At 64.9% G+C, this 55,804-nt stretch carries 35 protein-coding genes; 23 read left to right on the top strand and 12 right to left on the bottom strand.

Annotated elements, in window-relative coordinates; translation table 11 throughout:
• Together AAFX91_RS06030 and AAFX91_RS06025 are read right to left on the bottom strand one after the other, a co-directional pair.
• Positions 1-863 (bottom strand): CoA-transferase subunit beta (locus tag AAFX91_RS06030; RefSeq protein WP_394565861.1); only part of this gene is annotated, 863 nt, incomplete at its 3' end.
• A gap of 3 nt (positions 864-866) precedes the next feature.
• Positions 867-1,757 carry a CoA transferase subunit A gene (locus tag AAFX91_RS06025; RefSeq protein WP_394565860.1) on the bottom strand — a complete coding sequence of 297 codons (891 nt, stop codon included), beginning with the start codon at positions 1,755-1,757 and terminating at the stop codon, positions 867-869.
• A gap of 137 nt (positions 1,758-1,894) precedes the next feature.
• Here AAFX91_RS06025 and AAFX91_RS06020 point away from each other — a divergent pair, with 137 nt between their 5' ends.
• The 5 genes from AAFX91_RS06020 to gspG all read left to right on the top strand — a co-directional run bounded on the left by AAFX91_RS06020 (position 1,895) and on the right by gspG (position 7,667).
• On the top strand, positions 1,895-3,439 hold the full coding sequence (locus AAFX91_RS06020; protein WP_349644883.1) for a sugar ABC transporter ATP-binding protein: 1,545 nt from the start codon (positions 1,895-1,897) through the stop codon (positions 3,437-3,439).
• Entirely contained in the window at positions 3,436-4,425 is a 990-nt protein-coding gene (locus AAFX91_RS06015) for an ABC transporter permease (protein ID WP_394565859.1), read from the top strand. The genes AAFX91_RS06020 and AAFX91_RS06015 overlap by 4 nt, the downstream gene beginning before the upstream one ends.
• A gap of 23 nt (positions 4,426-4,448) precedes the next feature.
• The gene (locus AAFX91_RS06010; RefSeq protein ID WP_165421164.1) at positions 4,449-5,456 is read left to right on the top strand and encodes a substrate-binding domain-containing protein; all 1,008 of its coding nucleotides are present in this window, start codon (positions 4,449-4,451) and stop codon (positions 5,454-5,456) included.
• Between the two features lie 116 nt (positions 5,457-5,572).
• Positions 5,573-6,595, top strand: a complete 1,023-nt coding sequence (locus AAFX91_RS06005) for a hypothetical protein (protein ID WP_130579623.1) — start codon at positions 5,573-5,575, stop codon at positions 6,593-6,595.
• Positions 6,596-7,202: 607 nt separating this feature from the next.
• Positions 7,203-7,667, top strand: a complete 465-nt coding sequence (gene gspG, locus AAFX91_RS06000; RefSeq protein ID WP_394565858.1) for a type II secretion system major pseudopilin GspG — start codon at positions 7,203-7,205, stop codon at positions 7,665-7,667.
• 42 nt (positions 7,668-7,709) lie between these two features.
• Here gspG and AAFX91_RS05995 read toward each other — a convergent pair whose 3' ends face one another.
• From AAFX91_RS05995 to AAFX91_RS05985, 3 genes are read right to left on the bottom strand one after another with little or no spacing between them, the layout of a single operon-like run.
• Positions 7,710-8,438: a hypothetical protein gene (locus AAFX91_RS05995; protein ID WP_394565857.1), complete on the bottom strand. Its 729-nt coding sequence runs from the start codon at positions 8,436-8,438 to the stop codon at positions 7,710-7,712.
• 19 nt (positions 8,439-8,457) lie between these two features.
• A complete protein-coding gene (gene gspD / locus AAFX91_RS05990; protein ID WP_394565856.1) occupies positions 8,458-10,809 on the bottom strand; it encodes a type II secretion system secretin GspD in 2,352 nt (783 codons plus the stop codon).
• A gap of 58 nt (positions 10,810-10,867) precedes the next feature.
• Positions 10,868-13,018: a hypothetical protein gene (locus AAFX91_RS05985; RefSeq protein WP_394565855.1), complete on the bottom strand. Its 2,151-nt coding sequence runs from the start codon at positions 13,016-13,018 to the stop codon at positions 10,868-10,870.
• Positions 13,019-13,360: 342 nt separating this feature from the next.
• Between AAFX91_RS05985 and AAFX91_RS05980 the strand changes: the two genes are divergently transcribed.
• The 3 genes from AAFX91_RS05980 to AAFX91_RS05970 all read left to right on the top strand — a co-directional run bounded on the left by AAFX91_RS05980 (position 13,361) and on the right by AAFX91_RS05970 (position 28,971).
• On the top strand, positions 13,361-13,912 hold the full coding sequence (locus tag AAFX91_RS05980; RefSeq protein ID WP_394565854.1) for a hypothetical protein: 552 nt from the start codon (positions 13,361-13,363) through the stop codon (positions 13,910-13,912).
• A gap of 283 nt (positions 13,913-14,195) precedes the next feature.
• Complete coding sequence (locus AAFX91_RS05975; RefSeq protein ID WP_394565853.1) at positions 14,196-27,758, top strand: filamentous haemagglutinin family protein; 13,563 nt, start codon at positions 14,196-14,198, stop codon at positions 27,756-27,758.
• A 367-nt stretch (positions 27,759-28,125) separates the two neighbouring features.
• Positions 28,126-28,971 (top strand): FkbM family methyltransferase, encoded by an 846-nt coding sequence (locus AAFX91_RS05970; RefSeq protein ID WP_394565852.1) that lies wholly within the window; start codon positions 28,126-28,128, stop codon positions 28,969-28,971.
• 352 nt (positions 28,972-29,323) lie between these two features.
• Here AAFX91_RS05970 and AAFX91_RS05965 read toward each other — a convergent pair whose 3' ends face one another.
• The 4 genes from AAFX91_RS05965 to AAFX91_RS05950 form a co-directional block, all read right to left on the bottom strand.
• Positions 29,324-31,291 carry a substrate-binding domain-containing protein gene (locus AAFX91_RS05965; RefSeq protein ID WP_394565851.1) on the bottom strand — a complete coding sequence of 656 codons (1,968 nt, stop codon included), beginning with the start codon at positions 31,289-31,291 and terminating at the stop codon, positions 29,324-29,326.
• Between the two features lie 588 nt (positions 31,292-31,879).
• Positions 31,880-33,742, bottom strand: a complete 1,863-nt coding sequence (locus tag AAFX91_RS05960; RefSeq protein ID WP_394565850.1) for a substrate-binding domain-containing protein — start codon at positions 33,740-33,742, stop codon at positions 31,880-31,882.
• 249 nt (positions 33,743-33,991) lie between these two features.
• Entirely contained in the window at positions 33,992-34,414 is a 423-nt protein-coding gene (locus tag AAFX91_RS05955; protein WP_394565849.1) for a hypothetical protein, read from the bottom strand.
• On the bottom strand, positions 34,386-35,897 hold the full coding sequence (locus AAFX91_RS05950) for a substrate-binding domain-containing protein (protein ID WP_394565848.1): 1,512 nt from the start codon (positions 35,895-35,897) through the stop codon (positions 34,386-34,388). Before AAFX91_RS05950 ends, AAFX91_RS05955 begins: the two co-directional genes overlap by 29 nt.
• A gap of 367 nt (positions 35,898-36,264) precedes the next feature.
• Here AAFX91_RS05950 and AAFX91_RS05945 point away from each other — a divergent pair, with 367 nt between their 5' ends.
• The 3 genes from AAFX91_RS05945 (at position 36,265) to AAFX91_RS05935 (ending at position 41,980) form a co-directional block, all read left to right on the top strand.
• Positions 36,265-38,493: a tetratricopeptide repeat protein gene (locus AAFX91_RS05945; RefSeq protein WP_394565847.1), complete on the top strand. Its 2,229-nt coding sequence runs from the start codon at positions 36,265-36,267 to the stop codon at positions 38,491-38,493.
• Positions 38,494-38,654: 161 nt separating this feature from the next.
• The gene (locus AAFX91_RS05940) at positions 38,655-41,075 is read left to right on the top strand and encodes a tetratricopeptide repeat protein (RefSeq protein WP_394565846.1); all 2,421 of its coding nucleotides are present in this window, start codon (positions 38,655-38,657) and stop codon (positions 41,073-41,075) included.
• A gap of 275 nt (positions 41,076-41,350) precedes the next feature.
• A complete protein-coding gene (locus tag AAFX91_RS05935) occupies positions 41,351-41,980 on the top strand; it encodes an RNA polymerase sigma factor (protein WP_130583204.1) in 630 nt (209 codons plus the stop codon).
• Between the two features lie 114 nt (positions 41,981-42,094).
• Here the strand turns inward: AAFX91_RS05935 and AAFX91_RS05930 are convergent, their stop codons facing one another.
• Positions 42,095-42,688, bottom strand: a complete 594-nt coding sequence (locus tag AAFX91_RS05930) for a prepilin peptidase (protein ID WP_394565845.1) — start codon at positions 42,686-42,688, stop codon at positions 42,095-42,097.
• Between the two features lie 68 nt (positions 42,689-42,756).
• On the opposite strand from AAFX91_RS05930, the gene AAFX91_RS05925 reads away from it, so the two are divergent.
• From AAFX91_RS05925 to gspM, 8 genes are read left to right on the top strand one after another with little or no spacing between them, the layout of a single operon-like run.
• Entirely contained in the window at positions 42,757-44,472 is a 1,716-nt protein-coding gene (locus tag AAFX91_RS05925) for a GspE/PulE family protein (protein ID WP_394565844.1), read from the top strand.
• 7 nt (positions 44,473-44,479) lie between these two features.
• Positions 44,480-45,685, top strand: a complete 1,206-nt coding sequence (locus tag AAFX91_RS05920; protein ID WP_394565843.1) for a type II secretion system F family protein — start codon at positions 44,480-44,482, stop codon at positions 45,683-45,685.
• A 9-nt stretch (positions 45,686-45,694) separates the two neighbouring features.
• Positions 45,695-46,144: a Tfp pilus assembly protein FimT/FimU gene (locus tag AAFX91_RS05915; RefSeq protein WP_394565842.1), complete on the top strand. Its 450-nt coding sequence runs from the start codon at positions 45,695-45,697 to the stop codon at positions 46,142-46,144.
• A complete protein-coding gene (locus AAFX91_RS05910; protein WP_394565841.1) occupies positions 46,101-46,595 on the top strand; it encodes a prepilin-type N-terminal cleavage/methylation domain-containing protein in 495 nt (164 codons plus the stop codon). The genes AAFX91_RS05915 and AAFX91_RS05910 overlap by 44 nt, the downstream gene beginning before the upstream one ends.
• Positions 46,592-47,395: a type II secretion system protein J gene (locus tag AAFX91_RS05905; RefSeq protein WP_282529820.1), complete on the top strand. Its 804-nt coding sequence runs from the start codon at positions 46,592-46,594 to the stop codon at positions 47,393-47,395. Before AAFX91_RS05910 ends, AAFX91_RS05905 begins: the two co-directional genes overlap by 4 nt.
• A complete protein-coding gene (locus AAFX91_RS05900) occupies positions 47,392-48,363 on the top strand; it encodes a general secretion pathway protein GspK (protein WP_394565840.1) in 972 nt (323 codons plus the stop codon). The genes AAFX91_RS05905 and AAFX91_RS05900 overlap by 4 nt, the downstream gene beginning before the upstream one ends.
• Positions 48,364-48,380: 17 nt before the next feature.
• Entirely contained in the window at positions 48,381-49,433 is a 1,053-nt protein-coding gene (locus AAFX91_RS05895) for a PilN domain-containing protein (protein WP_394565839.1), read from the top strand.
• A gap of 3 nt (positions 49,434-49,436) precedes the next feature.
• Positions 49,437-50,018, top strand: a complete 582-nt coding sequence (gene gspM, locus AAFX91_RS05890; RefSeq protein WP_394565838.1) for a type II secretion system protein GspM — start codon at positions 49,437-49,439, stop codon at positions 50,016-50,018.
• Between the two features lie 45 nt (positions 50,019-50,063).
• On the opposite strand, the gene AAFX91_RS05885 is transcribed toward gspM, so the two are convergent.
• Together AAFX91_RS05885 and AAFX91_RS05880 are read right to left on the bottom strand one after the other, a co-directional pair.
• A complete protein-coding gene (locus AAFX91_RS05885) occupies positions 50,064-51,011 on the bottom strand; it encodes a UDP-glucuronic acid decarboxylase family protein (RefSeq protein ID WP_394565837.1) in 948 nt (315 codons plus the stop codon).
• Position 51,012: 1 nt separating this feature from the next.
• Positions 51,013-51,468 (bottom strand): hypothetical protein, encoded by a 456-nt coding sequence (locus AAFX91_RS05880; RefSeq protein WP_394565836.1) that lies wholly within the window; start codon positions 51,466-51,468, stop codon positions 51,013-51,015.
• Between the two features lie 403 nt (positions 51,469-51,871).
• Here AAFX91_RS05880 and AAFX91_RS05875 point away from each other — a divergent pair, with 403 nt between their 5' ends.
• The 4 genes from AAFX91_RS05875 to AAFX91_RS05860 form a co-directional block, all read left to right on the top strand.
• On the top strand, positions 51,872-52,642 hold the full coding sequence (locus AAFX91_RS05875; protein ID WP_394565835.1) for an STN domain-containing protein: 771 nt from the start codon (positions 51,872-51,874) through the stop codon (positions 52,640-52,642).
• Positions 52,643-52,904: 262 nt separating this feature from the next.
• Positions 52,905-53,450: an RNA polymerase sigma factor gene (locus AAFX91_RS05870; RefSeq protein WP_130583372.1), complete on the top strand. Its 546-nt coding sequence runs from the start codon at positions 52,905-52,907 to the stop codon at positions 53,448-53,450.
• 472 nt (positions 53,451-53,922) lie between these two features.
• The gene (locus AAFX91_RS05865; RefSeq protein WP_394565834.1) at positions 53,923-54,909 is read left to right on the top strand and encodes a FecR family protein; all 987 of its coding nucleotides are present in this window, start codon (positions 53,923-53,925) and stop codon (positions 54,907-54,909) included.
• Between the two features lie 254 nt (positions 54,910-55,163).
• A partial coding sequence (locus AAFX91_RS05860) for a POTRA domain-containing protein (protein ID WP_394565862.1) occupies positions 55,164-55,804 on the top strand: 641 nt, incomplete at its 3' end.

Raw genomic sequence — 55,804 nt, 5'->3', positions numbered from 1 at the left:
TTAGAACCAGCCGATCCTTGACGCCCAAGGCTTCCTCCTAAAAGAAAGCCTTGAATCACGTTCAATCTGATTTGAGACTCCCAAGAGTCCACACGGCCTAGCGAGGGTTGCTCGGTGACCGGGATGTTTTCGGGGATGGTCGGCGCGAAGCCCATGCGCGAGCGCACGTCGTCGGGCGTCACGCCCGGATGCAGCGAAACCAGGCGCATGGCGCCGTCGGACCCGAAGTCGAAGACGGCCTTGTCGGTGACCACGAGCGCCGGGCCGGGCCCTGGCAGGCCAAATTCCCGACGCGGAGTGCCGCGGACCTGATGGCCGACACTGGTCACGAAATCGACCTGCTCCACGAAAGTACGCTTGTCGAGGTCCACCACGATGATGGGACGGCGCACAAAGGCCAGATGCTCGGGCTGGGCAAGGCAGCCGACCAGCCGCACATCCGGCTTTGCATAATCGCCGATCGCGGTGATGTTGAGATTGCCGTGGCGATCGACCTGCGCCGCGGACTCGAAAGAGACGTCGAAGCGACCGCGGCCAAGCATGTCGCACTTGAAACCCGTGTCGGCCGGGCAGGCAGCGGCATGCCAGCGCGTCAGGCTGTCCTGGCGGAGATTGTCGGGCATGCTGGAAAGGTCCGGATCCAGGAGGTTGCCCCAATAGACCGTGGCGCCGGGCGCGTGGCGCAGTTGCGCGAGGCGACACGCGGCGAGCGGGATGCCGACAGCGAGCGTGAAGGCGCGTCCGTTGGTGCCGACGCCGACAAAGATCAGGTCGTCATCCCGGATTTCGCGCGCAATGATACAGGCTGCGAGTTCGTTGACGGTGAAGCCGGTGACGGCGCCGGAGGCGGTAAGCGTGTTCATGCGTCAGCCCTGCTGAACGGAGAGGGACGGGAGGCGGGCGGAAGCGCCGCTGGCGTGAAGGTACTCGTCGTGAGCCCGCGGCGTGCGGACGAAGCGGTCGAGATAGGTCGCCATGCCCTCGGGAGTCTTGGCGTGCTCGAGGTAAAGCCGCAGGTGCTCTTCGTCTTCGTCGTAGATGGAGTCGCAGGCGGCCGGATGCGCGCCTTGCGGGACTTCGACGATGGCCTCGACCCACTGGCCGGGAATATAGGTGAGCGTCGGCTGCGCCTTGACCTGCTCGTGCGGAATGATTTTCTCGACGGTGACGATGAGCCGCTTGGCACCGCTCGCCATGAGCTGGTCGATGTCGTCGCTGTCGCGCACCACGGGCCACTGCACGTTGCCATAGCGGTCGCCGGCGTAACCGTGAATGATGGTGAAATCGGCGTCGGCTGCGGCGACCGCATGAAGCTTGTCCCCGCTGAAGGGGCAGGTCATGGGCCGGATTTGCTCGGGATTGCGCGCCGCCATGTCGGAGCCGAGCAGCGAGCGAACGGGCATGAAGGCAAGCCCGGCTGCGGCTGCGCGGAAGCGCGCCACGATCGCGCATTCGGAGAAGTCGCGCGCCGTGATGGCGCCGCTCTGGACGCCGCGCCTGAAATTCGGGGCAAGGCCGTGGCTGAACATTCCCGCATAGATGCCTTCCCAGCCCCGGATCGCGCCGGCCGCCGCCAGCATGTCCGTCGCGGTAGTGGTCGCCCACGTGATCAAGGTGAGGTCCTTGACCCCGCGGCGAATCAACTCACGGACGGCCGCATTGGGTTGGCGCCGCAATAGACTCCCGCCGATCGCGAGCGTCACGCCGGACGCGATCGGGGCCAGCGCGGCCTCGAGTGAAACGAGCTTGTTCTTCATGGCGGCTCCCGGCACCGTGAGGCGGACCCCACGAAATTTCAGAACGTATTGGCTGCCAGATTGCATTTTCAGCTTGCGCGGCCGATACAAAAACGTTTTTATATCGATCATACGCCGCGCGACAAGTCTTAAAAGCTGTGGAGACGCGGGTGAGATGGAGGAAATACTTGGCGTCGGTCCCGGCTTTTCTTGATGTTCGCGGTATCTCGAAGTCGTTTCCCGGTGTGGTGGCGCTTGATCAGGTGTCATTGCTGGTCGATCGCGGCGAAATACACGCACTTATTGGAGAAAACGGCGCCGGAAAATCCACTCTGATGAAGGTCCTGGACGGAATCTACACGCCGAATGACGGCGAAATCTTGCTGGATGGCCGTCCGGTTCGGATTCCGGATCCCTTCGTGGCGCTCGAGCTTGGGATCAGCATGGTGCACCAGGAGCCCAAACTCTGCAGTCCTTTGTCCATTTCGGAAAACGTTTTTATGGGGCGCCTGCCCCTGGCGGCCTGGGGACGGGTGGATTGGGCCGAAGCCGATCGCAGGACCGCCGAATTGCTGGAGCGCGTCGGCCTCGATCTCGATCCGCGCACTCCGGTCGAGGCATTGTCGATTGCTCAGCGGCAGCTCATCCAACTCGCCAAGGCGCTCGCATTCAAGGCGCGTCTGATCATTCTCGATGAGCCGACTGCGAGTCTGACTCCGGTGGAGGTCGACCGCCTGTTCACGATCGTGCGGGGGCTCCAGGCCGATGGCGTCAGCTTCCTTTATATTTCGCATCATCTGGACGAGATTTTCCGGATCGCTTCGCGCGTCACCGTCCTCAAGGACGGTCGCAAGGTGACGACCCTCGACGTGGCGTCGACCAGCAAGGATGCGCTGATCGGCCTCATGGTCGGGCGTGACCTTGGCGAGCGCTTTCCCGCCAAGGGGAGGGCGCCAGGCAAGCCGGTGCTGGAGGCGCGGGAGATTTCAGGCCACGGCTTCAGGGACGCAAGCCTGACATTGCGCGCTGGCGAGATACTCGGCCTCTCCGGCCTAGTCGGCGCAGGCCGAACGGAGCTGGCGCGCGCGCTGTTCGGTGCAACCGCGATCTCGGCGGGACGCATCCTGATCGACGGAGGACCGGTCGTCCTGCGCAGCCCGGCCGACGCCATCAGAAAGGGTGTGTCCTACATCGCCGAGGATCGCCGCGATGGTCTCTTCATGCCGCTTTCGGTTCGTGAGAACATCGCATTCGCGGCTCCGGAGAAGCACAGCCGTTTCGGCGTGCTCAACAGCCGCAAGCAGGCCGAGCAGGCCCGTGCGTTTATCGGCCGCCTCAACGTGCGCACTCCCCATGCCGAGCAGCCGGTCGCCGTGCTGAGCGGCGGCAACCAGCAGAAATGCATCCTCGCGCGATGGCTCCTCAAGGGCGTGCGCGTGCTTATCCTTGACGAGCCCACCCGCGGTATCGACGTGGGCGCCAAGCGCGAGATCTACGCGCTCGTCGATCAACTCGCCCGGGAGGGGATTGCGGTCCTGCTCATCTCCTCCGAACTGCCCGAGATCCTGGGCATGGCCGATCGCGTGCTCGTCATGAGCGACGGGCGGATCACCGGCGAAGTCGAGGGCGACCGTGCGACGGAAGAAAGCCTGCTCGCTCTCGCCCTCCCTGTCGAATCCATCAAGCAAGAGCTTCACGCATGACCGACACCGCCATCACGGAGGGCGCGGCCTCTCCCAAAACCGCTAACTCCGGTTACAATCGGGCCCTGGGCTTGTTGGTGCGCTACAGCAACGTGCTCGCGCTCGTACTGCTGCTCGTTGTGGCAAGCCTGCTGTCGCCGTACTTCCTGTCCTCTCGCAACATCCTGAACGTGTTGCGCGGGGCGGCCATGATCGGCCTCGTCAGCATCGGGATGACCTACGTCATCCTCAATCGGGGCATCGACCTCTCGGCCGGCTCCATCGTCGGCATTTCGGCCGCCTTGACGGCCGGCTTCGCGCACTACGGGGTGGGCGCCGCGGTGCTGGTCGGGGTCGCGGCGGGCGTCGCGGTCGGCATCGTCAACGGGCTACTGATCACGCGCCTGCGCCTGCAGCCCTTCATCGCGACGTTGAGCACGATGATCTTCGTGCGCGGCCTCGTCTACATCTATACGGAAGGCAGCAACGTCATCGTGCGAGATGCGTCGGCGGCCTTCACCTTTTTGGGCTCGGGCTTCATCGGGCCTGTTCCGGCACCGGTGGTGCTGTTCGCGATCGTATGGCTGATCGCGGCTCTGACGTTGCACTACACCGTGTTCGGCCGCGCCGTCTATGCCGTCGGTGCCAATGAGGAGGCGGCTCGCCTCTCGGGCATCGCGGTCGAGCGCAACAAGGTGCTCGTCTACACCGTGAGCGGGCTGCTGGCGGGTCTTGCCGGCGTCGTCCTGGCGAGCCGCCTCACTGTCGGGGAGCCCAATGCCGGCACGCTCTATGAGCTCGATGCCATCGCAGCCACGCTGATCGGCGGCACCACCTTCGATGGCGGCGTCGGCGGTGTCGGCGGCACCGTGCTCGGCGTGCTGATCATGGCGTTCCTGTCGAACGTCCTCAACCTGCTCAACGTGTCACCTTATTCTCAGATGCTGCTCAAGGGCGTGATCATCGTTCTGGCGGTCGTCATGAGCGAATGGAGAAAGCGGCGCTGAAGCTCGCAATTGGAGGAGAAATCATGACCCACGACGGAACGCGGCGGACGAACCGCCGTGATATCCTCAAGCTCGGCGCCGGCGCTGCGGCGTTTGCGTCCGCCGCCATCTGGGGACAGGACTCGTTTGCCCAGGCCGTGCAGGGAAAGACCGTCGGCTTCACGATGTCCTTCTCCAACACCGAGTGGATCAAGCAACAACAGGCGGGCATCGAGGAGACCGCCAAGAAGTACGGTCTCAAGGCCGTCGTCTATGATGCCAACGACCAGCCGGCCAAGCAGGTGCGCGACATCGAGGACCTGCTGGTCCGCAACGTGGACATCATCATCATCTCGACCTACTACGCCGAGGCGATCACGCCCGCGGTCAAGCAGATTAACGAAGCCAAGGTTCCGATCGTGGTGCTCAGCTCGCCGCTGGCCGGCGGCGCCGATTTTGCGTGTCACCTCGCGACCGACACGCTGGCGACCTCGCGTTCGGCGGGCGAGTATTACGTCAAGAAGCTCGGCGGCAAAGGCCTGGTTGCGCAGATCGAAGGCAAGCCTGGATCGGTGATCAACCAGCAACGCGGCAAAGGCTGGCGTGAGGTCATCGAGAAGCATCCCGACATCAAGGTCATTGGCCACATCGTCGCCAACTACGACCGCACGCAGGCCATCAAGGGCATGGAGGATCTGCTCCAGGCCAACAAGCAGATCGATGCGGTCTACTGCCATAATGACGACATGGCGCTCGGCGCCGTGCGCGCCGCCAAGGAGGCGGGGCGCAAGGACCAGATGTGGTTCACCGGCTACGACGGTCTCACCGTCGAGGCACTGGAAGGCATCTACAAGGGCGATCTCGATGGCGTGTGGGAGTATCTTCCGTTCGGCTCGGAGGGCATCGAGGCCGCGGTGCAGATCCTGCGCGGCAAGCCGATCAAGAAGACGATCGCCTTCGATTCGCCTCTGATCACCAAGTCGAATGTGACCGAGTGGTATGACCCGGAGAGCCGCAAGCGGAAGGTCCTGCCTTCACGCCTGACCTTCTGATGCTCCCGACTCCGGCCAGGCGCGAGCGGCCGGGGTCCGTTGTTTCTTACATTCGGCCGAAGCCGCAGCCGGCCACCGCTCGCGCACCTCTCGAAAAGCGATTCCAGGACGAGACCATGACCCAATCGACCGCCACCGCACCGAACCCCTGGCGCGACCTGACCGACCCTCGCCGGGCCGCGACCGCAGATGACCTCGAGGCCGGCCTGAAGGAGCCAGTGTTCGAGAACCTGCGGATACCGGAGGAACTGGGGCCGGTGACGATCACCGTCGACGATCACAAGATCAAGCGCTTCGCTTTCACTCAGGACGACTACGGCGACTGGTATCTGCGGGGCGAGAGCCCGTTCGACGGTGCGCGCATCGGCCATCCGGCGCTGCTGGGCAACGATCTCGTTCAGCTCTTCACCACGCGCTATCGCGCCAGCAAGACGGTGGGTTTCCACACCGAGGAGCAGATCTGGTTCGACAGCCCGGTGAAGCTGGGCGAACGCGTGACGCTCTCCGGCCAATATGTCGAGGCCTATGAGCGGCGCGGCCAAGGCTATGTGGTCATGGAAGCCCAGGCAACCGGCGAGGATGGGCGCAGCATCGTCCGCCACCGCGGCGTCGAAATCCTGCGCACGGTGCCGGGTCTCATCGCCGGCCGCGGCAGCAGTAGGACGACCGAACGCAGCGTGACGGGAGAAGTTGCGGACTGTGCGCGGCGGATCGAGAAGGCCGGTAGCGATGTGGCTGTAGGTGATGTGTTGACGCCGTTGAACAAGGTCTTCACGGCCGAGCAGACGGCGGTCTTCTCGCGCATCGGCGAATACGTGCGCAACACGCACAACGATTTGCAGATTGCCAAGAAAGGCAAGTTGCCGACCCTGATCGTGCAGGGCCAGCAGGAATATGGCGCCGCCGCGGAGCTGATGGCACGTGTGTTCGGCGCAGCCTGGTTCACCAAGGGCTGGCTGAAGATGAAATTCATCAACACGCTGCAGGTCTTCGATCCCGTGTCGTTCTCCGGCGTGGTGACGGCTGTGGGCACGCTGGCCGATGGCGCGCGTGTCGTCGAGCTCGAGGTCTGGGCCCGCCGCATGTCGGATGCCAAGCTCACGGCGGTCGGCTGGGCCTCGTGCAGGCTGCCGGCCTGATGGTTTTTCGGTTCGAGCAGCGCTGCCTCAGGTGGCCACGCCTCGGATGCGGTAGCCGAGCCGAATGGAGAGCGCATCGGCGTGCCGGACGACGAGCGGCGCAATGTTCTGGCCGGTTACCGCCGGAAGGTAATCATGGCTCATAAGGCTTTGCGGGCCGAGCAATCACGGCCAGTAACATGCGCGCACCAAACGAAGCGATCCGCACCTCTTAGCGAACAGGAGTAATCACTGCAGCACGCTGAGATCAGCCAGGAGCTGGGCTATACATCGCGACAGCGCTTCAAACACTGGCATTTGTGGAAAGTGCTGCAGCGTGGGATTGAACCCATCTGGCATAGACGACTGACGAACGCCAAACCCGCAACAAATAAATGGAAAAAATTCGATTGTCGTCCGGGCGCTGACCATTATTGTTCAACCAAAGGATGTGGTGCCGTTCCGGCGTCTCGGCATCCTTGAAAGCGCTAAGCGTCATGGTGGCCGCTGACTTCGATCAGATCAGGCCTTTGCCAGGTGGTGTGGTGGGAAGGCCAGCGCGAGTTGCGCGTTACGCAACTCATTGGATGAGACGGGGACAGTGATGTCGAAGCAAGGCTCCATCGCTATGTCCAGGCGTATCGGCCAGGACAGAACGCGGCAGGGCGAGCAGGGGTTCACTCTTGTCGAAATGCTGGTCGTCATCGCCATTATCGGCTTGATCATGGGACTGGTTGGCCCGCGCGTGCTCAGCTATCTGAGCGAGTCGAAGGTCAAAGCGGCGAAGATCCAGATGCAGAGCTTCGCAAGCGCGCTCGACCTCTTCAATCTCGATACCGGCCGTTACCCATCATCTGCGGAGGGCCTCACAGCCCTCGTGCAGCGGGCGCCGGGCGTGACCAACTGGAATGGTCCTTACCTCAAGAGCGGTGTCGTTCCAAATGACCCGTGGAGCCATCCCTATGTCTATCGTGCGCCCGGCGAGCGCAACGCATACGATATCATCTCCTACGGTTCGGACGGTCAGGAGGGCGGCAGCGGGCTCGCTGGAGACATCTCTTTGGACAAACTGACCAGCGCCAGCAATGAATGATGTGGGCACCGTACTGCTCGGCAGTCTTCTCCAAGGAGCCTCCTACCTCTTTTGCCAAGGCATCGAGTTCCGGCCGGGCTTGCCGGCGCCCTCGGTCGAGCGTTGATCGGTCTGCTGCGGCCTTGTCGTTCTCTCGTCCGACGGAATGTCGAACCCGGCAACCCACCGATCGTCTGCCGATGTCGGAGTGCGACGTCCCGGTCGATCGGTCATGATCGTGCCCATGTCGCGCAGGTCGTCGGGCGTCAGCCACGCGATGTCGTGGGCGTGCGTCGTCACAATCTGCCGGGTGATGCGTGGCGGCACGCCAAACCTGCTCGCGATGCGGGCCATAGCCATGGTCGCCTCTTCGGTCTGCGCGGTTTCGTGGCCGAACTTGTCGGACACGCCGTGGACGCCGATCGCGGCGTCGTAGCTCGCGAATTTCTCTATTCCTGCCGCGAACACGATGAAACAGGCCGAGGCGCAACGCGACCCGGCCGCGACAATCGTCGGCAGCTTCGCCCTGCGGATCAAATTTGCGAGCTGGACCGCCTCGGAGAGGCTGCCGCCCGGTGAATCGAGCCGCACGGCAGAGATCAGGCGGTTGCTGTCGTTGGCGGTCTTGATCAGCGCTTCGGCAGCCTCCGTGTCGCCCCCCGCCACGTCGCCGCTAAGGGCGATGATGGTGACGTCATCCTTCAGCGTCACGCTGTTCAGCTCGGCGGCGGTCGCGGCCGTGCTGACGACGGCCGCTCCCAGGAGCCCCAGCATGGATGACAGCATCGCCATCACGGCTTCAGCTTTCGTCTCACTTGCGCGCGATCGGCGTCGGCGCCGCAGCGGGCGCGTCGAAGGTCGTCGGTGCGCGCCGCATGGTATCGAGGCGCTCGCGGAACTCCTCGGCGACCACCTGGGCGTCGTGGCTGTTGCGTACGACCTTGCTGGTGACGAATACGATGATCTCCGAGCGATTCCTCATGTCGCTCTTCTGGCTGAGCAGGTCGCCGAGATATTTGATCTGGTTGAGGCCGGGCAGTCCGGACACCGTGCGCTCGTCGTCTTCCTTGATCAGGCCGCCAAGCAGCACGGTCTGGCCGCTGCTGGTGCCGACGGTCGAGCGGATGCGCCGCTGCGAGATGGTCGGCGTCAGGTTCTGGGCGCTGAAGCCGCCCGGATTGACGACGTTGGAGACTTCCTGCTCGATCTCAAGCTCGATCGATCCGTTCGGATGTACATGCGGCAGCACCTTCAGGATGATGCCGGTGTTCTGCCGGCTGATGCTGCTCACCACGTTCAGTCCGGTGACGGTGCTGCCGGTCGAGATCGGCACCTGGTCGCCGACCTCGAGGATCGCCGGCTCGTTGTCGGCGACCACCAGCGATGGCGCCGACAGCACCTTGATGGTGGTCAGGGTGGAGAGCGCGTTCAGGACCAGCTTGGGATTGGATTCGGCGCCGAGCAGCAGGTTGAAGCCGGGCAGCACGCGCGCGAGCAGGGCCGACTGCGTCGCCGATTGCGCAGCGCTGAACAGGCCGACCGATCCTCTGTCCTGGCCGAGGTTTGCGTTGCCGCTGGTCAGATAGGCCTGCACGCCATACTGCAACTGGTCCGTCAGCGTGACCTCGGCGACCATGGCATCGACGGCGACCTGCAGCCGCGGCCGGTCGAGCGACTCCAGCGCCCGCTCGATCACGAGATAATCTTCCTGGTTGGAGTAGACCATGATCGCATTGGTCGACCTATCGGCGGTGATCCGGACATTCTGGAACACCCCGCGCGGCATCGCGCCCGATCCCGTTCCACCGAGCCCCGCCGCATCCTGGTCGTCGTCCTTGCGATCTGAGAAGCCGGCTTGCGTCGCGCCGCTGCGGTTGGCGTTGTTCGAGTTGTCGGTGCCGCCCTGCGTGGTCGTGCCTTGATTGTTGTTGCTGAGCGTGCCGGTGCCGAGCGAATCGAGCCGCGATGTCGTTCCGCTCTGTCCGGGCGCGGTCGTGCTGGTCTGGCTGTCAAGACCGGCTGACTGCGAGGAGCGTCCGACGAACATCTCGTTGAGGATGCGGGCGATGCTGCGCGCGTTGCCGTAGCGCAGGCTGTAGACTCGCACCGTGGTGCCGGTGGGATCGGAGCGATCGAGCCGCCGCACCCACTGGGTCGCGCGCTCGAGCACCTTGCTGTTGCGGCTTACCGCCAGCACCGCGTTCATGCGCGACACCGGCTGGAACTTGATCACACCCTGACCATTGCCGCCTTCGGCGGTGTCGAACACCTTTTCAAGCTCGCGGATCATGGTTTCGGGCGCGGTCGATTTCAGCGGGTACAGCCCGACCGATTGATTGCGCAGCCACTCCACGTCGAGGGTTCCGATGACGCCGAGCGCGGCCTGGCGCTCGGAGGCGGTGCCCTGGACCAGGAGAAGGTTGCGCGTCTGATCGGCGCGCACGGCGCCCGGCCGCGACAGGAAATTTTCCGCCGTCTTGGCGATCGCCGCCGCCGAGATGTAGCGCAGCGGCACGATCGAGACGCCATAGCCCGGCTGTCCAGCACCGAAGGTGGAGGGGCCCGCGCCGGAGGCTTCCGGCAGCGGAACGATCCTGATCAGCTTGTCTTCGCGCAGTACCGCGACGTTCGACATCCGCAGCACGCTTTCGAAGATGGGCAACACGTCCTTGCGCGGGATCCGTTGTGCTGAGGCCAGAGTGATCACGCCTTGCACGCGTGGATCGATCACGTAGTTCAGTCCGAGGCTGTCGCCGAGCACCGATTTCACGGCCGTCGGGATATCCGCGCTGTCGAAGTTCATTTCGACGCCGCCGCCTTCGGTTGCGAGATCACCGTCGGTGGCCGAGGCGACGCGCGCCGCCCCATTCACCTCGCGAGAAGACGGCGCCGGTGTGAGATCCTGCTCGGCGCCGGGAAACACCATCGGCTGCATCGAACGGCTGGGCGCGCTGCCGCCCGACGACGGTCCGCCGACCGGACCGGTCCAGCGCGCGCGCAGATCCGCATCGCGGATCGGATCGGTCACCGGATCGCGACCCGGCAGATCGATGCTCTTGTCGATCATGCAGCCGCCCAGAAGGCCGCCGATTGCAAGCCACACGCCGGCCATGGCGCCAAGTGACGTCGCGCGCGACAGGCGGGACCGTTCGATCAACTGCACGATGGCTCTCCCTTGTGCTCTCCTGCGAGACGCGCGGACTGCGCCCGCCGCGCTCGTGTCAATGCGCATCGCTGGCCGCCTTCCACGGACGATCGGCGGGTGCGATGCTGCTGCCGGCGAGCTCCTCAACCTCGTTGAGCAGCGCTCCGGCGCGGTCGATCAGCGGGCGGGCCGCGGCCGGGTTGACCGGGCGGCGCGCGAACGCCGCGCCGTCGAGCACGGCCTTCATCTCGCCCGCCAGCGCATCGCGGGTGGCGGTGACGGCCCCGATCGCACGGAGATAGCGCTGATAGCTTGTATCGCTGCCCTTGATCGCTTGGGTTGCGAGCGCAAGGCTGTTGCGGCCGAGTTGTCCGAGCGGATCGTTGAGGGTCTTGTAGGCGCGGGCGAGCGCTGCATATGTCTCGCGGCCGCCTGCGGGCCCCAGTGGCAGCGCATTCGCTTCAAGCAGGTCCACCAGCACGACGCCGTCGTGGACGTAGCTGTCGGCGAGGCCGAGCAGGGCGAGCATCGTGGGCCGCAGGTCGGCGTGATGGGAGAGGATGTCAGCCGTCTGCCCGAGATGGGCGACGCCCGGACCGGCTATGGCGAACCAGCTCGTGCCTGCGATCTGCGCCATGTCGCCGCCGACCCACGCCACGTCTGGATCAATCGCGACGCAGGCGGGCGGGGTGGCGCAATCGGCGCGGCTCGCTGCGGTCCGGTTGTTGTAGTCGGGATCGCCGAACATGATGAGGTGCGGCGTGCGCGCCGGGCTTGCCGTGACCATGTGCATCAGTTGCATCTGCGCGCGGTCGGCGAGCATCGCCGCGAGCCGGTCGGTCTTGCCGGTGACGGGGTTGAGCGCGGTGAGCTTGCTTGCGTCCTGCGCCAGCGTGCGCGTCAGCGGGTCGGCAGCAAGCGGGTTGTCGTGGATGTAGAAGGCCGGCGCGTTGCCGGCACGCAGGTCGAACGCTGTGACGTTGCGACGCTGAGTGAAGAGCAACCGGTCGATGAACGCATTGATCGCGCCGGTCGCTTCATAGCTGCAGGGCAGGGCGACGCCGTCGCACTCCGGCGGGCTCGGCGGTCCGCCGACAAAACGGTCGTTGCCGCTCGGCACCACGATGAACAGCGTGTTGCCCGCCGTGATGCCGCCGGCCGCCAGCCGGTCGATGAACGCCTTGAACGCGGCATCGAAGGCGGCGAGCCTTGCGACGTAGTCGCGCTCGCCGGGACCGAAGCTGCGCCGGCGCGCGGCGATCGCGGCCGGCTTGTGTGCATCGCCGATCGCGACATAGACCACCGGCACGCCGGCCTCCAGCATCGCCGCGGCGTAGCCAAGAGACTGCGCCGCCGTTGTCTCTGACGCGCCGGGAAAGCCTGGATGGCCGGCGTCGTCGGCAATCACGTCACCCTGGATGTCCGTGACCGCGCTATTCGGCGAGATCGGGGGCTGCACATGGCGGTGGCCGAACAGCGCGCTGAAACCTGAATAGCCGCCGGGCTCGTCGGGCAGAAGATCGGGCCGTGCGTGGGCGTTGCTGCATAGCGTGCTGCCGCGCGCGCAATGGATGGCGACGCCGACGAGCTCTGTGCGTGCCTTGGCGGGATCGCCGGCTGCGGCGCGCGCCTCCGACGCCCCGAGCACAGTCGCGACGTCGGCGATGTCCTGCAGCGTCAGCCCCATGGTCGCGTACGCGCCGACGTCACAGCCCGCGCGGGTGAACGGCACCCATGGCGCCGGCACGGTCTTGCCGGTGTCGGCGAGCATCAGTGGCTTGCCGTCGCCGCCGCTCGCGGTCCAGTAACCGAATGCGCTGGCGAAGCCGACGCTGCCGTCGCTGCGGAACGTGCCGCTGCCGTCGCCGATCGGCACGCCCATGCGGTCGCCGTGCAGGCCGGTCAGAACGGTGAGGGTGTCGGTCGCCGTCTGCGCCAGCGGCGTGGTGTGATGGTTGCTGCCGATGGTGCCGTTGCTGGCGAGGAAGTCGCGCAGGTGCGGCATCTGCTCGAGATCGGACGGTACGTTGGGGTCGTCACGGCGCAGGTGCACGTTGTCGAGCTCAATCTGCACCACGCGCGTGATCGCGCCGCCGCGCGCCTGCAGCGTGCATGCAGCCCGCGCCTGCCCGAAGCCGAAGGCGCATTCCACGATGGAGCCCGAGGCCATGAGCATGGCGCCGAGTGCGAGCGGCGCAAGGCCGGCAGGAATGCGACTCGTACGCATGACGCCACGTCTCTACTGTCGATCTCTTCGGTATCGATGTCGTTGGTATCGATGTCTTCAAGTGTCGCTTGAAAGCTCGAGCGCCGGTAAGATGTCGTCCGCTCGTGCGCGCGAAGTGTGTTCGGCTTCGATGACGCGGTTGTAACAGCGGCGCTCACATCCCGCGCATGGCGAGAATGCCGCGTTGTGATTCGTGTTCACCGATTTGACGCAAACACTTTACGCAGACACGTCGACGCACGACGCGTTCATCGATGACGTCTTGCAACACGCCGCCGTGTGATGCACCTTGATAGTTGCACGCGCTGATGACGGTATGTCGAAGACCACGCGGGGATCCAGATGAAGAGACGCATGGATGGCGGGCGCAGGAGCGTCTCGTGGCGGGTATCGATCACGGTTGCGCTTTGCCTGTGCGCGTCGCTTACCCGCGCGGCAGAGCCGCCTGCAAGTGGTGACGTTGCCGTCAGCAATCCGGTGGAGCTGCAGCCGTTGCCCGAGCTCGGCGCGACGCGCGACAAGCCGCTGTTCTCGCCGACGCGACGGCCTCCGCCCAAACCAGTCGCACCGGTGGCGCGGCAGGAGCCGCCACCGCCACCTCCGCCGCCGCCGAGTGTGGTGGTGCTTGGCATCGTCAGCGAGAACGGCGACGGCCGCGCCGCCATCCGCGCCGGCGGCACGGGCGACAAGGTGACGCGCGTCCGCACTGGTGACGACGTCAGCGGCTGGAAGGTGGAGCGGATCGAGCCGCGCCGGCTGGTGCTGACCCAGGGCGAGCGCGCGGTCGATTTCGCGCTGTTCGGCGGTGGGGCAAAGAGCGTCAAGACCGCGGGCTCGGCCGTGGAGCAGCGCCTGCGCGAGATCCGCAAGCTTCGCGTCGCGCCAAGCAACTGAAATGACGCTGGTTTCGCATCGTCCGCGGCCGCCGGCCCGCGCGCCTGCCAGGGTTAAAATTTTTTTCCGGAATCGCTTCGCGTTAGCCTGTCTCAACCTGTCTTGAGAGTGAGGAGAGGCGTCACGGATTGTCACGTGCGTCCGCTTGGGTGCAGGCGGTCGCGCAGGCGACTATGCGTGCGCCGATCATCGACCTGTCGGCATCGCGCCAGGCTGGTTCCAGGCTGGCCGGTGCGTTGCGTCGTATTCGTTTCGCATCACCTGCTGCTTTGGAAGGCTCCGCATGCATTCGCTTCTCCGCCCCCGGTTGAATTCGCGACGCGCTTTGCTTCTCGTCGGCGCAAGCACGGTCGCGATTGCGGTCAGTTCGGGAGCCCATGCCCGCCCGTTCGGCTCATGGGGCGCGAACACCGCAGCCACGCAAGCGGCGACCGCTGCGGCGCAGGCCGCGGCCCAGCAGGCGCAACAGGCAGCGCAGAACACGCAAGCATCGATGGCGCGCGCGGCGCAGGCGATCCAGGCCTTGCGGGCGGCGCAGAGCGCGGCGCGCGGTCTCGCGGCGAGCGCGCCGAGTTCGATCCCGAACGGTCTGAACATCGGCGGACTAGTGCCGAGCAGCGGCCTCGCCGCGCCCGGCGTCGCCAATCCAGTCACCAATTGGGTCGGCGCCAACACCCCGACGCAAACGACGAGCAACGGCCAGACCACGGTCAATATCGAGCAGACGCAGTCGCAGGCGGTGTTGAACTGGCAGTCGTTCAACGTCGGCAGGGACACCACGGTCAACTTCAACCAGCAGGGCAACGCGAGCTGGGCCGCGCTCAACCGGGTCGCGTCGAACGCCTCGCCGAGCCAGATCATGGGTACGATCAAGGCCGACGGCGCGGTCTACCTGATCAACCAGAACGGCATCATCTTCAGCGGCACCAGCCAGATCAACGTCCACACCCTGATCGCCTCGACGCTGGATCTGTCGTCGAAGCTCAGCGCCACCAACTACCAGGGCTTCCTGCAGAACGGGCTGTTCTCGCTGCTCAGCGACGTGCCGCAGGCGGCCGGTGTCACCGGCTCGGGTGCCGCGATCTTCAATCAAGGCAGCGGCACGGGCAAGGTCATCGTCCAGCCCGGTGCCATCATCGACACCAGCGCCAAGATCACCTCCACCGGCGACGGCGGCTATGTGGCGCTGCTCGCCGACGGCGGCGTCAGCAATGCCGGCCGCATCACCACCCAGAATGGCCAGATCATCCTCGCCTCGGACAGCTCCGTCTACCTGGTCACGCCGCCTTCGAACTACGTTGGAACCAGGACCGCGATGCAAGTGGTGGCCGGCGGTGGCGCCGTGACCAACGAGGCCGGCGGCCTGCTCGTCTCCAATGACGGCGCGGCGACGCTCTCGGGCGGCGCGATCAACCAACTCGGCGGCATCGTCGCCACCACCGCCACCACGCGCACCGGCTCGATCAGCCTGAGCACGGTCTGCCCGCAAGGCGGCTGCGCGAGTGGCGCGAGCGGCGACATCGTGCTCGGAGCATCAAGCCTGACTACGATCCTGCCGGACGAGAGCAGCGGCACGCTGCCGACCGCAACAGCGAATTCCTCAGTCACGGTCAACGGCAGCAACGGTGCGTCGCCGTATTTCCAGGCGGTACTGCAGCCGACGATCAATATCCAGGCGATAGGCAGTGTCGACGTGCAGGGCAGCGGCACTGGCGGCGCCGGCGCGCTGATCAAGGCGCCGGGCGCTGCGCTGACGATCGGCGCCGGCATCGACGGCACGGTCCTGCTCGAGAAAGGCAGCACCATCGATCTCTCCGGCATCGCCGGCGTGACGCTGCCGATGTCGGTCAACCAGCTCAGCATCACGATCACCTCCGCCGAGGTGGCCGACAGTCCGCTCGCCAAGAGCCTCATCGGCAAAACCGTGCTGATCGATGCTCGGGTCGGCTCGCCCATCATCGACGTGGACGGCTATATCGGGCTGATCCCCCAGAGCATCCAGCAGATCCTCACCGCCGGCGGTAGCTTCACGACGTCGGGCCGCAACGTCGTGCAACAGCCGGGTGCGGTGATCGATGTCTCGGCCGGTTATGTGCAGTACACCGGCGGCGTCATCACCACCACCCGCCTGCTCGGCGCCAACGGGCGCATTTACGACATCGGCAGCGCCGATCCCAACGTCGCCTATCTCGGCTTCGCCAACGGCTTCACCGTCCTGCACAAGGTCAACGGCACCGTCGACCCGAGGCTGACCGAAATCTATTCCAATCCGTTCGGCGGCGGCAGCTACTCGCACTACGAGGCGGCCTACATCGCCGGCGCGGATGCCGGCTCCGTCACCGTGGCCGCCGTCAACCCGATCGTCAACAACATCATCGGCAATGCGGTCGCCGGCACCCGCCAGCGCGCGGGCTTGGACAAGATGCCGAGCGGTGCGTCGCTGAGCATCAGCTTCGCAAAGCCGTCGACCGATGCCACCAGCTTCAACCCGAACAACGTGGTGCTGCAGTCGCAGGCGGATGCGGGAGCGGACCCGTATGGCCTGAGCGGCCTCAGCTTCACCAATGCGTCCACCTGGTCGCCGACGCTCGCCAATGGCGTGTTCTCGATTTTCACCGACGTGCTCTCCAATGCGTCGCTCGGCAGTGTGACGATCACGGGCGCGCACCAGCTCGACATGGCGACCAATGCCGTCCTGTCGGTGCGCCCCGGCGGCAGCATCACCCTCGACGGTGTTGGCACCATCGACGGCACGCTGAGCGCATCCGCCGGCAAGATCAGCCTCACCGGCTTCACCTATGCCGTCAACAATCCGCAATCGCCACCGACGCCGGCGCTGGTGATTGGCTCGAACGCGGTGCTCAACGTGCGCGGCCGCTGGGTCAACGACACCGGCCTGTTGTCGGATCAGCTCGAGGGCCAGGCTTTCATCAACGGCGGCAGCGTGAGCATCTCGACGCTCGCGGCCGGCAACGCGTCGGACAGCGGTGACGGCACCTTCGTCGACGTCACCCAGAGCATCGTGCTGGCGCCCGGCAGCATCATCGACGTGTCCGGAGGTGGCTATGTCGACACCACCGGCAAGCTCAGGACCGGATCCGACGGCCTGCCGGTCGGCCAGGGCGGCAGCCTGGCGCTTCAGACATACACGTCGAAGAGTGGGGGCAACCGGTGGGTTCTTTTCAGCAATGACCCCCAGGCCCCGGCTAACGCGTATAACTTCCTTCCGACGGGGACTAATCATCCCGATCAAGCCAATGTGCTGTTTGGCGGCACAATCTATGCGGGAGGCTTCGACGGCGGCGGCACGCTGACCCTGCGGGTGCCGACCATTGTCATCGACGGCGCGGCGGCAGAGGCCACGTCCTATGTGTCGAGCGCGACAGCCGCCAGGGTCGGGTCGTCCGCCGCGGGCTTCGCCGTGTCGGATGCCCGTACCGGTCAGCTGGTTCTGTCACCCTCATTCTTCACCAGCGGCGGTTTCTCGCAGTATACCTTGAATGATGTTTATGGCGGAACCACAGTCACCGCCGGCACGCAGGTGGTGCTGCAGCAGCCGACGGTCGTGCCACCCACAGGCGGTGTCGTGCAGATCCCGACCGGCGTGCCGATGCGCGATTTTGCGTCCGCGGGGCTGCTGCCGGACGGCTTGCGTAAGCCGCTCAGCCTGACATTGAACGGGACCAGCGTTGTCATCGACAGCGGCGCCGCCATTGTGGCCGATCCGCGGGCGACCGTCAGCCTGGTCGGGGGGAATGCAATCGTCGTTGGACCCAACAACATCACGTCTGCGTTGGGCGACGTCACCGTGCTCGGCAGCATCGTTGCGCCCGGCGGCGCCATCAATGTGTTCGGCGAGGTCTCGATCGGCTCCAGCGCCGTGCTCGATGTCGGCGGCGTGTTCGTGCCCAATCCGCGGGTTGTCGCGTATTCCACCGGCGCGCTGCTCGATGGCGGCACCATCACGCTCGGCGGCAACACCGTGGTGGTGCGGCCGGGCGCGCAGTTCAATCTGCAGGGCGCGGCCGTCGCCGCGGAGAGCAACCTGATCCAGCAGCCGCAGGGCGGGCTCGCGCCGCGTCTGGTCGGGCAGGCTGCCTGGAGCAATGGCGGCAAGCTGCAACTCGTGGGCTCCAGCCTCTATTTTGCCGGCAGCATCGATGCAGCCGGCGGCGCGCCGCTGGCGACGGGCGGCAGCCTGACCATCGGCGATGTCGCCATCCCCAGCGCGGTCGCGAGCCTCCTGCCGGTGGCGGTCCTCAACCTGCCCGACGCGATTGTCATCGAGCCGGCCGGCCGTGTCGCGGCGAACCTGCCCGCGCCCAGCGCATCGCCCACGGCTGGCGCTTTCATCGGCGCCGACATGCTCAGCAACAGCGGCTTCGATTCCGTGACCCTGAATGCCCGTGCCGCCGTCGCGTTCGCCGGTTCGGTGGATGTGACAATCCCCGGCGCGCTGACCCTGCGCGCGGACAACGGACATGTCGTGCTGTTGCCGGCGGGCACCGGGCTGCTGCCGTCGGGCATCGACTTCGCCAATCCGGCGACCTTTGCGCCGGCCTGCGGGACGGGGTGCACGATCCCCGGCATCGGCGGCACCACCGTGAACCTGAACGCCGGCTATGTCCGCGTTGTCGGAGACACCCCGAACCAGAGTGGTAGCTTCAGCAGCCCGACCCTTGCCGACGGCACACTGAATGTCTCGGCGCAATGGATCGATCTGCAGGGCGGGATCGCGCTCGACAACATCGCTACCGCCGGCTTCGCCAGCACGTCCGCCATCCGGCTGCTGCCGGATAGTTATGGCTTTGTCACCAGCAGCAACGGTTCCGGACGGCCGACCTCCGGCGGGGCGCTGGTCGCGCCGGGCAACCTCACGCTCAGGGCGGCCGAGATCTATCCGGTCAGCAACACCGACTTCGTCCTGATGTCGACCGGCAAGCTCGACAGCGCCAGCACCATCACCATCGCGCAGAACGGGACACCGACGGCGCCGCTCTCGGCCGGCGGCGGCATCCTGCTCAGCGCGCAGACCATCGTGCAGGGCGGCACGCTCTGGGCGCCGCTCGGCAGCATCATCCTGGGCGTGCGGACCGCCGGCGATGTCCCGACCCAGTTCGCCAGTGCGCTTTCCGGCGTCGGCCTTGGCGGTCTCCTTGCCCCGAGCGCGTTCACTGCGACGAAGAGCGTGACGTTGGCCGCCGGCAGCCTGACCTCGGTCTCGGCGGCGGGTCTCGTCATTCCCGACGGCTACACCGTCGACGGCACCACCTGGTACCAGGGTTCTCCCACTGACAGCAATCCCACCAACAACGCGCCGCCCGTGCTGTCAGCGCCGCCGAGCAAATCCATCAGCCTGTTCGGCGACCGTGTGACCACCAGCGAAGGCGCCGTGCTGGACCTGAACGGCGGCGGCGACATCTATGCCACCGAATTCGTCGGCGGCACCGGCGGCACCCGCAATGTGCTGACGACCTACCAGCAGAACCTCGCGACCGGCGCCGTCACACCGCAATACGACGACGGGCGGCAGGTCTATGCCCTGGTCCCGACCTATCAGGCCGCGGTCGCGGCCTATGATCCCAACTTCGCCTATAAGCCTTATTATTCCGGCGCGAGCGCATCGAGCGGCGGGGCATTCCCCAACGCAATCGCGCCGGGCCAGTCGGTGACCATCGGGCCCGGCAGCAGCATCCCGGCCGGCACCTATACGCTGCTGCCCGGCATGTATGCGACGCTGCCCGGGGCCTACCGCGTGGTGCAGGTGGCTGGGAACGTCAACCCGAACACGCCGGTGAACTTCACCAGCCCCGACGGCTCGCAGTATGTCACCGGCAAGCTCGGCAATGCGCTCACCGGCACGCAATCGTCACAGACCGCCATGTTCCAGCTGCAGTCGCAGGCGGCGTGGTCGCAATACTCGCGCATCGACATCACTTCGGGCACCACCTTCTTCCGCAACCAGGCGCTCGCCGCGGGCAAGGCCCCGCCGCCATTGCCGATCGACGGCGGCGTACTGCTGCTCGGCGCGAACACCTCGCTTGACCTTGCCGGCACCAACCGCTTCGCGCCGGGGACCAGCGCTCTCGCGCCGGGCCTGGTCGGCGGCGGCGGCCAGGTCCAGATCGGCGGCGAGAATATTCTGGTCGCGGTACGCGAGGCCAATGGAGAGCTTCCGACCCGGAACGGCTATCTCGTGCTCGACGTCGACCAGATCAGCGATCTCGCCGCGTCCTCGGTGATGATCGGCGGCACCGCGAAGATCGTCGACGGCGTGCAGAACATCACCGCGACCGCGCTCAATCTCGAGATTGACAACGATGCGGCGCATCCGCTCACCGGGCCGGAGCTGTTGCTGGTCTCGCTCGCCGGCGGCCGCGGCGTCGTGGTCGGCGACGGCAGCGTTGTCCAGGCGATCGGGACGGTGCCGGCCGGCACCAGCCGCGACATCAGCTTCGGCGCCGATCCTGTCGCGCAGTACAATTCTCAGGGAGTTCTGACTGGATACACCGCAGGCATCACCGGCGACGGTTCGCTGTTGCGCGTCTCCAACGGCACCGTCGTGAACGTCACGCGGTTCTTCGTGCCGGGACAATACACCGGTCCCGGCACGCCGCCGAGCAGCTCCGTGCCGCGGGGCGCGTTCTCCGTCGGCGCCGGTGCGATCATCGACGGCGGCAACGCGCTGACGCTGGACACCAGCGGCAGCGGCACGCTCGCGTCCAACGCAATTTTGAGAGCAGCGAACTATGACATCGCCGGCTCGGTCATCAACATCGGCGGCGGCTCGTCCGGCATCGTGCTGAACGATGCGGTGCTCGCGAACTTCAACGACGCGGTCTCGGTGCGCCTGCGCAGCGCGACGGTGATCAATCTCTATGACGCGGGCGGCCTGCGGATCGGCGATCCCTCCCATCCCATCGGCACGCTGACCTTCGACGGCGCGGGGCTCTACAGCGAGGGCGGCAGCACCACGGTCAGCGCCACCAACATCACGCTTGCCAACAGCCGCGGCGCCACCGGCAACGGCATCCTCGGGACCGGCGGCACGCTGACGCTGAACGCCACGGGAACCATCACCGAGGATCTCGGCGCCAAGAGCCTTGCCGGCTTCGGCCAGATCAATTTCAATGCCGGCCAGGCCATTGCCTTCAGCGGCAGCGGCAGCCTCGATACCGGCCCGGTCGCGGTCGCGGCGCTGACCTTCAACGTCGGCGGCGCCGTGATCACCAGCGGTGGTTCCGGTTACCTCAACAGCATCCCCGACGTCGTCATCTCTGGCGGCGGTGGCTCCGGGGCAACGGCGACCGCGTTGATGGGCGTGGCCGGCTTTACAGTTTTCTACGGTGGTTCCGGCTACAGCAACGGCGATGTTGTCACGGTCCTCGGAACAGACGCCAACGGAAACCAGGTAAAGGCCACCGGCACGGCCGTCGTCGATTCCAACGGCACGATCACCAGCGTCAGGCTCATCTCCTCCGGGTCCGGCTTCCCCGTTTCTTTCTACGACTCCCTCACTATCGATAGCCTGACAGGTGATGGCAGTGCTTCCATCGACGTTTCGTCGTACAGTGTCACCGGTGTGACCATCACCAATCCGGGGGCAGGCTACACCAGCATGCCCACATTCTCCTTCATCGATAATAGTGGCAGCGGCGGGAGCGGCGCGGCGGCGAAGGCTCTGGTCAACGCCACCGCCATCACCGTCACCGGTGGGGGCAACGGCTATGTCAGTGCGCCGACCGTGACCATCAGCGGCGGCGGCGGATCGCAGACCACGGCCACCGCGTCGGTGTCCGGCCTGGTCGTCTCCGGGCTGAATCTCACCCAGGCCGGCACCGGCTATTCCAGCCTCCCGACCATCACTTTCTCCGGCGGCGGCGCCAGGTCGGCGAACATGCTGCTGTCCGCCCCCGTGATCGTGGTCAACGGCGGCGCGACCCAATCGGTCCTGACCTCAGGCAATGTGACGCTCGCCACCGGCGCGGGGACCGCGCCGGCCGGCGTCGCCACCAACATCGGCGGCGCGCTCGCCGTCAGCGGCGGCTCGATCACCGACAACGCCACCATCCGCGCGCTGTCCGGCAATGTCACCCTCGCTGCGACCGCGGGCGATGTCGTGCTCGGTGCGGGGGCTTTCATCGATGCCTCCGGCTCGCGCATCACCGTCCTCGATCTCGCCCAGGATGCGCCAGGCGGCAATGTGCGGCTGGTGTCGGCCACAGGCAACGTGACCATCAATCCCGGCGCGACCGTGAGCGTGGCTGCGGCCGGCAACGGCTTTGCCGGATCGCTGTCGGTCGTGGCCGCGAACACGGCGACCCTCGACGGCACGCTTGACGGCCATGCCGCCTTCAAGGATCTCGGCGGCGATTTCACGCTCGAGGCCGACCGCCTGGGTGGATCTCGTGTGCTGCCGCTGGGAGCGGGCTTCAGCAGCAGCTTCACGGTGCGGCTCGGCGGCGGCGACATCACCGTCGCCGCCGGCCAGACCCTGTCGTCCGACAAGGTGCTGCTGGTTGCGAACAACGGCAGCGTGATCGTGGACGGCACCATCGACGCCAGCGGATCGACCGGCGGCGAAATCGCGCTCTATGGCGCCGGCAGGATCGTCAATGGCTCGACCACCGGCGAAGGCGGCGTGAGGATCGGCGCGACCGCGGTTCTCAATGCCTCGTACGTGGCCGACGATCCCCGCGATCCGCTGTATTCCAACGGCACGTCCGCTCTGGTGCAGAAGGGCGGCACCATCACCCTCGGCACCACGGGCACGCCGGACAAGGATGGCACCGGTACGATCACCCTGAACGCCACCCACGGCTACCAGAACGTGACCACATCGGGCGCCATTAGCGTCGCCGACGGCGCCATCTTCAATGTCAGCGGCGGCCCCGGCGGCGCCAACATCGACAACACCGGCGGCTCGGTGATCATCCGCGCGCCGATCCTGACCAGCGGCGGCGTCAATGTCGACTTCAAGGGCACCGTCATCACCAATGCCGACGCGTTGGGCAACGCAAGCGGCGGCGGCGTGGTGCTCAACGCCTATGCCGTGTGGAGCACCACCGACGGCTGCTCCCTGATCCCCGGCGGTTGCGGCAGTGTCACCACGGTTGCGGCCTACAACGCGCTGACGCCGGAGCAGCAGGCACAGCTCCGGCAGCATTTCGACGGCATCATCGATCCCGCCGGATTCTTCGACGCCACCCTGACCAACGGCAAGCCGACCCAGCTCATCTTTGCCGCCGACGGCCTCTATCCCATCTCGACGATCGACCGGCCGGCGGAGGGGGCCTACATGCCCCATGTCGAGTTCTACCAGAACACGCTGCTGGGCTTCGTCAACAATCCGTTCAACGCGGATGCCGTGAAGGCGAGTTTCGCCGGGGCCAAGCTGCAGATCGCGGGATCCAGCGCTCCCGCGGTGGCGTTGTCGTCGACGTCCATGCTGCACCTGCGGCCCGGGATCGATCTCGTCAATCCCAGCTCGACCATCAACAACGGCAACATCACCGTCGCCAGCAACTGGAATTTCGGTGCCGGTGCGCCTCTTGGTGGCGCCGGCACCACGCTCTACTATCGCACGGGGTCCGGCGAGCCCGGCACGCTGGCGCTGCGCGCGCTCAACAACGTGCAGATGAACGCCACCATCAGCGACGGCTTCTATCAGCCGGCTGCAGGAACGCCGACCAACGCGGCGGAGGCCTACGAGTTGGAAACCGCATCGGCCGCCTTTGCCGCCTATGAAGGTTTGTTCCAGGACGGTGTGCTATTCTACAGGGCTAATGTCTTTTCATTTGACCCGCTCCCCCCCCCCCAGCAGGTGAACGCGGCGTTCTTCGGCCTCGACAACACGCCCGAAAACCTTGCGCTGTTCAATTCACTGCAGTTCCACCTACAGAAGCCGGCCCCCATAAGCCACTTCACCGACGATTCAAGCCTGTCGGGAGATCCGGCCCTGCTGGCAAAGGTGATCGATCAGTACGACCAGTTCTATATTCAATACGCGAACATGTATCGCGCCTACCAGGTGGAGATCGTGCAGGGGAATACCAATGCTGACACCTTTAGCGGGGGTTCGCCTGGTCGCGGCGCCTATTACACATATGCCGAGGTGGCGGAACGGCTGCGCCCCTACAGCAGGCCGCTGGTGCCCCCTCCATCCATCCCGGTGGCGCCGACCGCATCGAACCCCTACCTTTACTACAACATCGTATCCGGCGCCCAACCGGGGACAGGGACCGACTACGCGTCGCTATGGCAGAACTATTTCTTTGGTGTCATCGATGCGAATTTGCAATCCAACGGCCCGATCAGAAGTGGCGCACCGGGCTCGCTGGACGCGGCCTTGAACGGCAAGCCGCGAACGCTTGACAATGTCGCCGGGATTGATGTTCCGGTCTGCCTGGCCTGCTTCGCAGTCACGCCGCCGTCCGCGCCACTGGCCTATCTCACGCTTTTCGCGGACACATATGCGCCGATGCCTCCGCCGACGGCGCCGTTGCCGTCGACGCTGCCCCCAGCCAACCAGATCGCCAACAATCCGGCGATCTATCAGGGTGCGCCGGTTTACAACACCACGGCGGCCACGGCGCTGATGCCGGTGGGGCTCGGCGGCAGCAAGGGCTCGTTCTCCTACGACTTCGTCGCCGGGGCGGCCTTCAGGTCTGACGACACGCCCTCGGTCGATCCGAATGCGGTGATCCCGGTGTCGTCGCTGCCGCCGACCGTCACGGGGAATGTCACCATCGACGGGCATACGTCGTACAAGAATGTTTTGATGCCGACGCCCGATCCCTTCGGCAACCCCTCGAATTTGATCATCAACATCCCGACCCTGGTGCGCACCGGCACCGGCTCCATCACCCTCGCGGCTGCCGGCAATGTCGAACTGCTCGACCAGGTGGCGCCCGGCGCGGTCTACACCGCCGGCGCAGCCACTGCGACGCCTGGGGACTTCAAGGCGCCGACATTGCCGAGGGCCTATACGGATACGCCGAACGGCCTCGTCAGCACCCCGGCGTGGGCCACCGGCGGTGGCGCGGTGACCGTCACCGCCGGCGGATCGATCATCGGCATCGAGATGCCGACCGACACCGACGGCAGCCAGACCAAGGTCGTCGGTGCCGCGACGGGGCAGATGTGGAGCGACTGGTATATCCATTACGGCGTGTCGAACGGCAGCAGCGCGACGCCGTTTGCGGACTGCGCGGCCGCAGGATCGATTGCCTGCCAGACCGCGGCCTGGATCAACTACGCCACCTTCTTCCAGGGCTTCGGCGCGCTGGGCGGTGGCAACATCACGCTCTCGGCGGGCGCCGACATCGTCGACGTCGGCGCGTCACTGCCGGAGACACTGGTGGTCGGCGGCGGCCTTACCGCGGCGAACGCGAAGGCGACCTACTATGGCGGCGGCAACCTCAGCGTGACTGCCGGCGGTGATCTCCTGAGCAGCAATTTCCTGGTCGGCCGCGGCACCGGCGTGATCCGGGTCGGCGGGGCGGTGCAGGCTACCACCAGCAATCCGCTCAACGGGGGCAGGCCGACCAGGGGGATCACGACGGACGACACCCTTGGAGTCACCGGCTCGTACGCGCTGCCGCTGCTGCTGGCGGTGCAGGACGGCTTCATCACCCTGAGCGCGCGTGGCTCGGTGACGCTCGGCAATGTCTACGATCCCGCCGCGTTGCCGCTGAACACGACAGTGCGGACGCCCCGCGGATACCTGCCCGGCTCGGCTGGCGAATCCAATTCCATCTGGAGCAACCTGTTCACCAGCTATGGTCCCGGCAGCGGCATTTCGCTGACCAGCGTCACCGGCGATGTGACGGCGCTGACGGTGGCGCCGGCGGCGAGCACCGGGCTGTTCGCGGGCAAGGCGCCCAACGAGATCTTGCTTCCCAGCACGATCGGGCTGCTGCTGCCGGCCACGCTCGATCTGGCGGCGCTCAGCGGCAGCATCGTCTTCAACAGCGGCACCACGTCCATCGACGGCATCGGAAACGCCAACCTGGTGCCGTATCCGACCCTGAGCGGAGACAGCACCGGGACCATCAATTTGGTCGCCGCCGGCTCCATCGACCTCGGGGCGGGCCTGACGATGCCTGACATCATCAACGGGACCATTCAGTATCTCGGATCGACTGGCGGGTTGGACTACGGCAACTACATCAGTCCGCTCGGGGGACCGCTCCCCATTCTGACCCAGGCATTGCACGCGAACGATTCCAACCCGGTCGTCATCGCGGCCGGCCAGGATATCGATGCCACCGGCACGGCGGGTAACCCGGCAGTTCTGAAACTGATCAAGCCGGCGCGGATCGAGGCGGGGAACAATATCTACGCGGCGACCGCCCCGTCGGGGGCGCCTGCGACCACCGGCAGCGGCGCTCAACTGAAGCCGTTTGTTTTCATCGGCCAGAACAACAACGCCTCCGACATCACCAGCATCGCCGCCGGCAATGATTTTGTCGGCGGTTCCTATGTCCTCTACGGGCCCGGCACCTTCGTGCTGCAGGCCGGCCATGACCTCGGGCCGTTCACGCCGTCGGTGTACGAGCCGTCGCAAACCTCTGGCATTGCCACGCTCGGCAACGGCAGCGCGCTCGGCAATACGTTCGGAAGTATGTTCGCTGTCGGCGCGGACCCCGTGAAGCCGTACCTGCCGGCCCAGGGCGCCGAGATCGACGTGCTGTTCGGCGTCAAGCCCGGCATCGATTATGCCGCGGCGATCAATCAGTACATCGATCCGGCCCGTGCCGGCACCGGCGGCATCGACCTTCTCGCCGGCATTGCCACCGCCCTCGGCCAGCCGCGCGACCAGGCCTGGACCACCTTCCAGGGCCTGTCGCCGGCGCGTCAGCGCCTCCTGGTCAACCGCGCCTTCCTGGATTTCGTGATCCAGGTGGGCAAGGACTACAAGAATCCGTCGAGCCCCTATTTCGGGCAGTACGCCCGCGCGTATACCGCGATCTCCACATTGTTCCCGGCGGGCCTGGGCTACACCGACAACAGCCTGAGCGTCGACGGCAATGCCACGCCGAAGATCGCGACCGGCAAGCTCAACATCGCCGCCTCCGTGCTGGAGACCCAGATGGGCGGCGACATCAACATCGTCGGCCCGGGCGGCGGCATCACCGTCGGTCACACCTCGCTCGACATCCTCCGGCCGAACCAGGAAGGCATCCTCACCCTCGGCGGCGGCAGCATCCGCGCCTTCGCCGACGATTCCATCCTGGTCAACCAGAGCCGCATCATGACCCAGCAGGGCGGCGACATCGGCCTGTTCGTCGCCAATGGCGACATCAACGCCGGCTCGGGGCCGAAGACCTATGTCTCGAGTCCGGCTGTCAGCGTGATCTGCACGGTCGTCGGCTACTGCTACACCAATCCGCAGGGCTTGATCACCGGCGCCGGTATCGCCGCCCTGGTCACGCTGCCGGGCCAGGATCCGACCAGGAGCAACGTCACCCTGGTCGCGCCACGCGGCACCATCGATCTCGGCGCCGCGGGCATCCGCGGCAATGACATCACGCTGGTGGCGCAGGTCGTGCTCAATTCCTTCAACATCCAGTCCACCGGCACCGTGACGGGCCTCGCGTTCACCCCGCCGCCCAACACCGCGTTGGCGGCCGTCAACAACAACGCGACCGCCGCTACGCAACAGGCCGGCCAGCCCGGGCCGGCCAAGCCGAATGACCAGCCCTCCATCGTCATCGTCGAGGTGGTGGGCTATGGCGGTGGCGGCGGCGATGGCGAGACGCCGAGCAGTAGCGGAGGTGGTGGTCAGGGCATGCGGAGCACCAATGACGACGATGAGCGTCGCCGGCGCGAAGAGGCGCAGTAGTCTTAAGAGGGGCAGTCGTAGGGCGGGTTAGCGCAGCGTAACCCGCCGTGTCGCGCGGTGATCATGATGGCGGATTACGCTGCGCTAATCCGCCCTACGAATTTTTCTTTGTCGTTGCCGGGCTTGTCCTGGCAACCCCGATCAGGCGGCAGTGCGTTGCCGCTTCAGATCAGCAGAGCACTGCCATCCTAAGCGAGATCACCGGGACAAGCCCGGTGATGACGATGGTGGGTGGGACCAAGTCCGGCGACAAAGTGGGATATGACCTGCGATGACATCAGACCACATAACTCAACCCACACCACTCCCTGCCTCCGCCAACGCCGACCCGCTGTCGGCGCTGCTCGCGCCCGAGCGCCTCACCGCCGTGGTCGATATCGGCGCCAACCCGGTCGGTGCCGACCCGCCGTACAAGACCATGCTCGAGAGGCGCCTGTGCCGCCTCTACGGCTTCGAGCCGCAGCGCGCGGCGCTGGCCGAACTGAACGCCCGCAAGAGCGAGTTGGAGACCTATCTGCCCTATGTCGTCGGCAACGGCGAGCAGGCCCGCCTGCGCGAATGCTTCGCATCGGGCATGACGAGCCTGCTGGAGCCCGACCCGCACATGCTCAAGCATTTTCCGGGCTTCATCGAGTGGGGGCGGGTCGTCGCCGACTCCAGGATGGCAACCCGCAAACTCGACGATGTCTGCGAAATCGAGGCGATGGATTTCCTCAAGATCGACGTGCAGGGCTCGGAGCTTGCGATTTTCCAGAATGGGCGGCGGCGCCTGGCCGAGGCGGCTGTCATCCAGACCGAAGTCTCGTTTGCCCCGCTGTACAAGAAACAGCCTGTGTTCGGCGAGATCGACCTGGAACTGCGCGGCCAGGGCTTCATTCCGCACGCCCTGACCGAGTTCAACCGGCGCATGATCTGGCCGTTGCACGGCACCGATCCATTTGCGGCGATCCATCAGTTGGTCGAAGCCGACGCGGTGTATGTCCGCGATTTCACCCGGCCCGACACGATGAGCGACGAGCAGCTCAGGCATCTCGCCCTGGTGGCCCATCACTGCTACGGCTCCCATGATCTCGCGGCCATCTGCATCCAGCATCTGATCCATCGCAAGACGCTGGAGCCGGAAGCGGGCAGCCGTTATTTCGACATGATCCGCACCACCCGCGGCGGCAGCACGGTCCGCGACGCTGGCGCGGCGGAGCCGGCGAAGGTGTGAGGGGCGAGGGGTCTCTACAAATTCAGTGTCATCGTCGGGCTTGACCGGACGATCCAGTAAACGCCGAGTTCAGTAATAGAAATGAAGCGGTACGACGTGAACAATCGTACGTCTTGGTTCGCCGTGATCTCAATCATGGGTACTCTCGGTTACCGGATCGCCCGGTCCTTCGGCCGGGCGATGACACCGGTGGGGATGATGCGCGCGCGATAAGAAGTCGAAGCACTTCTGCAAACTCTGCGTAACAACGAAAAACGGCCGGGCCTCGATCGAGGACCCGGCCGTTGCCGTTTGTTGTCGCTGCGATCGTGATCCGCTGATCTCTCACCGGATCACGATCTCATATGCTTCCTTACTTCGCGCCGCCGGTCACGCCCTGACAGCCGTCGATCTGCGCACCCGACGGGTTGTACGCCGCGATCGCGCTCGGCAGGCCGCCCGCAACGCTCGTCGTCAGGTAGACGCTCAGGGCGTTGGTCGCCCATGCGGGGTCGAGTTCGTGGAAGCCGTTGTTGCGGATGACCTTCGCGACGTTCGGATCATACCCCGGTGAGTTGGCATTCGACGTCGCCGGATTATAGGCCGGCAGCGCGTCGATCGATCCGCCGAACAGCCAAGCCAGCCAGTTCTTCAGGACGGGCACCCGGGTGCCGGTGGCATCGCTGTAGCAGCTGTAGACGTTGATGTAGCTCGCACCCGTGAGCGGATAGACATTCTCCGCCACGAGCGGGACGCCGATCACCGACAGGCCGCTGTAGTTGACGCCGGCGATCACGGTTCCGGCGGCATAGCGCTGCCCGTAGATATTCCAGGCATTGTAGCCGCCATCCAGCGCCGGAGGCGTCAGGCCGCTGAAGGCCTGAGCGGTGTTGTCCGGCGTCGGCGGCACGAAGTTTTGACCCGACTGGCCCGGATGATAGACGCCGAGGAGGCGCTGCACCTCGTTCTGGACGCTGGCCGACCGCGGAGCCGGGCCGGAGAGCATGACGCCGGCGACTTCCTCGGTCACCGTCGTCGCATAGGGCTGGGTAAAGTCGGCGCTCAGATAGCCGATCCGGCCGGCGAGAAGGGAGCCGGTTCCGATCTTCAGCGCCTGCTGGTTGGCGCCCTCGGCGTTGATCCAGCGCGGATCGGGCCGCTCGGAATCGTCGTCCACATCGTACGTATCGTTGTGGTCGTGATAGGCCTCGCCCTTCACCGCCTTGATGTTGTTCAGCAGGTTGCGGAACTTGCTCGAGGGCAGGTTGGCGGTGGTGGCGCCGTCGACGCCGACGCCGGTGAAGATCTTCTTGTAGTTGTAGGTGCCGGTCGGGTCGAGCAGCGGGCAGAGGTTGGCGAGGTAGTTGGTCAGGATGTAGCTCGTGCCGGCGTCGTCGGAGCGGTAGACCACCTTGATGGGCAGGCGGCGGCTTGTATAGCTGACCGGGGTCAGGGTGCCGTTGGTGTTGTCGTCATAGAAGTGCTGGAATTGCTGCACACCGTTCTCGTCGAGGGTGGGGATCAGGGTCGAGGTGTCGTTCCAGTCGGTCACGGTCGCGGAGAAGATCGCGCAGAGCTGCGCCGAGGAGAGCTGGATCGCGCCGCCGGCCTGGGTGTTCGGGGACAGCGCCGATTGGTTGGTCCAGGTCGCGCCGGTGAGGGAGTTCGCGGTGTTGACCGCGATGGCGACGGGCACTGCCATGGCTGGGATCTGGATCGGCGTGCCGACGGCCGCGGTGTTGAAGCTCACCGCCGTGCTGGTCTTCGCCGCGATCAAGAGGGTATTCTGCCAGTTGGTCGTCGGCAGGAAGCTGCCGAACGAGATCGTGGTCAGGCCGGCGACGGGGCTCGCCAGCGGCATGTCGCTGGCGGCGAAGTCGAGCCGCGGATACGGATAGCTCGAGAAATTGGCGTTGGCCGTGTCGCGATACGGCGGCTTTGCGGAGGGCTTGCGCACCAGCGCCGGCGCCGAGTCCGGGCTGCCGCGGAACAGTTGTTTCGGATCGTTGGCGATGTAGGCGCGCTGGCCGTTGCCGGCGCCGACGGCGGCGAACAGGCCCTCGACCGTGGTCGAGAACTGCGTGCAGCTTGTCGGCAGCTGGTTCGGGCTCGGCGGCGAGAAGGTGAAGCCCGGCGAGAAGGTCTGGCCGTCATTGGCGAGGGTGGCGCCCTCGTAGCAGTCGAAGATCTGCCGCAGCGCCAGCGATGGCAGCGTGCTGCCGCCGCCGTAGAGGCCGGTCTGGGCCGCGGCCGGCTGCGCCGCACCGATCACGGCGACGGCCGACAGCACGACCAGCGAGGTCGAGCCCAGCAGGCGCCCGGCAAAGGATATCTTAGTCATCTTTATGCTCCCTGTTTCACGATGTGATGCGGCGTCGCGCGACCCGCCTCATGGTCTCGGGACCGGAAAGATCTTGCTCGATGCGGAGAAATGGATGGCGATGAAGAAGACCTTCGGGGGAAGTCCTTAAAGACCATGGGGCAGCAAGACGCGCAGGACCAGGCGGCCCTCCGCGCCGTGTCGACAACGACGCCAGTGCAGTGCTCACATCCCTAAGACAATTTGAATCGATCCAAGGCGCAGCGATTTTCGCCTTATTTTTAGGGGTGCGCGACGTTTTCGCGGTGCTTGCGCAGTCGTCGTGTCGTTGTCATGTCAGCGTTGGACGTATCTATTTTCTTCGTCGTGGCTGGGCTTGTCCTCAGCGACTTCGGCTTCGCCGAAGTCGCTGAAACAACCCCGATCAGGGAAGCAGTGTGTTTGACATCGTGATCATGGACTCAGTGCGTCCCTAAGCGAGGTCACCGGGACAAGCCCGGTGGCGACGAAGAGAGAGTGTGGCACTCCACGAGACATCTTCCTTTCTCGTTAAAAAACCGGGCGCGAGGCGCCCGGCTGAGTTTGTCGTTGAACGTCGTCAGCGCTGGCTTACAGCGCGCCGCTGGCGCTGGCGCAGTTGGTGCCGGCTGTGCCCCCAATGGCGATTCGTTCGGCGCTGGAGGGGCTCAGGTACTTGTTCCTGATCACCGTCGCATAACTAGCCGGGACGGGGTTAAACCCGACGTTCTGGATCACGCGGGTGAGCAAGGGGTTGCTGGCAGTGTAGTGCCAGCTCAGGTAGTTCGTCAGACTGGTGACGCGATTGACGGGGTCGGTGGGTAGCTCTCCCGCCGGGAGGCTGTAGCAGCTATAGAGGAACATGAACGCGGTGCCGCTGAGCGGATAGGCGTTCGCCCTGTTGGTGAGCGGCAGCACAGACTTGCCGGTCACGCTCACACCGCCCTGGGTCACCCGGCCGAAGACGGTGTTGTAGATGTTGAAGTCAGCCCAGGTCCAGGTCGTGGCCGGCACCCGCAGCCGGGTGTCGGTCCACGCGTTGAGGGCGCCGGCCGGCGTCGGCGCGATGAACTCCAGGGTTGAGGGTGTCGTGTTGTCCGGAACATAGATGCCGGCGATGCGCAGTTGTTCGTTCTGCAACGCTGCCGAATACGGTGCGTCGACATTGGTCAGGCCCGCACCCGACACCGCCTGGGTGTAAGGCTTGGTGAAGTTGGCGCCGACATATCCGATGGTGCCTCCCTGGGCTGCACCGGTGCCGATCGTCGCCGCCACCCCGCCGCTTCCAATCGCGCCGATCCATTGCGACGTGATGGTTGTGCTGCCGCGGAAGGCGTTGACGTTGTCGATCAGGGTCTGGAAGCTCGTGCTCGGAAGATTCGTGGCGCCGAAGATCGATATGTACCCTGCGTTGTAGTCGATCAGCGGGCAGACAGCCTTGAGATAGTTGGTCAGGATGTAGGTTTCGCCACTTTCGTCAGAGTTGTACACCACCCTGATGGTCTTGGAGGTCGCCGAGTAAGGCTGCGCCACGCCCGAAGAGTCTTTGTTGGCCTCGTTGAAAGCCGCGAGCATTATCATGCCGGCACTGTCGAGGTACGGGATCTTGTTGGGAGTGGTGTCGCTCCAATCGGTCACGAAGCCTGAGAAGATCGCGCACATCTGCGCTGTGGTGAGCTGGATGGCGGCGCCTTGGTTGGCCTGGGTGCCTGGCGTGGTGCCCGCGCCTGTGACCGCCGAGTTGACGGTGAGACCGGACGTGTTGACCGCGATCGCGACGTTGACCTCGAACGCCGGAACCTGGATCGGCTGGCCATAAGCAGTGGGATTGTAGGTGGCCACCGCTGTGCCGTTCACTGTGACTTGGCTGATCGCGCCGCCGATGGTCGACCAGTTGGTCGCCGGGCTGAAGCTGAAGGGCACTGTCGTGAGGGTTGTTGCAGGCCAGATAATGGTCAGTGGTGCGTCCGACAGGCTGATATCCAGGCGCGGATATGGATAGCTGCCGAAATTGGTCGCATTGGCGCTGTCCACGAACGGTGGCTGAACCGCAGGGAAGGGCGTGGCAATCGTAAAGCTGAACGGTCTCCGGAAGTTGGGGCCTCCATACCACTGCTCCGGCCTGTTGCTGATGTACCCGCGCATGCCGTTGCCTGAGCCGACACCGGCAACCATGCCCTGCACTGTTGACACCACCGTGCAGGTGGTCGGCAATAAGCCGGCGCCCGGCAAGCCAGTCGAGAACGTGACGCCGTCGCCGCCGACGGTGGCGCCGCTATAGCAATCGAAGACCTGCCGGAAAACCAGCGACGCCAGCGTGCTGCCGCCGGCATAGATGCCCTGGGTGGCCTGCGCGATCGCAGGCACGCCCGACGAGGCGAGCAGGGCCGCCGTCGACAGCGCCAGGATGGACGTCGTGTCGCGCAGGTGCCCTGCAAAAGAGTGTTTCTTCATTCTCATGCTCCGGTTTGTTGATCAGGCGGGCGCGGCGCTTACGGCACGCGCTGCTTGCATCTCTAAGACACTTTCACGCGGCGCGAGGCGCAGGCGTCTTCGCGGATTTATTGCGGTGATAGCGGTGACGACGAAGAAAAAAGCTCGCGAGGTGCTGTTGCGTCGCCACCATCGGCCCCGTCCAAAAAAACCGGGCGCCTCGATCGAGGCGCCCGGCTGAGTTTGTCGTTGAACGTCGTCGGCGCTGGCTTACAGCGCGCCGCTGGCGCTGGCGCAGTTGGTGCCGGCTGTGCCCCCAATGGCGATTCGTTCGGCGCTGGAGGGGCTCAGGTACTTGTTCCTGATGATGGTCGCGTAGGCGGCCGGCACCGGGTTGAACCCGACGTTCTGGATCACGCCCGTGAGCAAGGGGTTGCTGGCAGCGTAGTGCCAGGTCAGGTAGTTCGTCAGACTGGTGACGCGATTGACGGGGTCGGTGGGTTGCTCTCCTGTCGGGAGTTTGTAGCAGCTATAGAGGAACATGAACGCGGTGCCGCTGAGCGGATAGGCGTTCGCCCTGTTGGTGAGCGGCAGCACAGACTTGCCGGTCACGCTCACACCGCCCTGGGTCACCGAGCCGAAGACGTTGTTGTAGATGTTGAAGTCAACCCAGGTCCAGGTCGTGGCCGGCACCCGCAGCCGGGTGTCGGTCCACGCGTTGAGGGCACCGGCCGGTGTCGGCGCGATGAACTCCAGAGTTGTAGGTGTCGTGTTGTCCGGAACATAGATGCCGGCGATGCGCAGCTGTTCGTTCTGCAGCGCTGCCGAATACGGTGCTGTGACGGTCCCCCCCCGCCGCGGTCGGGACGTTGGTGGTGTACGGCTGGGAGAAGTCGGCGCTGACGTATCCGATTCGGCCCGAGTTGGTTGCGTCGGTGCTGACATTGGATGCCACGTTGCCGCTTCCCGTTTGGGCGATCCACTGCGACGTGACGGCCGAGTTGTTGATGTTGGCGATCAGGGTCGCAAAGCTCGTGCTCGGAAGGTTCGTGGCGCCGAAGATCGTCGCATACGTGGAGGAGATCTGCGGGCAGACGGCCTTGAGATAGTTGGTCAGGATGAAGCTCGTGCCGCTGCCGTCCCCGCGATACACGACCCTGATGGTCTTGGAGGTCGCCGAGTAAGGCTGCGCCACGCCCGAAGGGTCTTTGTTGGCGTCGTTAAAGGCCCCGAGCTGTGGCGTGCCGGCGCTGTCGAGGTACGGGACCTTGTTGGGAGTGGTGTCGTTCCAATCGGTCACCAGGCCCGAGAAGATCGCACACATCTGCGCCGTGGTGAGCTGGATGGCGGCGCCTTGGTTGGCTTGGGTGCCTGGCGTGGTGCCCGCGCCTGTGACCGCCGAGTAGACGCTGCTTATTGTTGTTGTTCCGCTAACGGTGGTCATCCCGTTCGTGTTGACGACGATCGCGACGTTGACCTCGAACGCCGGAACCTGGATCGGCGCGCCATAGGTGGTGGGGTTATAGGCAACAGCCGTCGAGGTGCCCACGGTGATAGCGGGGGCCACGCCGCCGGTGGTCGACCAGCTTTGCGCCGGGGTGAAGGTGAACGACACCGTCGTAAGGGTCGTGGCACCGGTGGCAATCGCCAGCGGCGAGTCCGACATGCCGACGTCGACACGCGGATATGGATAGCTGCCGAAGATCGTCGCCGGAGAGCCCGTATTCGAAAAGTCGATGATCGGCGGCTTGGCCGCCGGCAGGAACATGGTGGTGATCGTTGACGTCATCACCGAGCCTGCGGTCACTGAGCCGCTATACCACTGCTGCGGGTTGTTGGCGATGAAGCCGCGGGTGCCGTTGCCGGAGCCGACGCCGGCATACAGGCCGTTCACCACCGTACTCACGGTGCAGGTGGTCGGCAGATGGCCCGGTGCCGGGAAGCCGCCAAACTGGTAGCCGTCGTTGGCCGTGGCGCCGAACCCGAAGCCGACGGTGCCGCCCGTGTAGCAGTCGAGAATCTGCCGGAAGGCTTCCGAGGCGAGCGTGCTGCCGGCGAAGTAGATCGGCTTGGTGGCCGAGGAGGCGCCCGCGTTCGCGGGCACGGTGGCCGACGAGGCGAGCAGCGCGAGCACCGACGCGGTGCCGAGCAGGTATTTGGACGATTGCATTTTCATGTCTCAGGTCCTGTGGGGTTTGTAACCAGCGGCGCGCGTCGTCATCCCGTCGTCACGAGAGTGCAAAGTAGTGCAAAGTAATGTTCAAGATTTGATGAAGTAATTTTATGCATATCTGTCACGGTCACAGCGATGACACATGAAGAATTGCAAGTCACTCACGCGTCGAAGTTATGTCTCCGTCGTCGATGATTGGCCAACATCTAATAGACAACATGAGCCTTGACGTCGCGCAGAGAAAATTTCTGGTCAGGGTTGGAAAAATAACTTAGCAATACTCTGGGAAATGATCTATGGAATCCCGACCTGATGACCGTCTTCCGGCGGTGCCATCGACGCGGGAATTGTTTCAAGCGAGGCCTCCCACATGGAAGACAATTCAGGCGGGCGCCTCGCGATACGCGTGGAGCATGGCGGCCATGCAATTCTGGCACGGCCGGTGGCGTCACCATCCGCCGCAAGATCGCCCGCAATCAACGGAGGCGAGCGTCCGTCCGCCAATCTGCGGCGCGCACAGGAGCTGCACCAGCAGGGCGTCGCGCATGGGCAGCAGGATCGCTGGCGTCAGGCGTTGCGCGCATTCAACGAGGCGGCGCGGCTCGCGCCCGACCAGCCCGCCTTCAACTACTGCAAGGGTGTGGCGCTGTGCCGGCTCGATCGCTTCGACGACGCGCGCGAGGCGTTCATGGCGGAACTCAGGGTGACGCCGACCCACGCGCCGGCGCTGACCGAGATCGGCACGTGTCTGGCGCGCACCGGGCGCACCCGGGATGGTATCCCCTATCTTCAGGAAGGGCTGCGCCTGCTGCCCAACATGCCGCTCGCGCAATACAGTCTCGGTCTTGCGCTGCTCACCGAGAACCGGCGCAGCGAGGCGCTCGCGGCGCTCGACAAGGCGATCGAGCTCGATGCGGGCTACGTGGAGGCCTATCGCACACGCGGTCTCGCCTATGTGATGGACGGTCAGTTCGACAAGGCGGTCGACGATCTCCGCGCCGCCTCCACGCTCGACAGCCAGAACTACAAGGCGATCATTGAGCTCGGAGTGAATTTCGGGCTGGCGGTGCGCGACAAGCAGGCGGGGCGGCTGTTCGAACTCGCCGCCGACAGCGCTCCGACCGTGGCTCTGCCGCAGTACATGTACGGTCAATTCCTGATCAATCACCGCCAGTTCGAGCGTGGCTTGAGTTATGTCGATCGCGCGCTCACACTCGATCCGCTGCAGGGCGAGCATCATGTCGCCCGCGGTTTCGGATTGCTCGGGCAGGGCCGCATCGAGGACGCTGTCGCTGCCTATCGGCGGGCGGGCGAGCTCGATCCTGCCAACCCTGGCTTCGCCGGAACGCTGCTGTTCGCGCTCCAGCACAAGCCCGGCGTCACGCGCGACGAGCTCTTGCACGCCCACAGGCGGTGGGCGACGCTGTATCGGCCGACCGCGCCCATGGATCGGCTGGCATTTCCGAACACGCCGGATCCGACGCGCAAGCCGCGACTTGGCCTGGTGTCGGCGGATATGCATCGTCACGCCGTGTCGTTCCTGGTCCTGCGCGCGTTCGAGGCGCTCGCCGCGCTCGGCTACGAGATTTGCTGCTACAAGACCGACAGCAAGCGGCAGGACGACGATTTCAGCGAACGCTACAAGGAGATCTCGGTCTCCTGGCGCGATGTGTCCGGGATGGACGGGCCGGCGCTGGGGCAGCAGATCCTCGATGATCGGATCGATATCCTGTTCGATCTCGCCGGCCACACCGCCGGCAACCGCCTGTCGCTGTTCGCCACGCGCGCGGCGCCGATCCAGCTCGGCTGGGCCGGCTATGTCGGCACCGTCGGGCTCGACACCTATGACGGCCTGATCGCCGATCCGGTGGAAATTCCGCCGGAGCATGACGCGAGTTATATCGAGCGTCCGATCCGCCTGCCGGACTGCTACGTCTGCTATCATCCGCCCGAGAAAGCCCCCGAGGTGCTGCCGCTGCCGAGCGCGAATGGCGGCCGCTTCACATTCGGCTGCTTCAACCGGCCGGCGAAGCTCAACAGCGAGGTCGGCAAGGCCTGGGCGCGGATTCTCGAGCAGGTGCCGGATTCGCGAATCCTCATGGTCTATGGCGGTCTCGGCGAGGCGAGCACGCGCGACGCCATCTACAACGTGCTCGGCCAGGGCGGCGTGCCACGCGAGCGTGTCGAGCTTGTGGGCGAAGCCGAGCAGCCGAAGATCTTGCAGGCCTATTGCGACGTCGACCTCGCGCTCGATCCGTTCCCCTATTCGGCGGGCGTGACCACGCTTGAGGCGATGTGGATGGGCGTTCCGACCGTGACCTTCGTCGGCGACACGTTCGCCGGCCGCCACTCCGCGGCCCACCTGACCGCAGCCGGGCTCGGCAGCTTCTGCACGACCAGCATCGACGACTACGTCGCCATGGCGGTCGACTGGACCCGCCGGCGGGACGAACTCGCCGACCTGCGCTCCGGTTTGCGCGCCCGCGTCGCCGCGTCCCCCCTGTGCGACGCGCCGCGCTTTGCCGACAACCTCTCACGCGAACTGATGCGGCTGTGGACCGAATGGTGCGAGGCCAAGACCGCGCGGGGCGCGGCTTAGGACAATTTACTCGTCGTCACCGGGCTTGACCCCTGCGACTCGGCGAAGCCGAGTCGCAGGGGTGACCCCGCTTAGGGGCGCACTGCCTTCCTGATCGGGATGGCCGGGACGAGCCCGGCCATGACGAAAAAAATGGACAAGCTGAAAGAAGGACCGTGCCGATGTTGAAAGCAGCGAGCGGCGAGGCGCTGGCGTTGGGGGCTTCGATGCTGAAACATGCATCGGCCGAACGGCGGATGGAATTCATCCAGACCGTCATGAACCGCGGCCTCGATCTCTATCAGAGCGGCCAGTTCGACAGCGCCGAGGTCTTGTTCGAGACCGTGGCATCGGAACCCACCGCGCGGCCGCGGGTCCAGCTCATCCGCGGCGTGATCGCGCTGCAACGCGGCGAGGATGAACGGGCGCTGGACTTGCTCGAGGAGTCGATCCAGCTCAACCCGGCTGATAGCGAGGCGCACGCCAATCTCGGTCTGCTGCTTCTCAAGGTGCGCCAGCATCCGCAGGCACTGGCCGCGTACGCCGCCGCGCTGACGTTGCAGCCGAACAATATCGCGGCGCTGTTTGGTCTCGCCCGTGCGCTGACGACCCTGGATCTGATGGATTTCGCCCACGACGCGTTCCGCGACACGCTGGCGTGCGCGCCCGACTATGCCGACCCCGTGGTCGACTTTGCCGTTCTGCTCAACGATATGGGCCGAAGGGACGAGGCGGTCGTGCTGCTGCAAGACGCGCTTGCACGGCATCCCGAGCACGCAAAGCTGCACGTGATGCTGTTCATCTGCCTGTTCGTCCGTGGCGACTGGCGGGCGGCGTGGCCGCACAACGAGTGGCGGCTCAAGGAACCGGAAGTCAGCAAGCATCTGTTGCCGACCGACCGGCCATGCTGGCAGGGCGAGGATCTCGCCGGCAAGACGATCCTGCTGCAATCCGAGCAGGGCTTCGGGGACACCATCCAGTTCGTGCGCTATGCGCCGATGATCAAGGCGCGCGGCGGCCGGGTGATCCTGCGTGTGCAAGGGCCCTTGCTGCCGCTGATGCGAACGGTCGACGGCATCGACGACGTCTTCGATACCGAGGAAGAGGCAGCGGCGTTTGATGTGCATGTGCCGCTCATGTCGTTGCCGCTGATCTTTGGAACGCAAAGCGATGCAGTTCCTGCGACGGTTCCCTACATCACGCCTGATCCGGACCTGGTCGCGCGGTGGCGCGAGCGGCTCAATGATAGCCTTGGCGCCCACTCCGGTCTTTCCGTCGGCCTGGTCTGGCAGGGCAATCCGGCACACCCCTACGACTGGCGCCACTCGTTGCGGCTCGATCGCCTGCGGCCCTTGTTCGACTGCCCGGGCACGCGCTTTGTCAGCCTGCAGGTCGGGCGCGGACAGAACCAGCTGACCGAGTTCGATATTGGCATCGTCAATGCCGGTGCACAAATCGACGCCACATCGTTCGCCGATGCCGCCGCGATCATTGCCAATCTCGATCTCGTCATCTCCATCGACAGCGCCATTGCCCATTTGGCCGGTGCGATGGGCAAGCCGGTCTGGATTCTGCTCGCCAAAGGCAGCGACTGGCGCTGGCTCAGGGATCGTGACGATACACCCTGGTATCCGCAGGCGCGGCTGTTTCGGCAGGCCGAAGCGGGCGATTGGGGCGATGTGGTCGAGCGAGTGCGTGCGGAAATGTGGTCAACAGCCGGCGCCGCAGTGCCACTGTCGCAGGAGAGGATCGCGCTGCCACGTGCATCGGATGCGGTCCTCTGCGATGCGCTGTTCGTTGAGGGCTGTCGCCAACAGAAGGTAGGCAATCTTGGTCGTGCGAAGAAGCTGTTCGAGCATGTTCTTTCCCTTGATCCCGAGCATGGGAACACGCTGTGCAATCTCGGTGCGCTGGAGCTCGGTTCGGGCGACGGAGAGCTCGCACTCAGGCGGCTGCAGGTGGCGGTGAGGTTGGCTCCTGATCTCGCGCTGGCACGGACACTGCTGGCCGACGCGTTGATGGCCGCTCAGAAGACGGAACAATCGCTTGCCCAGTATCGCAAGGCGATCGAGCTCGCACCTACCAACGCGGATGCCCACGCCGCCTATGCCAGCGCCCTGCGCAAGCTGGGAGATGGCGAGCAGGCGGATATGCATGCCGATACGGCAAGGCGCCTGATCCATGAGCATTACAGCAAGGCGCTGGAACTTGCCCCCAATGATGACGCGTTGCACGCCGCATACGCCCTCGCGCTGTGCGAGCTCGGTGACATCGACAACGCCATGATGCATTTTCTGGCGGCGACCAAGATCAATCAGCAACAATCGGCGGAGTTCTACGAGGCGCTTGGGCGCGCCTGTGCCGCGCGCGGCAACTCGCAGGGCGCGGAAATCAGCCTGAAACATGCGCTTGCACTCGATCCGCAGCGTGTTACCGCCCATTGCGCGCTTGGCGATCTTTATTGTGTGCTCGATCGCCCCGACGATGCAGAGACCAGTTTCCGCGGAGCGCTGAGCATCGATGCGGGAAGTGCCGTGGCCTTGCGTGGCATCGAACGTGTGCAGACGTCGCACCGGACCATGGCCATCAACGGCATGTCGTGACATGCGCTTCGTTGCGAACGATCGCAGTCACGCTCGCGCAGAAGCTTGCACCGCCGACGGTATCTGCGGATGTACGATCATCGCCCCAACGAGCGCGGCATTCTTGCCGCTCGTTTCGTGCGCAAGAAATCAAACGTGTGTCATTGACTGTTGCGTAGTGCGTCACGAAACCAGCACGCGTTATGGTTTCATTTCCATGTCATCAACCTTGGCTAGAAACGGCGCGACCGAATTGAAGCGTGTCAAATGCCGCGGTTGGGGATGGGGCCCCTGCAATGAGCGACACCAATCGAACGGCGTTGCTCACGCTCCTCGTCGCAAGTTACGACGATCTCAAACAGCGTTTGACACGACGGACCGGATCCGCGGATCTCGCCAACGAGGCTTTGCAGGACACATTTCTGCGCTTGAGCAAAGCGGACGGTATCGGACCCGTTCGCGATCTGCATGCATATCTGTTCCGAGTGGCGATGAGTGCCATCAGCAACCGGCGCGTTGCGGAGCGCCGCCGCCGTACCGTTTCGGAGACCGATGCGCTGTTCGATCTGGTCGACGACAGCCCTGGCCCGGAAAGGATTATCGAAGCCCGCTCCGAGATCAACGCGCTCAAGCAGGTGATCCAGGAGCTGCCCGCTCGCCGTCGGGAGATTCTCATGGCGATATGTGTTGACGAGGTGCCATTACGGCAGGTGGCGGAGCGGTTCGGCGTCAGCGTGCGCACGATACAGGTCGAGCTCAAGCAGGCAATGGTGCATTGCGCGGTTTGTCTCGAGCGCGGCGCGCGGATGCCGGGAAGCGCGTTCCAGCGCCGAAGTCCGTTCGGCCAGCGGGATCGCTCATCGCGAATTCCACTGAGCGATAACGATACGCTTGCCCGGCGATTGCCATTCGGCGGCGGCAGGTGAGATGTAATGGGGAGGCAGGCTCACACCGTCCGATCTGCCGAGGTGGCTACACCATGTTTGACGCTTGAGCTGCGAAGCCTTCGCCATCCGCATCGGATACTCTCAAATCCGAGATCAAGCCGCCTGCAGTCGTACGGCGTAGTCGACCAACCAAAGGGCGGGACACAGGAAGGCTCCAAACGGCAGTTTTGTCGTGCGCTCGACGGAATGGTCGTGCAGCCGTGTCAGCAGCACGGCGATCAGCGCGGCGCTGGTTGCCAACGCGAAGCACAGCGGCACCATGTCGAGCGGGAGCCACGCGCCGATGGCGGCCGCGAGCTTGACGTCGCCGAGCCCCAGGCCTTCGCGCTGCCGCAGCCATCTGTAGGTCCGGCGCATCAGCCAGAGTGCCGCGGCAACCAGGATGGCACCGCCCAGTGCGGTGGTCAGCGCACTCCAGCGATCGAACGGATCGAGCACGGTCGTGGCAACAAGCCCTGCGAAGAGGGCGCTTCCGGTGACGATGTCGGGAAGCAGGAAGTTACGCGCGTCGATATCGGCGCCGGCAATCATCAGTGTGCCGAGAACGGTCGACGCCAGCGCGTGCGGCCATGGCAGCGTTGCAGCGGAGACCAGCGCGACGGCCGCAAATCCGCAAAGCAGCACGGTGCGGTTAGGATGCAGGGCCTCCGAAGTTACATCATCATCGGCGTGCTCGTCGATCGTCATCGTCGCCTCATGTCGCTTCGCGCTGTGGAAGAACCTGCCGTGCGGGCCAGGCATGTCGGAGCTGTGCAATGCTAGCGCACGAAAACAATGCGACTGCGACAGCAGCCGTGCCGCCGAACGATTTCATGACCTATCTCGCGGGAAGGGGCGCGTTGCGCGATGGCCAGAGGGAAGACGGAGCGCGTCGCGTCCGTAACGGCGACGGGTCGGCTGGCCATACCGACTGGAGTGCCGTCACCAGGCTCACGCCTTCGGCACTGGCCGACGAACTGGCCAGTTTCTATCGATGCGACCGGGTCCGGCGCGACGATCTAGTCGAGGGGCGGTTCGCCGGCGGCGAGATGTCGACGCGGTTTCTCAAGGAGGAGCGCCTCTTCCCTTACGCGACCGCGGCCGGAACGTTGCGTCTCGCAGTGGCCGCTCCGATCGACGATGAGACGTTGCGAGCGGTCGAACTCGCGCTGCGCAGGCCGATCGTGCTTGCCGTGGCGACTGCCGATGATTTGGAAGCCGCGCTTTCGTTACGACTCGAGCCCGATCAGCCGAGCGATACCCCGCAAATCGGCACGGGCGCAGGCGAGGATGATCTTGACAATTTGCGCGACCTCGCGCGTGGCGCGCCGGTGGTGCGGGCGCTCGATGACCTGCTGCGCCTGGCGGTCGAGCAGCGGGCGACCGATCTGCACATCGAGCCGGCTGGCAATGCGCTGCAGGTTCGGCTGCGCGTCGATGGCCTGCTGAAGAACGTGCCGGCGCCGCCGATGAGCATGACCAAGGGCATCCTGTCGCGCCTCAAGATTCTGGCCGGTCTCAACATCACCGAGCGCCGCCTGGCGCAGGACGGACGCGCGCATATCGTTGTCAGTGGCAGCGAGATCGATCTGCGGGTCGCCACCATGCCGACGATGCATGGCGAATGCGCCGTCATTCGCCTGTTGCGTAAAGGGGCAGGCCTGGTATCGCTCGACCAGATCGGCCTCAGCGCGCGTGACGAGACGATCCTGCGCAAGGCGTTGCTGGCCCCTTATGGAATGGTGATCGTCACCGGACCGACCGGATCGGGAAAGACCACCACGCTTGCGGCGTCACTTGCGGTGATCAATGAGCCGACCCGCAAGATCCTTACCATCGAAGATCCCGTCGAGTACCAGATTTCGGGCATCAACCAGACCCAGGTGCATCCAGGCATCGGGCTCACTTTCGCATCGGCGCTGCGTTCGTTCATGCGGCTCGACCCTGATGTCATCATGGTCGGCGAGATGCGCGATTCCGAGACGGCCCATATCGGTGTCCACGCTGCGCTGACCGGACATCTGGTGCTGACGACGCTGCACACCAACACCGCGGCTGGCGCCATCACGCGTCTGATCGACATGGGGATAGAGAGCTTCCTGCTGGCGTCCTGCGCGCGGGTGATCGTGGCGCAGCGGCTGGTGCGGATCCTGTGCGATCACTGCAAGGAAAGCCACTCGCTGTCAGCGGCGGATATCGCCGCTGACGAGCGCTATGCAGCGCTCGGCATCGAGGCCGGCGAGGTGGTCTGCCGGCCCAAGGGCTGCGACTGGTGCGGCTTCACCGGTTTCCGCGGGCGCAAGGGCGTGTTCGAGATCATGGAGATCGGCACGGCGCTGCGACGGTCAATCGGCCCGAAAACCGACTCCACCGACCTCGAAACCGCGGCGCGGCGCGAGGGCATGACCACGATGACCGAGGACGGTATCAACAAACTACGCGCCGGGCAGACCACGCTCGATGAAATCTTCCGCCTGACCACGAGCCTGTAGGGCGATCATGCCACACTACCGGTACCGCGCGTTGACCAAGGCCGGCGAGATCATTCTCGGTGATGTCGACGCGCCCTCGCGCGAGGAGGTGCTGCGGCGCATCGAGTATCTCGGCCACTTGCCGGTCGAAGCGGAGATCGCGGGCGGCGGCGCGCGGCGCAGCGGCATCTCAAGCAGCGGATTGCCGCGCCCGCGCGAACTCACCACCTTCATGCGCCTGCTGGCGCTGCTGCTGCGGTCCGGGCTGACGCTCGAAGCTGCGCTGCAGACTCTGGAGGACGACACCAACAAGGCGGTAGCCCGCTTCGCTGGCGGCCTGCGCTCGGCGGTCTCGGGTGGCGACGGCTTTGCGGAAGCGCTGGAGCGCCACGACTCCATCATCGAGCCGATCTACATCGCCATGGTGCGGGCGGGCGAGGCGTCCGGCAAGCTCGAGGTGGTGCTGCGGGCGATCGTCGAGGACCGCACCCGGCGCGAGCAGTTGTCGCAGCGGATCAGCGCGGCGATCCGCTACCCGATGTTCCTGGTCGGGTCGGCGGTGCTGATCCTGTTCTTCTTTCTGCTTTATGTGGTGCCGCAGTTCGAGTCTGTCTTCACGGAGCTGCGCGGAAAGCTCAACGCGGGCGCCGCCTTCGCGCTGACGATGTCGACTTGGCTACGCGCCAATCTCGACACCTTCCTCGGCGTCTGTGCCGCCATGCTGCTGGTCGGCTGGCTGATCCTGCGGCAACAGGCGGCGCGGGCGTGGCTCGTGGGTGCGCTCGCCTCCATTCCCGGCGTGGCCGGGGTGATGAACGACCGTCGCACCGCCCGCTTCGTTGGCACCCTGGGGCTATTGGTCGAGAACGGCGTGGCGCTCCCCGCCGCGCTGAAGATCCTGCGCGACATCATTACCGAGCCGCGCTACGCGGCGGCGGTCGACCAGGTGCACGAGCAGGTCCGTAACGGCCGCCGCTTCATCGAGGCGCTCGCCGAGAGCGATCTCGTGCCGCCGCTTGCGGTCCGCATGCTGCGGGTCGGTGACGAGACCGGCGACCTCTCGGCGATCGCGCAACACGCCGCACAATTCTACGAGCAGCGGCTCGCCATCGGTCTCGACCGGCTGATGGGCGCGATCGGGCCGATCACCATCATCGCGGTCAGCATCGGTGTCGGCACGCTGATCGTGTCGATCATGAGCGCGCTGCTCAGCATCACCGAGCTTGCGATGTAGGGGCGGCTGATGGCGCGAGCAGGCATCAACGATCGGCGTGCGGGCTCGACCCTGATCGAGGTGATGGCGGTGATGCTGATCATCTCCATCCTCGCCACGCTGGTGGTGACGATGGTGCCCGGCACCGGGCGGGCGAACATGAAGGCGCTGACGCTGCAGACCGCGGCGCTGCTGCGGCATGAACGGCTCGCGGCGATTCTCACCGGGCAGAGTCGCAGCGTTTCGCTCGATGCAAGGGAGCGGCGGCTTGTTGGGGAGAGTGGGGTTATCGCGATTCCCCGCGACGTGGTGCTCGATGTGGTCGGTGTCGACGCGCGATGGTCGGGACGGCAGGCGGTGGTCCGGTTCGAGCCGGACGGCGCCTCGACCGGCGCGGTGCTGAAGTTCTCGTGGCAGGGAGTGCGCTATGAGGTCGATGTCAACTGGTACAACGGTCGCGTGGCGATCGATCTGCCGTGACCACGCCGCCGCGCGCGGAGGGTTTACGCTGATCGAGGCGCTGGTCGCGATGGCTCTGCTCTTGGCGTTCGTGTCGGTGCTCGGTCCGCATCTGTTTTACGCGCGCCGGATCGCCGACAAGATCGACGGCCGCATTGCCGCGCAGACGCTGCTGCGCGCGATCCTCGATGCGCCCGTCGACCGCATGGCGCTCGCGAAGGGGCCGCGCGACGGCGAGACGGCCGGCCTGCGCTGGACGGTCACGGCCGAGCCGATGTTCGTCGACGCCATGGTGCCACAGCAGGGGAGCCTGATGCAGACCGTGGTGGACAAGTCCCAGGAGAAACCGAACGAGCCCCCCGCCAAGCGCCGGAGCTGGATCGCCTACCGCGTGAGCGCGAAGGTGTCGTGGGGGTCCGGGCATGTGGTCAGCGCCGAGACGCTGCGGCTGGGACCGAGGGACGAAGAATGACCGCGAAACCAACTCTTCCGAAACGCGGCCTGCCGAAATCAACGCTGCGCGGCGTGCGGGGTTTCACCCTGATCGAGGTGCTCGCCGCACTTGCGATCGGGTCCGCCGTGATCGTCGCGACCGCGGCCCTCATCCACAACGTCGCCCTCAACTTCGATCGCCGCACCGGCGTGGTGGGCCGGGCGGACCAACTGCTGCTTGCGATCGAGCGCCTGGCGGCGGATTTCGGCGCGGCGCGTCTGGTGCCGCAGTCTCTCGCTCCGCAGTCCGCGGGCGGTGGCAATCGGAGGGCCGCCTTCGTCGGCGGGTCCACCGAAGTCAGGTTCGTTGCGGCCGGCGGCACCGTGGCCGGGCTGCAGGGCGAGGAGGTGGTCAGCCTGACCGTCGAGGAGCGGGATGACAGGAGCCAGCTCGTGCGCCGGCGCGCGCCATGGCCAGGGCCGCGCATGCCGTTCGAGAACGTCGCGCTGCGCGACCCCGTTCTGCTGCTCGAGGGGAAGGTCGAGATCGCGTTCGCCTTCGCCAGCCTTGCGACGGACGGGACCGTGACCTGGAGCGACACCTGGAGCGGGCAGCCGCTGCCGCCGCGCCTGGTGCGGCTCTCGATCCGCGACCGCGCGAGCGGCGCCGAGCTCGTGCCCGCCGTGCAGTTTGCGCTCCGTGCCGATGCGCCGATCGGCTGTGCGCGGCCGGGCGCCAAGGCGACGTGTCTGACCGGCCGCGGGTCCAAATCGGCGAAGGAGCAGCCGGCGAAGGAGGCCGAGCCTGCGAAGGACCAGCCGGCGGGGGCGCGCGGATGAGCCGCCGAGACAACCAGCGCGGCATGGTGCTGCTCACGGTGCTCTGGGCGATCGCGCTGTGCTCGGCGCTGGCAATGGCGACGTCGACCACGTTTCGCAGCCTCGTGGGGATCGTCGGCATCGACCGCGAGCGTGTGCAGGCCGATGCGCTGCTGACGGCAGGACTTGAGGCCGCGGCCGGCATGGTGGCCGCCATGCGCGATGCGCCACTGGTCGCGCGTGGCACCACCATTACGCTGTCGACCGGACAGGTGCGCGTCAGCGTCAGCGACGAGGGCGGCCGCATCGACATCGGAAAGGCGCCTGTCGAGTTGCTGGCGTCGCTGTTGCGCTATGTCGGGGCGGAGGATGACGACGCCAACGTTTTGGCCAACAGGATCGTCGATCTGCGTGGTTCGGATCGGCAGGAGCGGCGGCCCAACGAGGTGGCGAAACAGCCGGCATCGGCCGCCGCCAAGCCCGATCAGGAGATGGCCGAGTCCGATGAGGCGGAGGCCGGGTCCGATCAGCGGGCCGCATCGGCCTCTCCTGCACCGTTCACCGATGTGCGGCAGCTTGCGAGCATTCCCGGAATGAGGGCGGACTGGATGGCGGCGATAGTGCCGCTGATCACCGTGTATGGGAGCGATGGCGTGAACCCACTCACCGCACCGGTCGCGGTGCTCCAGGCGCTGCCGTTCGTCGACGCGCCGCGGCTTGACACCTTCCTCGAGATGCGGCGCGCGCCGCTGGTCGATCCCGAGCGCCTCGCCTTCCTGCTCGGGCCGACGCAGAAGTATCTGAAGGTTCAGCGGCGACAGGTCGTCGCGGTGGATCTCGTCGCTGGAACTGTGGGCGGATACACGGCCAAGGCCAAGGCCTTCATCGTGCTGCTGCCTGACGACAAGCAGCCGTATCGGGTTCTCGCCTGGAACCCGTTGTCGCCGGGGGCGGCAACGGACACTGTCATGCTGATGGGGGCACGCTGATGCGTATCGACATTATTATGGGGCGCTGGATCGACATCCTGGCCCGCCTGTGGCTCGGCTGGCAGGAGCGCCGCCGTGCCCGCAACTGGCTGAAGGTCGCCCAAGACGGCAACAAACAGGACGGCGACAAATGGATCGTTTCTGATGCGAAGAGGACGGGAAGAACAACGTCAGTCATCGTCCCCGCCGGTGCTCCGCTGCCCGACGACATCGCCCGCGCCGCGCAAAACCGCTTCGTGATCCTGGAACTCGCCGCCGATGAATTCGTCGCGCGCCGGATGAGCGTTCCCGCCCAGGCCCGCGACCTGCTGCCCGGCATCGTCCGCAACCAGATCGAACGCCTGTGCCCCTGGCGCGCGAACCAGGCCGCCTATGGTTTCGATGTCGGACCGAGCGAGGATGCGGCGAGCCTCGACGTGCGTGTTCTCATCACCTCGCGCGCGGTGCTCGACGAGGCTTGCCAGCGTCTGGGTGCGCTGGGGTTGCGGGTCGATCGCGTGGTGGCGAGCGAGCGTCTTGCCGACGCGGCTATCCCCGTCGTGCTGTGGTCGCGGCTCGCCGATGCGACCGACAAGAGCCTCGCACGTATCAGCCAGACCATTGGTGGCTTGATCGCGGCCACCGTCTGCATCACCCTCATCGTGAACGTCTGGGGCTTCATGACTGCAGCGTCCGCGGACAGCGAAAGCGAAGATGTCGGGACGCGCATCGCGGCGCTGCAGCGCCAGGTCAAGGGCGCTCTCCCCCGGCAATCGATCCCTTCGCTCGCGCCTCCAGAGCGCGCGTGGGCCTTGAAGGAAACGTCGCCCGTGGCTGTGATCGTTGTCGAGGCGCTTTCCCGTGCGCTGCCGGATAATTCTCATCTCACTGAGCTCAATCTCGACGGCGCGACGCTGCGCATCGTGGGCTTCGCCGACGACGCGCCGTCGCTGATTGCTCCGCTTGAGCAGTCAGGACATCTGAAGGATGTGCATTTCTTTGCTCCCACAACACGCGGCGCCGACGGCACGCGCTTCATGTTTCACATCGAGGCGCGCGTCGAGGCGCACGCCAGGATCGACGGAGGCTAGGCCATGCTGAAGCCGAATCTGAAGCTGAACCTGAAGCTCGATGTCAGCCGCGAGCAGATTTTCGCCGTGGGCGGCTTTTGTGCGTTGCTGATCGTCTGTACGGTTGCGGTCGTAGCAGCATTGCAGACGCGTAGCGAGGCCTTGCAGGCGCTCGCCGACCAACGCGATCAGCTTGCGAGCCTGCAGGCGCGTTCACGGTCGGTCGCCAATCGAAGCCGGTCGACTCAGCCCTCGGCAGCTCCCGCGCTCGCATTCCTGGACGCGCCCACCAGCGGGCTCGCCACTGCGCAGTTTCAGGCCTATCTGTCGCAGCTTGTGACGGATCAGCACGCCGTTTTGGTCTCGTCCGGGGTTCCGCCGGCGGATCGCGATGACAAAGGCGATATCATTCGGGTGCAGATTACCTTGAATGCCACGCTTCCCAACCTGCAATCCCTGCTTTATCGCCTTGAAAGCGGCGCTCCCTATGTTTTCGTCGATGCCCTCTTGGTGCAACCGAGCGGTTCCGGCGAGCGCGCAACTGCCGACCCCGTCTTGAAGGTCAATCTGAACGTGCATGCCTTCTGGCGTCGGAAAACTGCTTGAACGATGATGCGATCGGCGGCCGCAAGAGAGAGGCGGATGGACGAGCTATTCCGCGGCAGCTCTCATCTCGCCGCGGAAATAGGCAATCGTCTTCTCGAGCCCGCTTCGAAGCTCGATCCGCGGTGTCCAGTCGAGCACGGTGCGGGCAAGCGAAATATCCGGTTGACGCTGGCGAGGGTCATCGGAGGGCAGCGGCATGAACACCAATCTGCTCCGTGATCCCGTGAGCGCAATCACCTCTTCGGCGAGCTCACGAATTGTGAACTCACGCGGATTGCCGATGTTGATCGGGCCCCTGAAATCATCCAGCGTGTTCATGGTCCGGATCATGGCCTCGATGAGATCGTCCACATAGCAGAAGCTGCGGGACTGGTTGCCGTCTCCGTAGATGGTGATGTCGTCGCCGTTGAGCGCCTGAACGATGAAGTTCGACACCACGCGGCCGTCGTTTGGATGCATGCGGGGACCATAGGTGTTGAAGATTCGTACGACCTTGATCCGCAGGCCATGCTGGCGCCAGTAATCGAAGAACAAGGTCTCGGCGCAGCGCTTGCCCTCATCATAGCAGGAACGCAGTCCGATAGGATTAACGCGGCCCCAATAAGCCTCAGGCTGCGGATGAACTTCGGGGTCGCCGTAGACCTCGGATGTCGACGCCTGAAGGATTTTCGCTTTCACTCGCTTGGCGAGCCCCAGCATGTTGATCGCGCCGTGGACACTGGTCTTGGTCGTCTGCACCGGATCGAACTGGTAGTGGATCGGGGAGGCAGGGCAGGCCAGATTGTAAATCGTATCCACCTCGACATAGAGCGGGAAAGTCACATCGTGGCGCATCATCTCGAAGTGCGGGTTGCCGATGAGATGCGCGATATTGGCCCTGCCGCCGGTGAAATAGTTGTCAACGCAAAGCACATCGTGGCCTTGCTCGACGAGCCGCTCGCACAAATGCGAACCAAGAAATCCGGCGCCGCCGGTCACCAACACCTTTGCCACGTTACTCTCTCTTCATGTCCGAAGCCGATGTTGATTGCCAGTTCCACGGCCGTCGCGTTGCCGGAACGTAGCCGGCGACATGGGAGCAATCGCCGCTCTGCGAGCCGAACACAGTCCACTGCGTCACCTTCCAGACCTCGCTGCGGCGCAGTGATGCCCCCGCGATGACGCAGCTATTCCAGGGCGCAACCACGAATTGGATGTCGTAGCAACCCGGCCTGACGCTGGAGACCGTGAAAAATCTGGAAGGCGGCAGCGCTTCGGTAAACTGGTCTGGCCCCCAATGCCGCGCCCCACATGGCGATATATAAAGGTGCTGCAATGGAATGTTCGAAGCATTGACGATGGTGAATTCGGCGGCAGACGCGGCAGAAGAGAGTAGCGCCGCGATCGCAGTCACAATGAGCTGTCGATAAGGCATGTGATGCATGTGGGGTGACGCACTGCGGCCATTCATTGCAGTTCTGCCGTGTGAGCGGATGCTGAAGCATAGCGTCGGTACCATTGCAGATTTGTGGCGTTTCGCGTTGTAATTGTCTCGCGCGCTGGATGCTCAAGCGAATAAATACGTGCGATGAGTGTTCGCAAGATGATGATGGTGAAGGCGTAGGGGTGATTGAAGCGAGGTACCGACGAGCCGCTCGCGGACGGAGACGCAAGCGCTCGCTGGGCTAACGAGATCAAGGTCATCGATGTGGGAAACGTTGGCCGCCGCCCGGCCGATAGGGCCTGTTAGACGGCTGTCATATCTTCGGATATAAAAGCGCTCGCGCATCGCCTACGCCGCGCTGAGCAGCGACTGGTCGGAAGGCTTAGAAATAGGACACTGACCAGACCCTGGGGCAAAGCGAAGTGGGGCCATGACGGCAATTCGATCATATGTCGCGTATGCTTGTGCTGTGACCGATGGGAAGACGGTCGAACGTTCTCGGGGGCAACGACATCTCACCTGGATTTGCGCCCTTCTGGTAATCACCGGCGTATGCGCAGCCATTGCCGAAGAACGTCGGGCTGCCACTGTGTCGGAGCCGATCGGGTTTCATATTCCCGCACAACCGCTTGCCATTGCACTGCAGGCTTACGGCGAGCGAACCGGTGTTCAAGTGCTCTATGAGAGCAATTCGGCGACTGGGCGAAAATCTGCGGCGGTTGAGGGCAACTTTACGGCCGAGCAGGCGCTGAACCTGCTGTTGGCCGGAACGGACCTGAAAGTCCAGTATACCCGTCCGGACGCGATCACCCTTGCTCTACCATCCGCGACAACTGGCGGGCCTCCCGCCAGCCCGCTCGGTTCTGCGGATTTGTCATTGGGGATGTTGAGGGTACGGGCCTCGAATGACGGCGACGATGTTGGCCGGCTTCACGATTATAGTGAAAGTCTGCAGATCGACATTCAAAAGGCCTTGCAAAAGAATGTCAGGACGCGAGGCGGCAGCTATCGGGCTGTCCTTGATCTCTGGATCGATCGGTCCCGCACGGTTCAGCGCACCGAACTGTTCAGATCGACGGGCGATGTCGAGCGGGACGCCACCGTGGCGACGGTATTGCGTGGTCTCACCATCAGCCGGTCGGCGCCGGCAAACACGCCTCGGCCGGTGCGTATCGTGATTGTAGTGAAGCCGTTGCAATGAATGTCGATGGCCCCTGCGGATAGGACGGCGTACCTGCGATGGGCTCGGCAATCTCGTTTTTGATGCAACGTGGAGCGCTGGTGTTTGAACCGTCCTGATCTGTGAAGCCGGATGCCATTTGTGATACGGAAGCCGCACCCCCGCTTGTACCCTGGCGAGGATTCAACCTTTGTCATAAATGTGTTATCCGCTGCCGCTACGAGGATCCCACCGGGAGTAGTCCGGTCTGGATATCGAGCTGGCGTCTGGGGGGCCGCGAGGCGTGGCTGGTGTCAATCGAGTACGGCTGCGGGGGCAGCTCGTCGAGAACTACGACGAACTGGTCAAGAAGCTGACGCGCCGTCTGGGGTCTTCGGACTTCGCCTATGAGGCCCTGCACGAGGCGTTCCTGCGGCTGGAGCGGGTGACCGATGCTGTCCCTGTGCGCAGTCCGTCCGACTATATTTTCCGCACCGCCATCAACATCGCCAAGGATACCAAGAAAGCTCTGAACCATCGTGTCAGCGCATCGGAAGTTGAGGCGTTGCTCGATGTGTGCGACGACGAGCCGGATCCCGCCCGGGTTGTCGAAGCACGTTCCGATATTGATGCCTTCAAGCGTGCGCTGGCCGAATTGCCTGCCAGGCCCCGCCACGTGCTGCTCGGTATCGGCATCGAGGGGCGGTCTGCACACGACGTTGCAGTCAGTCTGGGCGTTAGCGTGCGAACGGTAGAAAGTGATTTGAAGCTGGCCTTGAGCCACTGTGCAAATTGTCTCGATTATACATTGATCCGTCGTCTCGGTGGCCCGCGCCCCCGTTCGTATTGAATTTGCTATCGAAAAATGACGCCGGCCGAAACCGCACTTGTCGATCATCGATGTTTGCTGCAGAACGGTGCCTTCAGGCCCCGTCTCATCCGGTCGCCGCGTCGAAAGCTGTGACCTGTTTTTTCAACTTTCGCGGGTTTTTTCTGCGGGATAGCGGAGTTTCGATCGTCTATCGAATAGAGAGAGTTGTCGCTTGGATCCGGTAAGTATATCCGGGAGAGGTTCGCGGGGGAATGCTGAGCCGATCAAGCACACGTTCAGGTCGAAACCGCAGGCAGCGCCACTGCATCATTCTCGACCGTGTCATGCCCAAGCATCTGATGCAGGTGTTCCCGATTGTTTCTCCTGATGATTTGCGTAAAGGTCCGTTGCAGTACCCGGATGCGGATGGAATCATCTATATAGTCTCTCATGCACGTCCAATACTATCGGCAGGTTTGGATTTGGGGAGTAGGGCAGTGAGCGAGTCATCGTGACCGTGCCGAATCGCCCACCCAAATCCAATCCGCTGCTGGACGAGGCCCTTGATTGGGTCGTTCGCCTGAAAACCGACGAGCCGACGCGGGCAGACGTGGACGCGTTGCAGCGTTGGCGTGACCAAAGCCAGGCACATGATGCGGCATTCAAGAAAGCAGTACAGCTTTTTCGCATGGCGAGCGTCGCCGCCCGGGAACTGGCCGATGAGCAGCAGGCCTCAGATGTCGTCGTAACGGCTTCGCAGCCGCCGCCCCGGCGGCTCACGCGCCGTATCATGTTGGGAGGGGCGATTGCGGCCGCTGCCGCCGGCTACATGATCGTTCGCCCACCGCTCGGTCTGTGGCCGTCGCTCGAAGAACTCTCGGCCGACTACAGGACCGGAAAAGGGGAACATCGCAAGGTAGCGGTCGCGCCCGACGTTTCACTGGAGCTGAACACCCAAACCAGCGTCGCGCTGCCCTCCACGTCTGACGAGACCAGGATCGAACTGATTTCTGGCGAGGCTTCGGTTGCGGCCAAGCTATCGCCATCCAAGCCGCTCGTGATGTTGGCAGGAAATGGACGCATCAGCGCCTCGCAGGCGGATTTCAATGCGCGCTGTCTCGATGGGGTTGTCTCGGTGACCTGCCTCGACGGCGTCGTGACCGTTGAACAGAACGACAGAACGGTTCAGCTCCACAAGGCCGAGCAGGTCACCTATTCCAGCGCAGGGCTGCAGCAATCCGTTCCGGTTGATGCCGTGCAGGTGACGGCCTGGCAGGCTGGGCTGCTGATCTTTCGCGACCGCCCACTGGCAAGCGTGGTGGACGAAGTGAACCGATACCGTCCCGGAAAGATCATCATCGCCAATGCGGAGCTGAAGCGCCGTCTCGTCAACGGCACGTTTCAGCTCGACAAGCTCGGGAATTTTGTCGACCAGGTCGAGCAGCTATTCGGGGCCCGGATCACCTCGCTTCCCGGCGGGGTGGTACTGCTGAGCTGAAGGCCCGATCGCATTCGGCCGCAAACGCTGATTTCCTAACAAATGGATAAGTTTCTTCTACGGCGTGCAGAAATTTTTGCACGTTAGCACTCGCCCAGTCGTCGTGTGAGTAGGCGTCGTTGTCGCGGTGGTCCCGCCGCGACGGCGGACGCCTGCGCGAAATTGGGCGAACGTCTGTGCGAAGTGGAAGTAATCTCAGAGATTTCAGACATCGGGTGCAATCCCGGGGTGGGTCGCGGTGGTCGGCCGTGGCGATGATCACTGTTGGCATTGTGGTCGGCATCGCTCCAGCAGGCGCCGCGCCGCAAAGCGCGCAGCAGCCCGCGAATGCGGACAATGCGCCTGCGCCGGCCGGGGCGGCGGCGCAGAGCGCGGCGCCGGCGCAACGCTTCGACATCGACGATTTCGCGGTGCAGGGCGCCGACAAGCTGCCGCAGATCGACGTCGAGGAGGCGATCTATCCGTTCCTCGGTCCGGGCAAGAGCGCCGACGATGTCGAGAAGGCGCGCGCCGCGCTCGAGAAGGCCTATCGCGACAAGGGCTTTCAGACCGTGAGCGTGTCGGTGCCGACGCAGAATGCGCTGCGCGGGGTCGTCATTCTCAAGGTGGCGGAGATGAAGGTCGGCCGGCTGCGGGTGAAGAATTCGCGCTACTTCGACATCGAGCAGATCAAGGACCGGACGAAATCGCTCAAAGAGGGCACGCTGCCGAATTTCAACGATGTCACCAAGGACATCGTCGCGCTCAACCAATGGCCCGACCGGCGGGTGACGCCCGCGCTGCGCGCCGGCGTCTCGCCGGGCACGGTGGATGTCGACCTCAATATCGAGGACAAGGCGCCGATCCACGGCACCATCGAGGTCAACAACGCCAACTCGCCGAACACCACGCCGGC

The organism is Bradyrhizobium sp. 31Argb, from assembly GCF_043638955.1.
GTDB lineage: Bacteria > Pseudomonadota > Alphaproteobacteria > Rhizobiales > Xanthobacteraceae > Bradyrhizobium.
This window is presented reverse-complemented; position numbering and strand designations above follow the sequence as displayed.

Excerpts from the sequence above, each read along its gene's own strand:
- AAFX91_RS05895 (WP_394565839.1), top strand. The coding sequence starts at position 48,381 with ATGGGGCGCTGGATCGACATCCTGGCCCGCCTGTGGCTCGGCTGGCAG.
- AAFX91_RS06005 (WP_130579623.1), top strand. The coding sequence starts at position 5,573 with ATGACCCAATCGACCGCCACCGCACCGAACCCCTGGCGCGACCTGACC.
- AAFX91_RS06010 (WP_165421164.1), top strand. The coding sequence starts at position 4,449 with ATGACCCACGACGGAACGCGGCGGACGAACCGCCGTGATATCCTCAAG.
- AAFX91_RS05875 (WP_394565835.1), top strand. The coding sequence starts at position 51,872 with ATGACGGCAATTCGATCATATGTCGCGTATGCTTGTGCTGTGACCGAT.
- AAFX91_RS05930 (WP_394565845.1), bottom strand. The coding sequence starts at position 42,688 with ATGACGATCGACGAGCACGCCGATGATGATGTAACTTCGGAGGCCCTG.
- gspG (WP_394565858.1), top strand. The coding sequence starts at position 7,203 with ATGTCCAGGCGTATCGGCCAGGACAGAACGCGGCAGGGCGAGCAGGGG.
- AAFX91_RS06025 (WP_394565860.1), bottom strand. The coding sequence starts at position 1,757 with ATGAAGAACAAGCTCGTTTCACTCGAGGCCGCGCTGGCCCCGATCGCG.
- AAFX91_RS05900 (WP_394565840.1), top strand. The coding sequence starts at position 47,392 with ATGAGCCGCCGAGACAACCAGCGCGGCATGGTGCTGCTCACGGTGCTC.
- AAFX91_RS05975 (WP_394565853.1), top strand. The coding sequence starts at position 14,196 with ATGCATTCGCTTCTCCGCCCCCGGTTGAATTCGCGACGCGCTTTGCTT.
- AAFX91_RS05945 (WP_394565847.1), top strand. The coding sequence starts at position 36,265 with ATGGAAGACAATTCAGGCGGGCGCCTCGCGATACGCGTGGAGCATGGC.
- AAFX91_RS05925 (WP_394565844.1), top strand. The coding sequence starts at position 42,757 with ATGCTAGCGCACGAAAACAATGCGACTGCGACAGCAGCCGTGCCGCCG.
- AAFX91_RS05880 (WP_394565836.1), bottom strand. The coding sequence starts at position 51,468 with ATGAATGGCCGCAGTGCGTCACCCCACATGCATCACATGCCTTATCGA.
- AAFX91_RS05985 (WP_394565855.1), bottom strand. The coding sequence starts at position 13,018 with ATGCGTACGAGTCGCATTCCTGCCGGCCTTGCGCCGCTCGCACTCGGC.
- AAFX91_RS05915 (WP_394565842.1), top strand. The coding sequence starts at position 45,695 with ATGGCGCGAGCAGGCATCAACGATCGGCGTGCGGGCTCGACCCTGATC.
- AAFX91_RS05960 (WP_394565850.1), bottom strand. The coding sequence starts at position 33,742 with ATGAAGAAACACTCTTTTGCAGGGCACCTGCGCGACACGACGTCCATC.
- AAFX91_RS05935 (WP_130583204.1), top strand. The coding sequence starts at position 41,351 with ATGAGCGACACCAATCGAACGGCGTTGCTCACGCTCCTCGTCGCAAGT.
- AAFX91_RS05940 (WP_394565846.1), top strand. The coding sequence starts at position 38,655 with ATGTTGAAAGCAGCGAGCGGCGAGGCGCTGGCGTTGGGGGCTTCGATG.
- gspM (WP_394565838.1), top strand. The coding sequence starts at position 49,437 with ATGCTGAAGCCGAATCTGAAGCTGAACCTGAAGCTCGATGTCAGCCGC.
- AAFX91_RS05920 (WP_394565843.1), top strand. The coding sequence starts at position 44,480 with ATGCCACACTACCGGTACCGCGCGTTGACCAAGGCCGGCGAGATCATT.
- AAFX91_RS05965 (WP_394565851.1), bottom strand. The coding sequence starts at position 31,291 with ATGACTAAGATATCCTTTGCCGGGCGCCTGCTGGGCTCGACCTCGCTG.
- AAFX91_RS06015 (WP_394565859.1), top strand. The coding sequence starts at position 3,436 with ATGACCGACACCGCCATCACGGAGGGCGCGGCCTCTCCCAAAACCGCT.
- AAFX91_RS05910 (WP_394565841.1), top strand. The coding sequence starts at position 46,101 with ATGTCAACTGGTACAACGGTCGCGTGGCGATCGATCTGCCGTGACCAC.
- AAFX91_RS05905 (WP_282529820.1), top strand. The coding sequence starts at position 46,592 with ATGACCGCGAAACCAACTCTTCCGAAACGCGGCCTGCCGAAATCAACG.
- AAFX91_RS05950 (WP_394565848.1), bottom strand. The coding sequence starts at position 35,897 with ATGAAAATGCAATCGTCCAAATACCTGCTCGGCACCGCGTCGGTGCTC.
- AAFX91_RS05980 (WP_394565854.1), top strand. The coding sequence starts at position 13,361 with ATGAAGAGACGCATGGATGGCGGGCGCAGGAGCGTCTCGTGGCGGGTA.
- AAFX91_RS05995 (WP_394565857.1), bottom strand. The coding sequence starts at position 8,438 with ATGGCGATGCTGTCATCCATGCTGGGGCTCCTGGGAGCGGCCGTCGTC.